Genomic DNA, 57,671 nt, shown 5'->3' on the forward strand with positions numbered 1-57,671 from the left:
GTTTTCGTAGATGAACTCCGCCGGGTACACGTTATTCGCGTGAATCCCGCCAACTTTGGCCGCTGCAAGATAGACCTGATCGATGCGCTGCTCCTCGAAAAAGCGGCGCACGGCCGCTTGATCGAGCAGGTTCAGCGTATCGCGCCCAGCGGTAACGATATCGCGGTGACCGAGCGCTTCCAGCTTGCGCACGATCGCCGATCCGACCATCCCACGATGGCCGGCTACAAAGATACGTTGGTCGAGCGCACTCATGATCAGTTCTCCAGGCTTACCGGGATCTCATGGCCCAGCTCTTTGAGCAAGGCATGGCGCTTGGCGGTTTTCAGGTCTTCCTGAACCATCTCAGCGCACATTTCCTGAACGGTGATTTCCGGCACCCAGCCCAGCTTTTCCTTGGCTTTGGCAGGATCACCCAGCAAGGTCTCCACTTCGGCCGGACGGAAGTAGCGTGGATCGACGCGAACGATGACGTCACCGACTTTGACGGCGGGGGCGTTGTCGCCGGTAACCGCTTCGACGACCGCTTTCTCGCTTTCGCCCGAGCCTTCGAAGCGCAAAGTGATGCCCAGTTCTTTCGCCGACCAGGTGATGAATTCGCGTACCGAGTACTGCACACCGGTGGCGATGACGAAGTCCTCAGGGGTTTCCTGCTGCATCATCATCCACTGCATGCGCACGTAGTCTTTGGCATGACCCCAGTCACGCAGCGCGTCCATGTTGCCCATGTACAGGCAAGGTTCCAGGCCTTGGGCGATGTTGGCCAGGCCGCGGGTGATCTTGCGGGTCACGAAGGTTTCACCACGGCGTGGTGACTCGTGGTTGAACAGCACGCCGTTGCACGCGTACATGCCATAGGATTCACGGTAGTTCACCGTGATCCAGTAGGCGTACAGCTTAGCGACAGCATAGGGAGAGCGCGGGTAGAACGGCGTAGTTTCCTTCTGCGGAATCTCTTGAACGAGACCGTAGAGTTCGGAAGTGGACGCTTGGTAGAAGCGGGTTTTCTTTTCCAGGCCCAGGAGGCGGATGGCCTCGAGAATACGCAGGGTGCCCATGGCATCGACATCGGCGGTGTACTCGGGCGCTTCGAAGCTTACGGCCACGTGCGATTGGGCACCGAGGTTATAGACCTCGTGTGGCTGCACTTCCTGGATGATGCGGGTCAGGTTAGACGAGTCGGAAAGGTCGCCGTAGTGCAAGGCGAAGTTCTGGTTCTCGACGTGCGGGTCCTGGTAGATGTGGTCCACACGTTGAGTGTTGAACAGCGAGGCCCGGCGCTTGATGCCATGTACTTCATAGCCCTTCTCGAGCAGCAATTCGGCCAGGTAGGAGCCATCCTGTCCCGTGATCCCGGTGATGAGTGCTCTTCGGCTCACAAAGCTTTTTCCTTATAAAGAGGAAAGTCAACTCCATAGCTTTTTCCCATCGAAACTATAAATGGTCTAAAAAACCAATAGAACACGAGTGGAAATAAGTAAAAATCAAAAATATTGAAAAGATAGAATATATCAAAAAAAGCACGATAAATATAAAGAACTAAAAGCAAAAAAAAGATATAGAAACCATCTACGAAAAGCAATATCAACGAAACAAGGCAGACGGCAATAACAGCAAAAACACCAAAACCGAAGTATGAGTGGAGCCGTAAGATAGCGCTATGTGGATTTCCTCCAAATTCAACTACCTTAGGGACTGAATAAAGATTAACGCCAGAAAAAAAAGTCACTGGATCAACGTGTGAAATATAGTCAGCAAAAATATCCGAGCGCTCGCTCTGCAGACCTGCGGACAAGTTCGTATTCTCCATAATCAAACCTAGTAGAAAATCCCAATTTAACACAACACCAATCGAGGCTATAAAAAAAAATAAAACCGAGGACTTCGGAAATTTGAAGACAGAACAGCCAAGAAAAATGGCGAGCGCTACGGCCAAACCGTTTCTGCTATAAAGAGGAAAACTAAGAATCAAAACAACCAAACAAAGCACAGTCGAGTACTGTTTTTTTTCAAAAATACATGACATCACATATCCGCAGAGCGTAGCGATTAGAATCCCAGAATAGACATTTCGGCTTGAGCCCTCTAGGAAACCGTTAAACTCCTTTGGCCCATACCGGAAATACAAAAAAAGCAAACCAGTTAAGAGCAACATAAGACCAAACGAGGCATTAATCAAAGAGAAAAAACGAAACTCTATGGAAAACCAAGCAACACCAAGGCAACCCAGCATAATCCAAAAAGTAAAAAAACTTCTCCATTCAGTCTCTTGAATATTTAAAAAACTCATAACAAACATAAACATTAAGAAAAAGATCAAAATCCAATATGGAGCTTTTTTTTCAACGCTACTGGAGAAAAGCACTAACATGAAAATTGTAGACCCTATGACCGCGCATAAAGAGCGCAACACAAGATCACCCAGATAAATTGACGCAAACGCAGACATGAGATAGATAAGTGAGAAAAAAACCCCTGCAGAACGAGTCGCATTGACCATTAGACCGCCCCAAGATCCGGCCTAACACCGATAATCGACGCTGAAGGCGAAATAGCACCCGCCGCGTAAAGTTCAATATCTTCCAGTTTGAGCATGCCTTTAATTTTGCTAATGACGACCCCAACTCCTATACCATTTTCACCAACTGCCGTTTTGTGAGACCGTGAGTGAATTTCTTTTATCTCGGAAGGACAAAACCCATCTACGCGCACTTTCTCTAAATCTTCGTAAAAGTGCGGACCGCTAAAATCCAGCCCGTGTACTACTATGGTCTTAAATCCAAGTCGACGGGCTAAAAATACCATGGAAATGACGCTTGAGTATGCCTGCGGCAATCGAAATTCATCTTCCATCATGTCCCGGAGAACGTGATCAAGATCCAGACCATTAAAAACTCTATAGTGCCTATCGCGAATAAATTTCGCATGACGACCATACAACATACCAACGAGCCTTACGCTGTTTTTAAACTCTGAAAGATTCTTAAAAACGAGATTTCCTTTTCCTAATACGGAGAATCTTTTTAAAAACTCATAAATAGTGACCGTGTTATCTAGAAAGTACTCGTTCTTTAACGAAGCATTCTCAATAAAATGAACATCAGCGTTCGGCCAAGCCAAAAATGAAAAATTAAACCCAATAACATAATCATCTTTATTAATCGACGACAAGGTACAATTAAGAGACCAGCCGGACGCTAGAATGTGGCATACACCACTACAATCGCTAAGCTTAGATGGTTTGTACTCCTCCATTCCGCGACTCTTGAGCGACAAAACTCTAATTTCCTGTACGGTATACTCAAAGCACCACAAAAGCTTCGTGAAAAAAAACCTAACCGATCGAGGCATCATACCTAGAACACTACGCACTCGTTTCATCACAGGTCCAAGTCACAAATTTGAACGGGACTAAAGGCTGAAACTTTTACTTTAACCTTACTTCCGACAACCTTACCAAGGTGCTTCGGCGCACATCCAAAACCAGGCCGTACGCTTCGAATTGAGTCCGCAGAGACAACATCGCCAACATTCAAATCTTTCACAAAATAAAGCGACCGCCTGAACTGTACATTACTCTGTTCACTGGACTTACGAGCATAATTAATTCGGCCCAGCGCTTGCCATGCGATTTTGGCGCTGCTGCATAAATTATTCATCTCGTACGGCTCAAGCGAGAAGCTGTCATCGGGGCCGCCGCCAGACCTATCCAGTGTGAAGTGCTTCTCGATGATCGACGCTCCCAGCGCCACACTTGTGATAGCCGTGGTGTTGTCCAGGGTATGGTCGGAAAGCCCAGTGACTAGGCCATGCCTGGCGATCATGTCGGGGATGGTACGTAGGTTGTAGTCGGCTGCGGGAGCAGGGTAGCCACTGACGCAATGCAATACGGCCAATTCCTTGCACCCGCCTTCGCGCGCCGCTTCGATGGCTTCGGCAATCTCCTCAGCGTCGGCCATACCTGTGGAAATGATCATAGGCTTGCCGGTGCCAGCCACGTACTTGATCAATGGTAGGTCGACAGCCTCGAACGAGGCGATCTTATAGGCCGGGGCATTGAGGTTTTCCAGCAGATCGACCGCCGTGTTATCGAAGGGGGAGCTGAAGATCGTGATACCTAACTTGCGCGCATAGTCAAACAACGGTTGATGCCATTCCCAAGGCATATGCGCTTCTTTGTAGAGTTGGTACAGCGTTTTTCCATCCCACAGTCCGCCACGAATCAGGAATTCCTCAGTATCGCTATTCAACGTGATGGTATCGGCTGTGTAGGTCTGCAGCTTGATGGCATCGGCACCAGCCCTCTTGGCCTCCTCTATGATACGCAACGCGGTCTCCAGCTTGCCATTATGGTTGGCGGACAGCTCGGCAATGATATAAGGCGGGTGGTCGATACCGATTCGACGGCCGGCAATACTAATGCTGGGGTAGCTCATTGATGTGTGTCTCGGTCTTTGGCTTGCCACTCATGCTGCAGCAAACCGAAATGGATGATGGTGTGGTAGGTCGTGCCATCGTAATGCTGGTCGCGCAAAGCGCCCTCTTGCACGAACCCTAGCTTTTCGTGAAAACGAATGGAGCGCTCATTGAAGGCCAAGGCTTGGCCACACACCTTGTGCAGTCCGAGCGAATCGAAAGCGAAGGCCAAGGCAGCCTCACCCAGTTGCCGCCCAGCACCGCGTGGCGCGCCAGGAGCAAGATAGAAGCCCCAATCGGCAATATGCTCAGCAACAGTCTGGGTAATGTTGACGAAGCCAAGGGGCTCTTCCTCCTGTTCGAAAATGAGCAGGCTACGAGCAGAATTAAGCTGGCTACTTTCGTACCACTTCCGATGCTCGGATGGCGTGATCGCATGCCGGGTATACATGAATTGCCGAACGTCCGGATGATTACGCCAGCTAAGCACCCGCTCAAGGTCATCCTCGCGCATCGCTCTGACAAAAGCGCTCATCGGGAGCTCTCCATTAGTTGCAGCAGACGCTCGGTACCCTGTCCATCGGTAATTCGGCTTGCTGCGATGGCCATCTGTTGGCGACGGGGACTCGCCTGTAACTGATCGAATGCGCACTGCAACTGGGCGACTAGGGACCTGGATGCATCAATCAACACAGCCGCCCCGCTGGCGGCCAACGCAGTGGCACCCGACTTCTGGTTTTCTGCCAAGATAACCATGAGTGTCGGCACACCTAAACAACAACGCTCCCATGAGGTTCCGCCAGCAGCACCGACCGCCAGATCCGCCTCCGCCATGCGCCGGGGCATATCATCAATCCCGGATAACACCTCAACCGGCCAGGGGCACGAACGAGCTGCAGCAGTCACTGCCTGCAAATGGGGGGCCGTGGCACCTAGCACAACGGTGAATCGAATGCCATCCGGTAACTCACAGGAGTTCAGTGCATCAAGGATGTTACCGGTATGGTTGTGCTGGTCCACGCCACCCAGCGCTATCAGCACGTTCTGAAGATCCCCTCTCTCGCGTCTTATCAGTGATGAATGCCGCAATAGCGAGAAGTCGGCACGCAGCAACGCATTGCCCGGGCCGACAAGCAGCGTGCAGTGGTCAGGCACTCGCTTACGATAATCGTCGATATGTCGTCCAAGATTCTGATCCAGCAGCAGATCACAAACATGACAGCGATCCGCCAGGTCATCGATCACCAGCACGCGGCAACCTGCCGGGGTTACCAGAGCCTCCCAGCGGTGATCCAGCGCATAATGGTCCACGACAAGCCAGTGAGGCCGCCAAGCGGCGATAGGAGCTTGGCTAGCCGCTGCATCCTCGGCCTGGGAAGCGCCAAGCCAGCGGGAGTGATACAGGTCGTTATCCTGCGCTCGCCCAATCGGCAGCACATGCAGGCCGAAGCCCGCGTCGCCAATCAGCGCATTGAGATTCCCGTCATGTTCCCTGCTAATAAATAAGCACGCGTGCCCTTGTTCGCGCAGGGCGCGCGCTAGGGTCAGACAGCGCATCACATGTCCGGTGCCCATAGCGAGGGAGGCATCCACACGAAAAACGATGTTCACAAGGTATTCTCGGTCGTGTGCAGGGCCTTGAACATCCACTCGGCTCGCAGCCAGTCTTCGGCGGTATCGATATCCTGAACTAGGTGCCTAGGTAGCACCACCGGTGCGGAGTTCGCGCCGAACAGCGCCGCGCTCGCCAACCAAGCGCTGGCGCGCCCCCAATAGAACTGACCGGCGTCGTGGTAGGCCTCTTCAAGGTCCTGCGAACGGGTATTGAAATGCTCGGGTTGGAACATCTCCACCCGCCCTTGCTGAGAAAGGCGTATTGCGCGCTGTATTGGGAAGGCATAGCTGGTTACGGAGAAGGCGTAATCGACGCCCTCTTCCTCTAGCACCTTCAAACCCTTTTGAATGGTGTCGGCTGACACGAACGGAGCGGTGGCATAGACACAGCAGACATAATCCGGTCGGCGACCGCAATCAACCATCCACTGAGTAGCATGCGCGACTACCGGAATCGTGCCAGTATAGTCATCCGAAAGCTGCGGGGGCCTCATGAAGGGAACCGTGGCACCGTGGGCTTTGGCTACCTTAGCAATCTCGGGATCGTCGGTGGAAACAACTACCACATCGAAGCAGCCGCTAGCCAGCGCCGCCTCAATGGACCAAGCGATCATAGGCCTTCCGCAAAACGGCTTGATGTTCTTGCGTGGAATGCGCTTACTGCCGCCCCGAGCCGGTATCACCGCCAGTCTCATATGTCTAGGGCCTCGCCCAACGCAGCGATCACCAAATCCTGTTGCTGCTCGCTCATGGTCTGGAACATCGGCAGGCTGATCGCTTCGCCGTAGTATTGCTCAGCCATAGGAAAATCACCCGCGTTGAACCCCAGCTTTTGGTAATAGGGCTGAGTATGGATAGGAATATAATGCAAGTTAACGCCTATACCCTTTTCACGCAGCAGCTCGAAAACCTGGCGATGGGTCTTATCGAGCAGTTCGAGACGCAGGCGAATCACATACAAATGTAGGCCGGAATAACTATCAGGGTGCTGCCAGGGTGTTTGCAGAGGAAGTCCGTCGAGTTTTTCTTCATAACGGTGAGCTAACTCATGGCGGCGTGCGATATAGCTATCCAGGCGAGTCATCTGGCTTATGCCCAACGCAGCTTGTAACTCCGTCATCCGGTAATTGAAGCCGAGGTCGATCTGCTGGTAGTACCAAGGGCCGTCCGCTTGGTGCGTCATCAATGACGGGTCGCGCGTGACTCCATGGCTACGCAGTAGCGCCATGCGCTCGGCCAGCTCGGCGCTGTTGGTCAGTGCCATACCGCCTTCAGCCGTAGTGATGATCTTTACGGGATGAAAGCTGAATACGGTGATATCACTGTTGCGGCCATTACCGATGAATTCGCCCCGGTATTTGCCACCAATGGCGTGGGACGCGTCTTCGATCACTTTGAATCCATAGCGCGTCGCCAGCGCATGGATAGCCTGCATATCGCAGGGCTGACCGCACAGGTGGACAGGAACAACAACCTTGGGCAGGCGTCCGACTTTCTCGGCCTGCTCGAGCTTGGCTGCCAATGCCTTCGGACACAGGTTATAAGTACGCGGATCGATATCGACGAAGTCGACCTTGGCACCACAGTAAAGCGCGCAATTGGCCGATGCCACGAAGGTAACTGGCGTAGTCCATAGCCAGTCGCCAGCGCCTACGCCAAGCGCCAAGCATGCAATGTGCAAAGCAGAGGTCGCACTATTAACAGCGAGCGCATGTTGAGCACCGACATGCTCAGCCACCATGCGCTCGAACCGGGGCACCATAGGGCCTTGGGTCAAGTAGTCCGACTGAAGTACCTGTACTACAGCGTCGATATCGGCCTGGGTGATGTCTTGGCGACCATACGGAATCATCGCTTAGATACTCCCGATTTTTTCCCGGTTGGATTCAATCCAGCCTTGCAGCGCTTCATCACTCATCCACTCGGTATTGTTATCACTGGCGTAGATGAAACCTTCGGCAACTTTTTTGCCATCCTTGATACGTTCTGCACAGGTATTCCAGTTATTAATGGCAGGCAGAATCTTGTAGTGTTCGGGATATTCGTACGTGTAGTAAGAATCTTCCTCACTGATCATCTGCTCATGCAGCTTTTCGCCTGGGCGAATGCCGACAACTTTCTGCTTTGCATCAGGGGCAATGACCCGAGCAAGGTCAGTGACCTTCATGGACGGAATCTTCTTAACGTATATCTCGCCGCCTTCCATGTCGTCGAATGCATGCCAAACCAACTCCACGCCTTCCTCCAAGGAAATCATGAAGCGTGTCATTCGTTCGTCCGTAATCGGAAGTTCACCTTTATCTTTGATCGACATGAAGAAGGGAATAACCGAGCCGCGTGAGCCCATAACGTTGCCGTAGCGCACGACTGCCATACGGGTTTCATGACCGCCAGCGTAGGAATTTCCTGCTACGAATAGCTTGTCCGAAGCCAGTTTCGTCGCACCGTATAGGTTTGCCGGGCTGCTTGCCTTATCCGTCGAAAGCGCGACGACGCGCTTGACGCCCTGATCGATGCATGCATCTATCAGATTCATCGCACCGTTGATATTGGTCTTGATGCACTCGAACGGATTGTACTCTGCAGTTGGTACGATCTTGGTAGCTGCGGCGTGTACAACATAATCGACGCCATCCAGCGCACGATACAGACGCTCCTTGTCTCGTACGTCACCGATAAAAAAGCGAACCCGGGGGTCACCCTCAAACTTCTTGGCCATATCCCACTGCTTCATCTCGTCCCTGGAGAAGATAATGATCTTCTTCGGATCGTACTTAGCGAGCGTCATCGGAACGAAGGTATTGCCGAACGAACCAGTTCCGCCGGTTACGAGAATAGTCTTGTTTTTTAGCATGCGAAGTTCAATCCATATTAAGAATAAATCGCGGAGCATTTTCCGCGCTGGCGGAGCAATGCACCGCCCTTCCAAATCGTCAATGCGGCGAAAACGACGCATAGCGAAACCGGTACAGCCAACGCCCGAAGGGGCTCGGCCAAAACGAAGACACATATACAAAATACAAAGATAGAACCAATATGGCTTCGGATGATGGGCTTGTCCTCGCCCATTGCATAGAGGCCATAATGAGGAATCATGCTAACCCCGTAGAGCACTGTGGCGGCGAGCAACCAATAGAATACCTCTTCGTACTCCAGGTAGACGGTCTTTCCAATCCAGTCGAGCAGACTTCCCAATAAAAGCACTGAGGAAAACACGAATAGCGTAACTACGACCGAAGTCTGCATCGCCATGCTTTTCATTCCAGTTAAAAAGCGGTCGTACTGACCTGCTTTCCAATCCGCGATGAGCTTCGGATACGCAAAAGCAAATACAGCGGCGTCAAGAAACGCAAGCAGTGCGCTACACATTCCAGCGAAAAGTACATAAGCGCCAAGCGCCTGTAATCCTTGTAGATACTCGAAAACGTAACGATCCGCTGTAAACAAAGCTCGGACCGCTAGCGTGGCTACCAAAAAAGGAATCACCACCTTGAGCCCTTTGCGTATCCAGCCCCAGTCAACCGAAGTATCCCAGCTACCTAAACGCATCCCGTAGACCTTCGTAAAGCCGGTCAACACAGCCAATGCTGAACCTACGGCCCACCATTGAAGGACAGTCTCAAGTGATTGCCGCTCAGGAGCCATCCACATCACGACGACAGCCAATATAGCCCAAAGACCGGATCGTAAAAAAAGGACGATGCTGGCCCAGATTTGCTCAGATGCAGCGATGAGGAGTCGATTTAGCTCCTGCGCTAGATGCTCCAACACCAAAAGAAGGAAAAACCAACCGACAACAGCCCAGGGAAGCAATCCTGAAAAGAATACCAGCATCAGAAGCGGCATAAAGATGCCATAGAGCACCAGTGAAAGCGCACACTGTGCTTTAAGAATAGCGCCCCAACTGGAACGATTGGTACCAATTAACTCTCTAGTGGTGAAGATATAAAAATCAAAGCCCAACAGGTACAGTGAATAACCAACCCCCGCTGCAAGCAAGCCGTACAGCCCTAAATCCTGCGGCTCGAGAAATCCGGCCAAGAAAAAGACCAAGGCAAACTTGCTAAGCAAAGTTAAACCGCGAAGCCCAGCATTAGTGAGGCGTACCAACAATGTATTGAGGAATATCATGTAGGATCAGCGCCCTATGCCCGATGTATTGAGGACATCTGCCCGCAAAAAATCACTGCCGTTCTGATCCTTTCTCGAAACGCTTACGACGCCACCGCTGAGAGGCCAAGCTACTCCGATCACAGCATCATCCCACGCGATAATTCGTTCCGCCGACGGCTCATAGTAATCCGTAGTTTTGTACACAAACTCAGCAACTTCCGATATTACGTAAAACCCGTGCGCAAACCCCTCCGGGATCCACAACTGCTTTTTGTTCTCCGCGCTTAAATACTCGCCGACCCACTTGCCAAAGGTCAGCGAGTCCTTACGGATGTCTACCGCCACATCGAAAACTTCGCCTCGTATCACACGGACAAGTTTCCCTTGTGGTTGCTGCACTTGATAGTGCAATCCACGCAGTACACCTTTCGTTGAACATGAGTGGTTGTCTTGCACGAAAGTCACTTTGCGGCCAACGGCTTCTTCGAAGCGCTGCTGGTGAAAGCTTTCGTAGAAGAAGCCGCGCTCGTCTCCGTGCACCGCGGGCTCGAAGAGGATGACGTCAGGAATACTGAGCGGCGTGGCTTTCATTTAGTAGATCGTCTCGTATATCAGGCGCTCAAGGTATTTACCGTAGCCACTCTTGCCAAGCTGTTTGGCGAGCGCAGTGAGTTGCGTGGTGCCAATCCAGCCATTGCGGTAGGCGATCTCTTCCGGGCAGGCCACTTTCAAGCCTTGGCGATGTTCGAGCGTGGCGATGAATTGAGAGGCTTCAAGTAAAGAGTCATGGGTGCCGGTGTCGAACCAGACATAGCCGCGGCTCATAATTTCAACGAACAGCTTACCCGCGTCGAGGTAGCGAGCGTTAACGTCAGTGATCTCCAGCTCGCCGCGCGCGGATGGCTCGATGGATTTGGCGATGTTGACGACTTGGTTGTCGTAGAAATACAAGCCCGTCACTGCGTAGCTGGATTTTGGCTCGAAGGGTTTTTCTTCAATGCTGGTGGCTCTGCCGTCGCGTCCGAAGGAAACGACGCCGTAACGCTCTGGGTCGTGTACGTGGTACGCGAAAACGCTTGCACCCGTTTCGCGGGAAGCGGCGCTTTGCAGTAGTCGCTGGAGTTCGTGGCCGTGGTAGAGGTTGTCACCCAACACCAAGGCGCACGCACTCCCATTGAGGAATGTTTCACCGATCAGGAAGGCTTGCGCTAGGCCATCGGGGGACGCTTGTATGGCATAGGAAATGTCCAGACCCCATTGGTGGCCATCTCCAAGCAGCTGCTGAAAGCGTGGTGTGTCCTGCGGGGTAGAGATAAGCAGGATCTCGCGGATGCCGGCGAGCATGAGCGTGGTCAACGGGTAGTAGACCATGGGCTTGTCGTAGACAGGCAGGAGCTGCTTCGAAATGGCGAGGGTCGCGGGGTGGAGGCGCGTGCCGGAGCCACCGGCAAGGATGATGCCTTTGCGGTGGGTCATTGATGGGTATTCCTTGGTGCAGGGGCGTTTTGGCGTGGGGTGTTCCGCCAGGTGTGTTTTCGCTCGATCATCGATCGTTGATCGCCCACAAGTGGGCTCCTACAGAAGCGAGAGGATTGCTGGCGGCTCGCGAGTTGGTCGCACACAACCTGATCGCCCATGAATGGGCTCCTACAGGAGCGGGTCACTAAAGCAGTTCCTTGAGCATGCGGTTGGCATGGGTTTGCCAAGCTGGCAAGCGCAAGCCGAAGGTGCGTTGCAGTTTGGTGGTGTCGAGCCCTGAGTTGGCGGGGCGGCGCGCCGGGGTTGGGTAGTCTGCGGAGGTGATAGCTTCGACCCGGTTAGCTGGGACGTTGAAAGCTCTGCCCTGCTGCTCCGCTCGGCCGATGATGTACTGTGCATAGGCGTGCCAAGAGACTTCGCCAGCGGCGACGAGGTGGTAGATGCCGCTCAGCTGTTTGGCGAGCGCGTCGTCGTGGCAGATTCGGTGCAGCGCTAGGGCAGTAACGTCGGCGATCAGTTCCGCACTGGTCGGCGCTCCAATTTGATCGACGACGACTTTCAGGACATCTTGCTCGCCGGCGAGGCGCAACATCGTTTTAGCGAAATTATTGCCCCGCGCCGCATAGACCCAACTGGTGCGGAAGATAACGTGGCGACATCCGCTGGCCGTGATCGCCTGCTCGCCTTCCAACTTTGTCTGCCCGTACACGCTCATCGGTTGTGTCGCATCCGTCTCCAAGTAAGGGCGATCAGCTGAGCCGTCGAATACGTAATCGGTGGAGTAATGCACCAGCCATGCATCGCGTTGCGCTGCCAAATCAGCTAGAAGCCCGACCGATAGCGCGTTGACCTGACGAGCAGCCGCTTTATCGCTTTCGGCTTTGTCCACTGCCGTGTACGCGGCAGCGTTGACAATGATATCGGGGGCGACTCGCATCACGATCTGTTCCAGCTGAGCAGGCCGCTCAAAATCAGCGTCGGCGCGCGCGCAAGCGACCAATTCGCCTAGCGGTGCTAGGCTTCGCTGCAGTTCCCAACCAACCTGCCCATTGGCGCCGAGCAACAGGATGCGGTTCATTGGTATTGCCTGTTGAGCCAATCACGATAGGCACCGCTGGTCACATTGCTTACCCAAGCTTGGTTATCCAGATACCAGCGCACCGTTTTGCGAATACCCGTCTCGAAGGTCTCTGCAGGCTTCCACCCTAATTCTCGCTCAAGCTTGCTGGCATCGATGGCGTAGCGGCGGTCGTGACCAGGCCGATCCTTGACGTAGGTAATCTGATCAGCATAGCGCTTGCCGTCAGCGCGCGGTTGCTCATCATCGAGAATGGCGCAAAGTGCATTCACTACATCGAGGTTGGCTTTCTCGTTCCAACCGCCGACATTGTAGGTTTCCCCTACTTTTCCAACTTCCAATACGCGGCGAATCGCGCTGCAGTGATCTTTTACATACAGCCAGTCGCGAATCTGTTGACCGTCGCCGTATATGGGCAAGCTCTTGCCGGCCAGCGCATTGTGGATCACCAGTGGAATGAGTTTTTCCGGGAAATGATACGGCCCGTAATTGTTGGAGCAATTGGTGGTGAGGACCGGCAGACCATACGTCTGGTGGTACGCACGAACCAGGTGATCGGAAGCCGCTTTGGTGGCAGAGTACGGACTATTGGGTTCGTAACGGTTCTGCTCGCTAAAGGCAGGATCAGCCGGCGCAAGACTGCCATAGACTTCATCCGTCGAGACGTGCAGGAAGCGGAAGGTGCTCGCTTCGTTTTCGCTCATCGAGCCGTAATAGCTGCGCACTGCTTCCAGCAAGCGGAAGGTGCCGACGACGTTGGTTTGGATGAAATCCTCGGGGCCAAGGATGGAGCGATCCACGTGGGATTCTGCCGCGAAGTTAAGGATGGCGCGAGGGCGGTGCGTGGTCAGCAGCTCGGCTACGAGCGCAGCATCACCGATATCCCCGCGCACAAAGGTATGACGCGCATCGTCTTCTAGCGACCGTAAGTTTTCCAGGTTACTGGCATAAGTAAGCTTGTCGAGACTGACAACGGGCTCATCATTCTGCGCGAGCCAGTCGAGCACGAAGTTGGCACCAATGAAGCCCGCGCTGCCGGTTACCAAAATGGTCATGTAAAGCGATGCTCCTTATCTGAGGGCGAGCCCTTATGCGCCGCATTTAAAACGTACGGATCGATAGCAATGGGCTAGCTATTTGGCAGCTTGCGGTAGCGGATTCTTGCACGTCAGCGCGCTAGGCCCAATTGTCCCAAGCGACAAAACCTGATACTTGGCGACGAACGTCTCTTAGCGCGCCGGGAGGCCCGAACGCCGCGGACGGCTGATAATAAGAACGAGAGCTGTGAAGACGCCCACCATGCCACCCAGGACGAGACTAAGCGTTACGATCAGTGCTTTTCTTGGTTTGATGGGCTGGCGGGGCTCGACCGCGCCCTGGTCGACCGAAGCGATACGTAGCTCGCTGGCATTGAAATCGATCGCTTTCAACCGAGCGGCTTCCTCACGCCAAGAGGCAAGATCCTTGAGGAACAGGTCTTCTTCTTCACGCTTGTTAAGCGTCTCGATCTGGCGGTTGTGTTTGAGCAGCTCGAGTTCGCTATTGATCTGCAGGATACGAGGTTCGGTGAAGTCGTCAGACTTGCGTGCACCGAGCGCATTTCGTTCAGCCTGTAGCGCCTCGGTTCCCATGAAATACAGCGGCAATTGCTGATTATTGATCTCGGTGCGTACCACATTTTGATTCGCGCGAGCACGCTCGCTCATGGATGAGGGCGTGCTGGGCTTATTAATCCCCAAGGCCCTGGCGATGCCGATGGCTTCGTCCAGCTTCGCTATTCGGTTTGTCCGACGCGTTTTAAGCTCTTCGCGCAACGCATTTAATTCGTCTTCGAGGTGCGCCTTTTTGAGCGCATCGGCCTCTTGCAGCTGCGCAATTTGAGCCTCTTTGCTCGCTTCATAGCTAGCGCGAGCCGCACTTATCTTTTGCTCTAAATGGGCGAGGCGGTTACCGATAAGTGTGGCCATGTCGCTATCGATCTGGGCGCGCACCGCATCCGCCGCGTAGGCAACGAACTGATTGACCACGGCTGGACCATCGATGCCTTCGGGGTACGTTAGCTGTAGCCCAACGAACGGGACGGCTGAGGCACGCTCTTTCGCGTCCGGCCACAGCATACGAATAGCGTCAGCATTGAATTGCTCGAAGCTTTGCTCCAGGGACCGACCTGGTTCTCGGAGGCTTTCGAACAGCGCGGGATTACTGCGATAAAAGCTCAGTCGCGTGTCGTAGGAGTCAAGGCTGGCCCCTAAGCGTTGCAACGCCTGCTCCGGCGTCAGGGAGTAGAGGCCGTACTGGTTCAGCAGGTCCAGTTCACGGATAGGTGCAGGCCGCAGAACACTCTGGACGCTATAGTATTTAGAGGCGGTGTAGGCGTACAGCACGCCAAGCAAGCCGATGATGAGCGTAACCGCACCAATCAGCACTTTGAGTTGCCAGAACTTGGCAACCAATTCGACAAGATCTATTTCGTTCTCAACACGAGACAGAAGTCGCTCGGGATGGGCTGCTGCGGTCATCGACATATCCTTTTGCCACCGAAAATCCTGATGAAGGCATTCGGAACTTTCCCGCCGACTCCATGTCAGACCGCGAATTTTGCCATTGGATTGTTAACGCGTCCACAAAAAGCTGCCTGATTGCCGATCACTGCGACAACGGATATGAGAAAGGCTGTGGTATCGCAGACGTCGTAGCAAAACCCGCGTGTACTTGAGACGAGAAGAACGAAAATACGAGTGTCGTCTCTCCGGCAACCCAAGAGAAACGACCATATCCCCTACCCGGCCGGGGTTGAGCGTCTGCGCGTCATCAAGACTCGAATAAGCGCGACGAATACCCCTAGCATTCCGCCCAGTATTAAGCCGAGCGCAAGCACCAATGCTTTTTTGGGCTTAATCGGTGCAAGGGGTTGCTGAGCGGCCTGGTCGAGCCGCACCAGATGCAGACTGTCGGTATTGAGCTTGATACCGCGCAGCCAGGCGGCTTCCTCACGAAGCTTGGCAAGCTCCTGCAGGTACAGGTCCTCGCCTCCTTCATCTCGGTCTCGCAAGATTTCAACCTCACGGTTGTTTTCAAGCGTTGCGAGTTCACCTTGAATCTCAGCGATACGAGGCTCCATAAAGTCATCCGACTCACGTTTCTGCAATGTCGCGCGCTCTGCTTCCAAAGCCTCGGTACCCATGAAGTACAACGGTACACTCTGGCCCACCACCTCGGTTCGTATAACCGTGCCTTGTCCGATAGAACTGTTGGTCATCCCTGACGGCGTTGTAGGTTTGCGTATATTCAGTGAACTTGCGATCGAAATGGCCTCACCCAATTCGGCGATCCTGTTCTCCCGCTTTGCTTTGGCCTGAAGGCGCAGTGCTGCCAACTCGTCGCGCAGCTGGGCTTTTTTCAGCTCGCTGTCTTCAAGTAACTGAGCAATCTTGGCGTCTTTGGTGGCCTGATAATTCGCACGACTGGCCTGAATACGCGCGTCCAGCCCTGCTAGGCGGTTCTTGATCAGGCTGTCTAGATCACTGGAGATCGATGCCCGCTCTTTTTGCAGAACGAATTCAACAAAATTATTGACGATGGATACGCCATCCATGCCTTCGGGATATGTCAGAGATAACCCAACATAAGGCGTACGGTCTGCTTCGTTGGAAGCCGGGAAGAGCATCGTGAAAGCATCTTCATTGAAGCGTGCGAACGCCTGCTCGATAGATGCGCCATTACGATCGACACCTTCGAACAGCGCCTCATTCTGCCTGAAGAATTCATAGCGGTTGTCATAGGACGACAAAGCACCGGCTGTACGTGCCAACGCCTCCTCTGGCTTAAGGGTATAGATGCCGGTTTCGTTGAGCTGGTCCAGCGTGCTGGTTGCAACCGGCCGCATGTAGGTGCGGGTTTCATACCAACGAGTTGCGAAAAATGCATACATCGCAGCGATGACAAAGACCGCCAACGCCACACCTGCGATCCACAGCTTCTGCTTCCAAAGCGCTTGAAACAGTTCAACCAGATCAATTTCTTGTTCGTTTTTTTGTGTGCGGCTTGAGTAGGTGTCCAAAGAACGTCCCTTTCACGGTTACTGCAGGATGATCGGCATGCGACAAGCGGCTATCTTATTAATTCCCGACCTTACCTGCTCCCTTCACCGCGCTCAATTGGCTGTCATATCTTTCTGATTCCGCCAGCTAGCAAATAAACGAAACTCCCGACAACGCTTTGCCGATGCGCATTCGCCTTCCGCAACAGCCTAACGCTGTGCCAAGACGACTTGCCGCGTGCCTCTTCGAACCACGCCAACCGCTCACTATTCACCGCACTGAACCGCTTGCGTGCCTGCTTGAGCGCTTCGAGATTGTGGTCGTTCCGCTCCTTCATGCTGCCGGACATGGCCGAGCGCGCACGCTTGAGGGTGTGTTTCAGGCCCACGTGGTTTTCGTCATCCGGCTCGAGCAGGCGGAGGTCGAGCGATGGTTCAGCGTCGTAAGCCACGCGACCTTCGTGGCCAGTGACAAGCAGATAGGCGAGCCAATCGACGGCGACGATGGGGGCGCTTTTCGGGACGGCGGTCAGCAGTTTGCGGGCGGCATCGTTGAAAACGAGGGTGTGCGGATTGCCCAAGCGCTGCACCAGCGCGTTGCCGAAACAGGGCGCTTTGGTGATGAGCGGAGATTTGCCTAGCGATTTGCCTTCTGCATCCACCAGATGGCTGCGCGAGCAGTACAAGCCGGGTTCTTTCGGGTGGCAGAAGATCAGGCCGCCGATGCTACGGGTGAGCTTGTCGTCATACCAAACGTCGCTTTGCCCGCAGACGGCGTAGAGGTCGGCATTGATGGTCTTGTTGCGGATCAGGGACATCAGGTTGGCGACCGGCCCCCGCTTTGGTCCCTTGAGGATGACCAGCCGCTCCTCACCCATGGTTTTCTGATAGCGCTTGAGCATGTCCAGCGTGCCGTCGGTGGAACCGTCATCGGAGGCGTAGATGACCCAGTTGGTATGGCTCTGTCGTGCGATGGAGTCCATTTGATCCGGCAGATGGGCCGCACCATTGGCCGTGCACATGAGGATGGCGACCGTGACGTTGGCGGTCGGGTCCTTGATGCTGTTGCCGAATGCGAACGAGTCCTGCGGACCGGCCGTTTCAGTTGCAGCGTCTTGAACGCTTTGGAATGGGCTGCGGTTCGCGACGCCCTGCACCGCTACGCTTTTCAGGCGCTTTTGCATTAGAGGTTCTCCTGAAGGTCGACCTTGATTCCCTCTTCTTCGTAGCACTCGCGAAGCCGCGACGCCAGTGCTTGCTTGGCCCGCGACTCCCCGTGGACTAAGCGTATTTGGCGGGGCCAGGTTTTCATTCGTGTGACGAAGTTGATGAGATCCTGCTGATCGGCGTGGGCGGAATAACCGCCAAGGCTATCTACCTTGGCGCGGATGTCGAAGCGCTCGCCGTCGAGGTCGACGTAGCCGCCTTTCGGCCCGAAGTGTTGAATGGCGCGGCCTGGCGTGCCTTGGCCTTGGTACCCTACGAAGACGACGTGGTGACGATGGTCGCCCAGCATGGCCTTGAGGTAATTGACGATCCGGCCACCGGAGCACATGCCATTGCCGGCGATCACGATGGCGGGGCGAGCTGTCTTGGTGAGGTAGTCGACGACCCGGAGATGATCCTGGTGGTTGTCGATGGTGACGAGTTGCTTGAATGCGAGCGGCTTGCGGCCATCCGCCAGCCGCTCCCGGGCTTCGTCATCCCAGAACTGTTGGAGCTCGCGGTAGGTTTTGGTGAAACGGCTGGCCAACGGCGAGTCGAGGATGACTGGTAGCCGGGGCCAATCGACTTCGCTGCCAGCCGCGTCATTCGAATCACCGTCCTGCGGGCGTTGCGGCTGCTCGTCATCGAGCGCGTCGTGAAGAATGTCTTCGAGTTCGTATAACAGCTCTTGGGTACGGCCAATGCTGAACGCAGGAATCAATACACTCCCCTCGTCGGCCAGCGCCCGCTCGATGACAGCTTTGAGCTGCGCATTGCGGTCTTGGCGATGCTCATGACGGCGATCGCCGTAGGTGCTTTCCAGCACGAGAAGATCGGCGTGCTCAGGGGGCACGAGGTCCGGAAGGATCGGTGAATGTGGTGCGCCAAGGTCACCGCTGAACACGACACGGCTGGCGTTGCCCTCGGCATTGTCGACATCGAGTTCGACGTAAGCGGAGCCCAGCACGTGCCCGGCTGGTTGCAGCCGGATGCGGCATGACTGAGTGCCCGTATCGAGCAGGGTGAACCAGGTGTCGTAGGGCAGCGCGATGATGCGTTTCTCGACCATTTGCAGGTAACGGTCCAGCTGCTTGGGGTCGCGTGTGAACCCCAGCTTGAAGGCATCCTCGAGGACGATCGGCAACAACCGGGCGGAGGGTTCGCTGCACAGAATGGGACCGGTGAAACCCGCCGCCAGCAGGTGCGGGATACGCCCGACATGGTCGATATGAACGTGGGTGACGACGAGCGCCTTGATGCCGTCGATGGGGAATTCGAGGGCAAGGTCCTCGTCATCGAGCCGTGCATCCTGGCCTTGAAACATACCGCAGTCGATCAACAGGCTGTTGTGGTCGTCCATCCAGAGTTGATGGCAGGAACCGGTCACGCTGTCTTTGGCGCCGTGGTGCGTAATGCGGGGTAGCGGCATGGGTCGCTTCCTTGAGGTCATGTCCAATGGACCACGCGCAAGCTCCGTTTGCGCGCTATTAATTTTGCGGAGGGGATATTAGCAGTGGTGAGATCGGTGTCTCGGGCGCGGCGTGCGGGTTTGCGATGGGGTTCAAAAACAGGGGATCGGCGGGGTTCTTTTAGCCGCGAAGATGGCAATCCTCGCTTCGATATTCGTGGTAGTGGGGCGAGCTGTGCTCGCCTTCGCGAATAAATTCGCCCCTACACGTAGGGCGGTGTGACTCGTATCCGTGCTCGCCGCCATGCTTTTTGTAGGGGTGGACGGGCGGCACTCCGCGGGGTGGCCATCCGCTTTATACGCCAGCTCCGTAGGGTGGATAACGCCGCGGGCTTATCCATCTTCTGCATCCGATCGAACGTGCGCGATCGCGTGGAAAAGGCTTTGCCGTTTTCCACCCTACGGGGCCGCTATATCCGTGCCTGCCCTGCTGGAATGCTGTTGCGCGCGAAGAGCCATTGGCAGGCGCCAGCGATCACGAGGGCGGGCAGCGTTGCGCCGATGTTGGGTGCGACCGCGGCCAGGGTGTGGAATACCGCTACACCGATGAGCCAGGCCGCGAGGCTTTGCAGGCGTAGGGATACGCGAGGCGCGCGGGCAGCATCACGGCGGCGAAGGATGAAGTGGTCGACGAGCACGACGCCGAACAGCGGCGCGAACACCGAGCCGATCATCAGCAGGAAGTTTTGGTATTCGGCCAACGGTGCCAGCCAGGCAATGCCTGTGCAGAGCGCGCCGATGATCAACGCGAGATGCTCGACCTTGATTTTGACCAACGTGCCGGTCGATACCGCCGCCGAGTGGATATCGGCAAAGGCGTTTTCCGACTCGTCCAGCAGGATCAGCAGCAACGGGATGCCGAGACCGGCGCCAGCCAAGGCGAGAAGCAGCGTGTTCGCGTCTTCGCCAGTCGCAAACGCCAAGGTATAGGCGACACCGAGACTCATCAGCCAGACGTTGCCGAGAAAGAAGCCGAGTACCGTACCGCCGAACACGCGCCGCGCGGCCTTGCCGTAACGGGAGTAATCGGCAATCAGGGGCAACCAGGACAGCGGCATGGCGATGGCGATATCGAAGCCCAACGCGAATGGCATGGAGCCGTCGCCCGGCTTGGCCCAAAGTGCCGCCATGTCGACCTTGTCGAAGAGGTTCCAGGTCAGCCAAACGCAGGCGCCCAGTAGCAGCCAGATGCCCCAGCGACGAAGGATGCGACGTACGAAGGTCAGCGGCCCCGTGATCGCCAGCAAGATTGCCAGGGCGCCAAAAAAGAGTGTCCACAATGCCGGTGAGGTCCAGGGCGAGCCCTCGCCAAAGACACGTCCTGCGAGTAGCGCGGCGGCATCGCGCATCACGATGATTTCGAATGAGCCCCAGCCGATCAGCTGGACGAGGTTGAGAACGGCCGGCAGCGCTGCGCCTTTCGAACCCAGGCTGAGTTTCAGGGCGGACATGGAAGACAGGCCCGTGTCGGTGCCAATCACGGCAACCGCGCCCAGCAAGATCACGCCGACAGCAGTACCCAACAAGATCGCCATGAGCGCGCCGGACATGCCAAGACCCGGCGCGAGCAAGGCGCCCAGTTGCAGCACCATGAGGCCGATGCCAAGGGAGAACCATAGGGTGAAAAGGTCGCGACCATCGAAGCGGCGTTGGTCCAGAGGGACGGGTATTCCAGGGGCGTAGCGGCTGGCGGGAAGGGCCATTTGGGTGTCTCGATGTGGGTGGTTGTTGGGTTTGTGGTAGGGCGGAAGTTTGTGGGGACGTCTTATATGCGGAGGGGCGAGCTTCGCTCACCTTCGCGGCTGAAGTCGCCCCTACAGGTATGGCATTGCGTAGGGTGGATAACGCCGCAGGCTTATCCACCTTTGGGACTCCGATCGAACAAAGGTGCGCGATGTGAGAACGACCGCGTGGAAAAGGCTTCGCCGTTTTCCACCCTACGATCCCTGCTGTGATTCCATGCGGTAATCCGGACACGTATTTTGTAGGAGCCCATTCATGGGCGATCCGGGTTTGCACAACGACACTTGTGTCGACGAGCATGACGCGATCGCCAGCAAGCTGACTCCTACAGCGTTCGACGTAGGGCGGGTGGAACCCGCGTTTTTCTCGGCACCACGCGGGTGTTGCCCGGCCTACGAAACGGCGGATCACACCTGCCGGTAAATCACAGCCCCCTCGTCCTTGAAGCGCTCGGCCTGTTCGGCAAAACCCGCTTCGATGGCTTTTTGCTCGTCGGTTAGGCCGTTTTCCTTGGCGTAGTCACGCACCTCTTGAGTGATCTTCATCGAGCAGAATTTCGGCCCGCACATTGAACAGAAATGCGCGACCTTGGCCGAATCCTTGGGCAGGGTTTCATCGTGGAAGCTGCGTGCGGTGTCCGGGTCAAGGCCGAGGTTGAATTGGTCTTCCCAACGGAACTCGAAGCGCGCCTTGCTCAGGGCGTTGTCGCGAATCTGCGCGCCAGGGTGACCTTTTGCGAGGTCGGCGGCATGGGCGGCGATCTTGTAGGTGATGATGCCGGTCTTCACGTCATCCTTGTTCGGCAGGCCCAGGTGCTCCTTGGGCGTGACGTAGCAGAGCATGGCGCAGCCGAACCAGCCGATCATCGCCGCGCCGATGCCGCTGGTGATGTGGTCGTAACCCGGGGCGATGTCGGTGGTCAGCGGGCCGAGGGTGTAGAACGGCGCCTCGTCGCAGCATTCGAGCTGCTTGTCCATGTTCTCCTTGATCAGCTGCATCGGCACGTGGCCGGGGCCTTCGATCATGCACTGCACGTCGTGCTTCCAGGCGATCTTGGTCAGCTCGCCGAGGGTTTCCAGCTCGCCGAACTGGGCCGCGTCGTTGGCATCGGCAATCGAGCCGGGACGCAGGCCATCGCCCAGGGAGAAGCTGACGTCGTAGGCCTTCATGATTTCGCAGATTTCCTCGAAGTGGGTATAGAGGAAATTCTCCTTGTGATGCGCGAGGCACCACTTAGCCATGATCGAACCGCCGCGGCTGACAATACCGGTGACGCGCTTGGCAGTGAGCGGCACATAGCGCAACAGCACACCGGCGTGGATGGTGAAGTAGTCAACGCCCTGCTCCGCCTGCTCGATCAACGTGTCGCGGAACAGCTCCCAGGTCAGGTCCTCGGCCACGCCGTTGACCTTCTCCAGAGCCTGGTAGATCGGCACGGTGCCGATGGGTACTGGTGAGTTGCGAATGATCCACTCACGGGTTTCGTGGATGTGCTTGCCGGTGGACAGGTCCATCACCGTGTCCGAGCCCCAGCGGATGCCCCAGGTCAGCTTGGCCACTTCTTCTTCAATCGAAGAGCCCAGCGCCGAGTTGCCGATGTTGCCGTTGATCTTCACCAGGAAGTTGCGGCCGATGATCATCGGTTCCAGCTCGGTGTGGTTGATGTTGGCCGGGATGATGGCGCGGCCACGGGCCACTTCGTCGCGCACGAATTCAGCGGTGATTTCCTTCGGGATGCTTGCCCCAAAACTCTGCCCGCCATGCTGCTCCTTGAGCAGGCCCGCTTCGCGCAATTCAGCGAGCTTCATGTTCTCGCGGATGGCGATGTATTCCATCTCGGGGGTGATGATGCCCTGGCGCGCGTAGTGCATCTGGCTGACATTCTTGCCGGGCTTGGCGCGGCGCGGGTTGCGCACGTGGTTGAAGCGCATCTTCGCCAAATCTGGGTCAGCCAGGCGTTCCTGGCCGAAATGCGAGGTCAGTCCTGGAAGGATTTCCGTGTCGTCACGATCGATGATCCAGGGCGAACGAACATCGGCTAAGCCTTTGCGCACGTCGATAGAGACGGTCGGGTCGGTGTAAGGGCCGGAGGTGTCGTACACGGTGACCGGGGCGTTGATCTCGCCGCCGAATGCGGTAGGCGTGACGTCGAGGCTGATCTCGCGCATCGGCACGCGGATATCCGGGCGGCTACCTTCCACGTAGATTTTTTGTGAACGCGGGAAGGGCTGGATCGACTGTCGATCGACTTGGGCGGATTCACTGAGGTTCTGTTGTTGTTTGACGCTCATCGGTTGGCTCCTCGGCTTGATGTCGGAGCGAACCTGAATGCGTGATGAAGCAACGCCGCGCTTTGGCTGTTTGAACATGCGGATTTCGTGAGAGCGCCGGCATGATCGAACAGCCAAGGCGCGGGCGCACCACGAATGCGGTGCGGGGGTTTCCGCCATGGGCGAAGACCTCTTGTTCCCTACGCAGGCCTTAACCTGATCAGGTTCAACGGGATCCGGAACTTTCCGATCTCAGCCCATGCTTCTGGGCACCCCGACAAGAACAGCGGCCAGTCTATACGTGAGCCACGCAGAAAACCAAGCTCAGCATGACTCGGCGTTGCTCCATCGGTGGATAATCGCTTCGCGAGTTATCCACCCTACGGGTGCAGAGGCTCTTTCTCGCAGCCCGCAGCGGGGATCACGTGAAGCGTAACCCACCCTACGAGTGACTCGTTACCATCGATACGCGGGTTTCAGCCGCCCTACCCCTCGCCTGCAACCGACTCGGATAAATTTTTCCGACAGCTCGCAACGCAATGTCCTGAAATGCGGTCTTTGCTCTTATGCCAACAGCCCCGACCATACGCGGCTGCCTTAGCCTTGCTTTAAACAGGACTTTTTATGCTGCGCAGCCTTTCCATGGCAATCGCCATGGCCTCGGCCGGGATGGCCTGGGCGCAAACGCCACCGCTTTCCGTTCGTACCGACCTCGTTTCCATCTACCAGGAAGCGGCTAACAACAACGCCGACCTCGCCGCCGCCCGTGCTCAATACCGAGCGCGCCAGGAACTGGTGCCGCAAGCGCGCGCCGGCCTGTTGCCCAACCTCAGCGGCAGCGCCTTTGTCGGTGATACTCGTACAAAGGTGGATACGAGCTTGGGCCAGCAACGCATCGACCGCAGCGCCCGCTCCTATCAAGCGCAATTGAGCCAACCGCTGTTCCGCGCGGATCGCTGGTTTCAACTGCAAGCCGCGCAAGCGACCAGCGAACAAGCAGCACTGCAATTTTCTGCTTCCGAGCAGGACATCATTCTGCAAAGCGCCGAGGCCTATTTCGCCGTGCTCCGCGCGCAGGACAACCTGGCTGCGACGAAAGCGGAAGAGTCAGCCTTCCAGCGCCAGCTCGACCAGGCAAATGAGCGCTTCAACGTCGGCCTATCCGACCGCACGGACACGCTTCAAGCCCAGTCCGCCTACGACACCGCGCGCGCTAATCGCCTGCTCGCTCAACGCCAGGTCGACGATGCCTTCCAGGCACTGACGACCTTGACCAACCGCGACTACAACAGCTTGGAAGGCATCAACCACGATCTGCCGATTCTCGAACCGGTCCCCAACGACGCCAGCCAATGGGTACAAACTGCGGCGCGTCAGAACCTGGATCTCCAAGCGACCAACTTTGCCGTCACAGCCGCCGAGGAAACCTTGCGTCAGCGTCGTGCGGGGCACGCGCCGACGCTCGATGCGGTGGCTTCCTACGAGCGTGGCGACAACGATGCCCTGGGACAGCCAAACGATGCACTGTCCGGCGCCAACATCGGCGGCGCGACGCTGCCCCGCTTCAATGGCGACGTGGAGCAGACGAGCATTGGTTTGCAGTTGAACATCCCGATCTACAGCGGCGGTCGCACCAGCTCGCAGGTGCGTGAGGCGTATCAGTTACTCGATCAGAGCGAGCAACAGCGCGAAAGCCAGCGCCGCCAGGTGGTGGAGAACACGCGCAACCTGCATCGCGCCGTGAACACCGACGTCGCTCAAGTTCAGGCGCGGCGGCAGACGATCATTTCCGGGCAGAGTGCGCTGGAGGCGACCGAGATCGGCTATCAGGTCGGCACCCGCAACATCGTCGATGTGCTCGACGCGCAGCGTCAGCTCTACGGCTCGGTGCGGGATTACAACAACGCGCGCTACGACTACATCCTCGACAACCTGCGCTTGAAACAGGCCGCTGGCACCCTTGCGCCGGACGACCTATCCGCCTTGGCGCAATACCTGAACCCGAACTACAACCCGGACCGGGATTTTCTGCCGAAGGATTTGAAAGAGGCTGCCCAGCGGCAATTGCAGACGCGGCAGTAGGAGCAAGGTGGATAAGCCTACGGCGTTATCCACCCTACGTCATGGCGATGTCGTAGGGCGGGTGCAACCCACGGCTTTTTATAACCACACCATGATCAATGCCGGTCGATGTGCAAGGCGACGCCATTGACCAGCCGTTGCAATGCGCCCTGGTTGGCGCGTAGCACCTGCAAGGCGCCTGCGCGCATGAGGTTGGCGTCTTCAGGTGATGCCCACAAGCCTGCAATCGCCTCGGCAAGCTCACGTTCATCACCGGTGATGCGCAGCGCACCCGCCTTTTCGAGCTGCTCGGCGATTTCCAGAAAATTGAACACGTGCGGGCCGGACAGAACCGGCTTGCCGAGCGCGGCCGGCTCCAACAGGTTGTGGCCCCCATTCGGCACGAGGCTACCGCCTACGAACGCGCAATCCGCCAGCGCGTACAGGAACAGCAATTCACCCATCGTATCGCCCACCAATACCGAGATCGCGGCGGTCACAGGGGTACCTGTGGAACGACGCTCGGTGACGAAATCGCGGGCCTGGCACAGCGTATGGACCGCCTTGAATCGCTCCGGATGCCGCGGTACCAGAATCAATAAGGCATCTGGATACTTCTCCAGCAAACGGCGATGAGCCGCCAGCAGGATCTGGTCTTCGCCTTCATGCGTGCTGGCCGCAATCCAGACCGGTCGTTCGATCGCCCCCCAAGATTCACGCAGTTGCTGCGCATCGTCGATGAGGTGTGCATCGACGGTGAGATCGAACTTGATCGACCCCGTCACCTGAACGGCGGCCTCCCGCGCGCCGAGCGACAGAAATCGCTTCGCCTCGGTATCGGTCTGCACCGCGATGAAATCCAACTCGCGCAACATCGGCGCGGTCAGCTTCGCGAACCGGGCATAGCCCCGGGCAGACCGCTCGGACAACCGGGCATTGGCCAACACCATGGGAATGCCGCGACGCGTTGCCTGGTGGATATGGTTCGGCCACAGCTCCGTTTCCATGATGATGCCGACGCGCGGCTGAACGTGGTCCAGAAAGCGCTTGGCGGCGCAGGGGAGATCGTAAGGCAGGTAGCAGTGTTGCACCTGATCGCCGAATAGCGCCTGGATGCGTTCCGAGCCCGTGGGCGTCATGCAGGTCACGGTGATCGGCAGATCCGGATAACGTGCCTGCAACGCGCGAATCATCGGCGCGGCCGCAATGCTTTCCCCGACCGAAACCGCATGCACCCAAAGCCCGCCGGGCTTGCATGCGGGCAGCCCCAGCGAAAAACGTTCGCCGATGCGTTTCGCGTAAGCCGGCGCCTTGCGTGCGCGCAAAAACAGTTTGACGAGGATGAACGGAACGGCAAGATGGAGCAGGCAGCTGTAGACGAAGCGGTTCATGTCGGGCTCGTGTTTCCACGGAAAATATCGAACAGGCGGGAAGTGTACACGTGCCGATAGGAAAGCCGCGGGTTGCACCCGCCCTACAGGAACGTGGACCGGCAAGCTTCAATGGGCCAGTAAACAGGGCTTACCGCCCAGGTATGCGGTTTCGATAGACCGCTAAAGGTGAGGTTTGAACCTCGTCGACGCTCTCGTAGGGCGGGTGAAAGCCGCAGCTTTTCGCTTCCCTAAAGGGTGCTCACACGCCGCTTTGCCGCCTGCGCGTTCACGCCCTTCACCCAATGACACTCAAGTGCTTCGCCAGCGCCGTCCCAAGGTAACGTGCCGCAGGCCCCGGCATTTCATCGCGACGGTGCACCAGTTCGACGACCAGCGACGGCGGCGTCCAATCCGTCTGTAATTCGATTAGGTGCCCGAGGTACATCGGGTATTGCGCGACGTGCTTGGGTAACCACGCCCAGCCCAGACCGCGCATCAACAACTCGGCCATGGTGTAGAAACTGTCAGTTCGCCACACGCTCGGGCTGAGTTGCTCATCCCCGGCGTAACGCACCTCGCCCGGCGTCATTAACAGTTGGCGATGGGCGCCAAGCGTACGGCGATCCAAGGTTCCCATGGGTGCGAGCGGGTGGTTGACGCTGCACACCGTGACCATCTCGATGGTGCCGAGTCGGCGACGCTCGAGCGCTGCGGGCATGTCGCCGTGGTGGAACAACAGCCCTAGATCGGCGCGGCGCTCGAGCAGCTTGCGCGCGACATCTCCTTGGGCACCGCTGGTGAGGTGCACCTCGACGTTCGGATAGGCCTGCTCAAGTCCCTCGAGACTTGCAATGACGGGTTGGTAAGGCATCGCCTCGTCCTGCGCAAGGCGCAGTACCGCTTCCTCGCCCCGTTGCAGCCCATCGGCCCGCCCCTGTAACCGGTCGCACTGCAAGAGCACGGTGCGCGCTTCCGCAAGCAAGGTTCGTCCGGCGTCGGTCAATTTCGGCGTGCGCCCGCCACTGCGTTCGAACAGCAAAAGGGCGAGATCGGCTTCGAGCATGGCGACAGACTGGCTAACCGCTGACTGCACACGCCCGAGCCGGCGCGCCGCTGCCGAAAACGAGCCTTGTTCATGAACGGCAACGAAGGCTTCCAGCTGATCGAGATTCCACCGCATGACCTATCTCCAGAAACGATAGGTTCCGACTGTAAACCATCCTGTGCCTCAGCGAGCATGGTGCAACTCCACTCCATTGCATCAGGAGGTCTGCCATGCCGGCCTATTTGCTTCTTGCGGTCGCCATATTGGCCGAAGTGATCGCCACCACGTCACTCAAAGCCGTCGAAGGGTTGAGCAAGCCACTGCCCCTTGTGCTCGCCATCGTCGGTTATGCGGTGTCTTTCTCGTTGCTGACCATCGTCGTCAAGGTCATACCGGTCGGGATCGCCTATGCGATCTGGGCAGGGCTGGGCATCGTGCTCGTCTCCATCGTCGCCGCGGTGATCTACCAGCAACGGCCCGATTTGCCCGCAATGCTGGGCATGTTGCTCATTGTCGGCGGCGTCGTGGTCATCCAACTGTTTTCACGGACGACCGGGCACTGAGCAGGGTTCCGGAATAGCGGGCGGCGGTTGCCGCCTTCGCGACTAAAGCCGCCCCTACACGTTTCGCTGACGTGCGGCTACTCGTGCTGGCGACTCAGTCACTGTAGGGGCGACTTTAGTCGCGAAGGCGACTGCAAGTCGCCTAAAGACAAAGGCGGTGTCCGGCTTGGCGCGGATGATGGCCAATACCGCTCGGCAGTTTACGCCTATAGCTAACCCACCCTACCCGTCCTACGGATGAATCACGGTCGTGGGTTTGGGTCGTTATACTGGCGGTCATTCATTTCGCGAGACGGTTTCATGTCCCAATCCATTACGACCGATGTTCTGATCGTAGGCGGCGGGGTCGCCGGGCTTTGGTTGAGCGCCCGTTTGCGCCGCGCCGGGTATTCCACGGTGCTGGTCGAGACGGCCACACTGGGCGGCGGGCAGAGCATCAAATCCCAGGGAATCATCCATGGTGGTGCGAAGTACGCGTTGCACGGCGCGCTGAGCGGCGCCTCCGAAGCCATTGCGGACATGCCGCGACGTTGGCGCGAAGCCTTGGCCGGCACCGGCGAGCTTGATCTATCCGGCGTCCGGCTGCTGTCCGAAGCTCACTATCTCTGGTCGCCCGGTACGCTGGCGGGCAATCTCACCAGCTTTTTCGCCAGCAAGGCCGTCCGCGGCCGCGTCGATGCCGTGAAGGGTGCCGACCTGCCGCCCGCACTCCAGCATCCGAAGTTCAAAGGCAAGGTCTATCGCCTCGCCGAACTCGTGCTGGATGTCCCTAGCCTGATCGCGCGCTTGGCCGAACTGTCGAGCGATGGGCTCCTGGCGGCGAAGCGGATCGAACCCTTAAAAGAGGGAGACACGCTAACGGGACTGCGCGTCGACGACTACGAGATCCGCGCCCAACGTATCGTCCTCAGCGCGGGCCAAGGCAATGCGGAACTGCTATCGGCACTCGGGTTAAAACAGCCTGCTCAACAAACCCGACCACTGCACATGGTGATGGCGAAGGGGCCGGCTTTGAAGCCGCTCTACGCGCACTGCCTCGGCGGCGGCCCTAAACCGCGGGTCACCGTGACCAGCCACCCGGCGAACGATGGCCAGTGGGTATGGTACCTCGGGGGCGATCTGGCGGAAGCGGACGGCGTGGCGCGTACGCCGGAGGCACAGATCGAAGCAGCAAAGGCCGAAATGCACGCCTTGCTCCCCTGGGTCGATCAATCGCAGACACACTGGGCGACCCTGCGCATCGAGCGGGCCGAGCCGGCACAAAGCGGGCTGGTACGGCCAGATAACGCATTTCTCGCAGACGAGGACGCACTGCTCGTTGGCTGGCCGACCAAACTTGCGCTGGCACCCGACTTTGCCGACCGCGTGCTGGCAGCGCTGGAACGCGACGCGATCACACCGGGCAACCACGAACCCCTCCCCGCGTTCCCGAAACCTGCGGTCGCGCGTCCGGCCTGGGATGACATGCCATGATCAAGACACTGCACGGGTTGGAGCGCCCACTCGGCCACACTGGCTTCAATGTGTCGCCAATCGGCCTGGGTACGGTAAAGCTTGGCCGCGACCAAGGCGTGAAATACCCCAGCGGCTTCACCATTCCAGACGATAACGATGCCCGCCAACTGCTCTCACTGGCACGCGACCTGGGCATCAACCTAATCGACACCGCACCTGCGTACGGCCAGAGTGAAGAGCGCCTGGGCAGCCTGATCAAAGGTCAGCGTGACGCCTGGGTGATCGTGAGCAAGGTCGGCGAGGAATTCGAACGGGGCGAGTCCCACTTCGACTTTTCATCCGCTCATACCCGGCGCTCGGTGGAACGCAGCCTGCAACGGCTGCAGACAGATCGCATCGACGTGGTCCTCGTGCATTCGGACGGCAACGACCTCGATATCCTGCGCCAGGGCGAGGCGTACGAAACGCTTGAGCAATTGAAGCAGGAAGGCAAGATCGGCGCGTACGGCCTGTCCGGCAAAACCGTGGAAGGCGGAATACAGGGCCTGGAACGCGGCGACTGCGGCATGGTGACCTACAACCTGGCCCAACAGGACGAACGGCCTGTCATCGATTACGCGCTGTCACATGGCAAGGGCATGCTGATCAAGAAGGCCTTCGCCAGTGGGCATGCGTGCTTGAAGCCGGGCGTCGATCCCGTACGGGCGAGCTTCGAGCTTATCTTCACGCACCCTGGGGCGACGAGCGCGATCATCGGCACCATCAACCCGCTTCATCTGACCCATAATGTCGCGACGGTCGCCAAGGTGATCCGCCCATAACGACAATACTGCCCGACTAGAGGAGCTGCCCATGCCGCGAATGCTTGTCCGTAAAAATCCCGGCACGTTCAAGACGCTACCCCTGGTTGTCGAAGCCGACGCCGAATGCCTGACCTACCAGAGCGTAGGCCGGGCACTGAATTTTTCCGAAATGCTGGAGCGGCGCAAGCCGGTGGATATCAGCGACGGCGAGCGTTTTTCCGTCGAGCTGGCGAACCTGGGCGTATCGGTACGCGTGACGCTCAAGTGGCAGAACCGGGATTACTGGGTGCTCGTTCGCCAGCGCCGGCAGGATCGCGGTGACGTCGTCCTCAAACTGGTCTCGGGCTATGTGCCGGCCCACGAACTCAATTTGCCGTTGCTGACGGCCATTCAAGAAGTGGCGGAAGAGTGCCTGATCGAAGCGCCTGACGGCTGGCTGCAAGGCCGGTTCGGCGAGACGTGGTTACCGGCGCCTTACGCCGGCTCGCTGCAGTACCAGGAAGCGCGACAGTTCCGGCTCAATCCGCTGTCGGGTGCGGCGCGCCCAGTGCGTTGTGGCAACCTGACCTTGCTGGAGCGGCCGCGGGCCTATGTGCATGCCCCGACGGCGTCGCTACAACTGGTTTACGACCTGAGCCTGGAATTGCCTAAGGCGACTGGTCCGGTCAGCCTGTTTCATGTCGATGAAAAGCTCGAAGGCGACACGCTCGTCGCCCGCCTGGATCGGGCCAGGCCGGATCTTTATCTCGTTCCGCTGTTGGACGGCAGACCGACCGATGAGCTGTTCACCTTGTCCGCAGGGGAATTGCGCCCGGCGAGCACACGCGGTCTTTGGTTGGCGGAAAGCTTTGCCGAACAAACGGGATGGCTGGTACGCGATGAACGCGTGCGCTGGAAGGATTGGATCGCGCGCGTGAACAAGGCAGCCGCGCCGGAAAACGAGCAAGGGCGCCGTTGTCGTTGAGGCCGCTTGGTGGATGGCTTCGGCCATCCACCCTACGGAATGTCGCGATCCTGGCGTAGGGTGGATAACGGCAACGCCTTATCCACGCGCCTTGCATGCCCGAGAGCACGCGTGCATGACTTCGGCCATCAATGCTACGTAACCCGCGGCTCTTGTAGACCGGGTGCAACCCGGGAAAGGGCCACTCGAGTTAATCCGTTCAATTCCGCGTACGGATCTTTTCGACGATCGCCGTGGTGGAGCTGTTTTCTACCAACCCCAACACACGCACTTCGCCGCCGTAGGCATTGACGATGTCGGCGCCGACGACCTGGTCTACACCGTAGTCCCCGCCCTTCACCAGCACATCAGGCTGAACCTGCTTGAGCAGACGCTCGGGCGTGCCCTCGCTGAAGCTGACAACCCAATCGACCGAGCTCAACCCCGCTAATACCGCCATACGCCGCTCGACCGCGTTGATGGGCCGTCCCGGACCTTTCAAGCGGCTCACGGACGCGTCGTCGTTCACCGCAACGATCAGGCGATCGCCCTGCGCCGCGGCCTGCTCCAGATAGGTCACATGCCCTGCGTGCAAGATGTCGAAGCAGCCGTTGGTGAAAACGATTTTCTCGCCATGGGCACGGGCGTCTTCGACCGCGGCGAGCAACTGCTCCAGCCCCAACACGCCGCGTTCGCTGCCCTCTTCCCGCTGCACGGCCCGACGCAATTCCGGAACGCTGATTGCCGCGGTGCCGAGCTTGCCAACCACGATACCCGCCGCAAGATTGGCCAGCGCGACCGCTTCGGGCAGCTCGACACCCGCTGCAAGGCTGGCGGCCAATGTGGAAATCACCGTGTCCCCCGCACCCGTGACGTCGAACACCTCACGCGCGCGCGCGGGCAGGTGCAAAGGGGCGTGCGCCGGGCGTAGCAGCGTCATCCCATGCTCGCCGCGCGTGACGAGTAGAGCCCCGAGGTCCAATTCACGCATCAGCGACGCGCCGCGCGCCACGAGCTCGCTTTCGTCTTCGCAACGTCCGACGATCGCTTCGAATTCACTCAGGTTCGGCGTGATCAGGCTCGCGCCCCGGTAGATCGAAAAATCCTTGCCCTTCGGGTCCGCCAGCACCGGAATGTTGTGCGCACGTGCAGCCTGAATCAGGGCCTGATGATTTTTAAGGGCACCTTTGCCGTAGTCCGACAGCACCAAAACATTAATACCCCCCAGCAGCCCGCGGACATCGTCGGCGAGCGCTTCGGCGTCGGTATCGAACGGTTCTTCGAAGTCCATTCGCAGCAACTGCTGGTGGCGGCTCATCACCCGCAACTTGACGATGGTCGGCTGCTCTTCGATCTGCTGGAAATGCGTCTTCACCCCAACGGCAGCAAGACTCGCGGCGAGGCTGTCAGCCGCCTCATCCACGCCTGTTACGCCAACAAGCGTCACGCGAGCGCCCAGCGCAGCGACATTGAGCGCGACGTTCGCGGCGCCACCGGGCCGATCCTCGATCTGGCCGACTTTCACTACCGGGACCGGCGCCTCAGGGGATATGCGACTCGTGTCGCCATGCCAATAGCGATCGAGCATGACGTCTCCGACCACAAGCACGGCTGCCTGATCGTAACGGGGCATGGACAGTTTCATGAAAGAGAGGCTCCGCGCGTGTCGAAAAGCGTAAATGATAGCAGTACGCGGCTTGGCATCAATCGTCGGCGGGTGTATCCAATCGGCGCACCCAGAACAGCTCATGACGCCGCACCGCCTTGCGGAAGAACTCATCCTCCCCCGTGATGGGCCAGCGGCGCCCCAGCAACAATGCCTGGATGAATCGGCGGATGCGCTTTTTCATAGGCAACGGCACCTGCAGGTCGTGCTGCATCGTCAACGCCATCGCCTTGTCGAGGCGCATTTCTGCACTCAACACCGGGCTCCACAGCGGCAACGATGGCAACGGTTCGATCGCGGGAGGCAATGCCACACCGTTGTCCGCAGGACCCATGGGCCAACGGTCGTTGTCGTGCAGATGGTTCGCGTACAACAATTGCAGTTCTGGCTTCCACGTGCTGCGGGTAATCGCCTCTTCTAACGCCATCGCCGCATGCACATGATCGGCATGGGGATCGAGCTGCGAGTGCGGCAGGACGATGACCTCCGGCCGAAAATGCTCCAACAGCGCAACCAGATCGCCGACCAGATTGTTCCAGGTTGGCCGTGCGTCGGCATCGCCAGGCAGGCGGAGCGTGTTGAATGCCCGGGCGCTACGGATGTTGAGTTCGCCGGACTCCTTGGAGCCGAACGGAACATCGGGTTGCTCGCGCATTTCACGCAGGCGCAAACAGAAGTAACCGAGCTGGATACAGCGCGTCATGGGCACCCCGCCCCACAAGGGCACGGCTAGGCTGTTCCACGTTCGTAAACGCCCTTTCAGACGGGCCGCCTGCTCCCGACCCAAGCCCAGACGTTCGTAATGACGGGCTTCGATTTCGCCTTGCGTCAGCGTCACGATCGAAGCCTCGTCGGCACGATGATAGAGACCAAACGCGGCCAACTCGGCGTCATCCGCATGGGGTGCGATGATCATCAGCCGCTTCGCGGCGTAGTCCGGGTTCGCGAACGCATGGAGACGCCCGGGAATCACCCGGCAAAAACGCCCGCGCACGCTGAGCCGGCCTGCACGCAAATCCTCCTCGAATCCCGATAGGTTGAGGTAGCGACGCCCAGAAACCCGGCGCTCGAAATCCTGACGGTCTTCGGTGCTGCCTGCCTTGATCAATACACGCGGATCGAGGAGATAGCCCAGCAGCGTCGCCTTGATCGTGCATTCAAGCACCAGCGTCTGCGTGCCTGGCGGCAATTCACCATCCACTAGCGTAAGCGTGTCGTCTTCCAGCGCTGTCGTCGACTGCCAGGTGCCCTCGGGGAAATCATGGCGGTATGAATCGCGCGGCGAATAAAACAAATGATCCGCGAACCACGCCTCGTGAATGATCCAGAATACGAACGCCAGCACCAACGCGATCCAGGGCGGGCCGAGATCAATGACACGCTGATCGATGAACGCGGACAGGACGAGGACGACGAATGTCAGGCCAATGCGCTTGTTGCGACGATGACGCTTGAGGAGCTTTTGTTTGCGGGATTCCATGAGGTTGCCTGTGACGCGCACGCGGGGTTTGCCAAAAGCCGTATGAAGACTTCCTGATCGCTATCGGCTACACCTGGGAGAAATCCAACGGGCGACCTGCGGGGCTAGGCACCTAGTCGCACAGGTCGACATCGCAGGAGCGCGTGCAACGCGCCAGAGCGCTCAAGCTGGAAAGCGGCTAGACCTGGAAGACCGGCACCGGTCGGCACCAACGTTCCTTATATTCACGGTCAGCTCGACCGAAGGAATAGCGCAGCGCCTTGCCTCGCGCGCGGGCGTCTTCCCAGGCGGCCTGCGTATTGGCGTAACTCAATACGCTTCCTGGGCTGAACGAACGGCTCGCAGGATCGACCCCACCATTGATGTATTCGATGCTGATCCATTCTGGCGCCTCGACCCTGTACAGCACCTGAATCGCAATAGGCATGTCGTCCAGATACACCACCGAGCCGGTCATGAAGGGATGCATGGCCTCGAATACCTGCGCGAGGTTTTCTGCACCCGGCACGGTGAACTGCCAGCGCCGCTGGAAAAGGTTGGCATAGATCACCGCAAGCTCGGCCGGCGAATGTGCCTGCACCGGCCGCAACGCGCCACCCGAATCCTCCAGCAAACGCAGCTCCCGGCGCTGGTTGTAGCGAAACTTCTTGGACAGCGCCTCGGGCTCACGCGCCATCATCAGTGACTCCTGCTGACGTCGAAGCCCAGGGAAACGCCTCGTATTCGCCTCACCCAGATAGTCAGCGCGCTGACGCAAGATCGCCCCCGCGTCCGGCCGCGCGGGAAGGATGACTTCGGCATTGCCCAGGTCGAACAGGCGCTTCTTGCCATGCTTTTTCAGCCCTTGCTTCGAAAGCGCCAAATAGCGCCCCCAACAGGGAACCGCCGCAACGCACTCACCACCCTGCTCCCAGCCGAGGTAGCGAACGGGAATACCCGCCAGCGACGCCAGACGCTCGACAACATCAGGATGAGTCACGACGCTGCCGCCGTCGCGGTGCCACAACGCGGCGTACTCATTTGCAGATATGGCGCGCCAGCCGCGCTCGCGGAATGGGCGAAACAGATCGATCACGATGTTCGCGAGTCCTTCGCCTCGGGTGACTCATCGAATTGCGTCGCATGCAGTCGTGCGTAGTACCCGTTGAGCGCAAGCAACTGCGCGTGGGTGCCGCGCTCAACGATTTCACCGTTATCCATGACCAGAATCAGGTCGGCTTTCTCGATGGTGGAAAGGCGATGAGCGATGACTAAAGTAGTACGGTCCTTGACCACTTGATCAAGTGCCGCCTGTATATGTCGCTCGGACTCGGTATCAAGCGCTGATGTCGCTTCATCGAGTATCAAAATTGGCGCATTCTTCAGCAGCGCCCGCGCTATGGCGAGCCGCTGTCTCTGCCCGCCCGACAACAGCACGCCATTCTCACCTACCTGAGTATCGTAGCCGTTAGGTAACTTCTGGATAAACTCATCAGCGTGAGCCGCTTTAGCCGCTGCTATGACTTCATCTTTAGGAGTGCCCGCTAGGTCACCGTACGCAATGTTGTTGGTGATCGTATCGTTGAACAACGTCACGCTTTGAGAGACCAGTGCAATATGTCTGCGCAAATTGACAAGGCGGTAGTTCTGGATCGCTACGCCATCCAACAGAATCTCACCGCTCGTGTGCTGATAGAAGCGAGGCACCAAACCGACAAGAGTTGACTTGCCGCTACCAGATCGGCCAACCAACGCGACCATCTGCCCTGGTTCGACCTCAAAAGAGAGATTTTCTAGAACTGGCTTATCAGTACCTGGATAGGCAAAAGTAAGATTTTGCACGTCTAAATGGCCTGTGATTCGCTCCCTTTCAATCGTCCCGCTATCGACTTCCTGAGGCTCATCGAGCTGCTCGAAAATACTCTCCGCTCCCGCGACACCTTTTTGAATTGTCGAGCTCACTTCCGATAACTGCCGAATAGGCTTGGGGAGCAGTCCAGCAAGAGCCACGTAGGCAACGAGATCGCCCGCAGAGGCATCGCCACGCAGCCATAGCACGAGAAACATGAGGGTCGCCATTGCGCTGTAGATAACAAGCTGAAGACTTGGGGTATACACAGCATTGGTCTTCACCATCCGCAACTGCTTGGCCGTGTTCGTCCGACTCGCAGAGAGGAAACGGGCTTTTTCATAGGGCTCGCCACCGAAACTACGTACGACGCGATAACCATGAATCGTTTCGGAAGCGACGTGAGTAACGTCACCCATTGCAGCCTGGATCTTTTTGCTTTGCTTTCGGAATTTCTTGCTAGCGCTGGCGACCATGACACCTATCACAGGCAGCACAGCAACCATCACTAGCGTCAGTTTCCAATTCATCCAGAGCAAAGTGGCAAAGAGCATTATCACTGTCATGCCTTCACGCACGACAACCTTGATCGCATCCGTTGCTGCACCGGTCACCATCGTCACGTTGTACGTAATGCGAGAGATCAAGTGGCCGGAGCTGTGGTGATCGAAATAGCGATTAGGCAAATTCAACAAATTGTTGAACAAAGCAACACGCAGATCATGAACCAAGCTCAGTGATACTTTCGCTAGGAAGAAATTGCCGAGGAATGACCCTAAACCTTGAAGCACTGCAATCAGGACAATCAGCAGCGGCACTGCCTGCAGGAGCTTAAGCTCGGCAAGCCACGCCTGATCTTTCAATAGCGGCACCTGCGAGAAAAAGCTCGCATTCGGATCATTCAGACCGTCAACGAAAAACTTCAACATATAGCCCAGCATGGTCTGAGTCGACGCGAACATCATGAACCCCACGATGCTGACTGCGAACAGACCCCAGTAGGGTCCTACATAACGCAGCAATCGCAAATACACTTTCATGCTCGATTGCTGGGTAGAATTGGCCATTGGCAAGCCCCATGAGACTGCTAGAGGAAAAGATGCGGATTGTAACAGCGCAAGAGTTGGAACGCTGGCTCGCGAACGGCAGGGTACTAGAAGCAGATGCCAGAGGGCCTAAGGTCGTTGCGCTCGATAACGGTGCCCTGTTGAAAATCTTTCATACACGCCGCAACAGGCTACTCGCCAAGCTACAACCGGCAGCCAAGCGGTTTTCGCTGAATGCTCGCCGCTTGCATAAGCTCGGCATACCGGCGCCTGCCGTGACTGAGGTATTTTGGCTCGATCGAAGTCAAGGATTAAGCGCCTGCATCTATCAGCCCCTACCTGGCGATTCCATAGAGCAGATGTATCTACAGGACGCGGCAGGTGTAGTGAAAATTTTGCCAGACATCAGTGCATTCATCCGGACGCTGCACAAATCAGGTATTTACTTTCGGTCACTGCATCTTGGAAACATCATCCAGCTTCCCGATGAGAGTTTCGGCCTGATAGACATATTGGACATGCAGTTCAAGAGGTCTCCGCTTAGCAGCTGGCTGATCAAAAGAAACTTCGACCATTTACGTCGTTATCTGAGTCGCAAGAATCTAAAGGACTTCCCGCTAAAAGCGCTTACGGACATATACTACCAAAGCGCGTAGCAATAGCGGATTGCATCTGAAGCCTGCCTTGAACGAATGGAAGTATAACCAAATACGCGCCTATGCCCGGCGGCAAAACTTAGCGTGCCTATACTTGCTCGTGCTTCACCCGTGCACTGCTGTACAATGCAAAGAATAGCGGTAGCCAAAAAGCAAACCATTCGATGGTAGGACGACTCAGAACCAATCGCCCGTTCGTAGCGAGACACAGCACGCCATAGATGAACCAAAATGCGAAAAAAGGATTCACTTTTCTGAGCATGCTGCCGTAAAAAATTGAAAAAACCATCAAAACGAACAATGCGAAACCAACTACGCCACCCACACGGAGAATTTCCAACAGTGATGAGTGGGAGTGAGTAGCAACAGTACCGCCATACTCGATGGCAGCCTGGTGCCCAAACCCCTGCCCCAGCAACCAGTTATCTGCAAAAAGCCTTAGCGATCCGCCCCATATCTCCATACGGTAATTAGGATCAGCGGCACGGTTTAAAAGAACTTCAGATACATTAGTAAAAGAGAAAATCACAACTGCGACCGCCAGAATAGCCGCGCAGAGGATTCCGTCCTCTATCTTTCGTCGATAAAGTGACAGCAAAATCAATGTAATGACCAAGGCCAATACGGGCCCGCGGCTTTTGGTCAACAACATAATGGCCAGACCCATCAACATGAATGAGAATAAAAATATTTGGCACCATTTTTTCTTGCCTGGCAAATAGGCCCAAGACGCCAACACCGGAAGACCAAGAATGACTGCCGAGGAAATTGGGTTATCTTCGCCCCAGCCGCTGATGGCGTGCAAAGAGCTTCGGCGCTGCAACCAATCAGTAACCCCGCCCCCCTGAGCCAGGATCATCAGACTATAAAATGCCAATGAGCAACAACCGAGCAGCACTATCATCTGGATAATCTGATCTACATCGAATCGCTCAGCTACGATCTTTACGGCAAGCATCAAACATACGAGATAAAGCGCATATTTTATAGAATCTGCTACAGCTAAAACGCCCGTTCCTGCCCAAGCAGCACTTAGTGAAAAATAGATCAGAAAACACAGCGTAAAAATTGCTGACAACGAAGACGTGAAAACCTGCCTCACTTGTGTTTTTGATAAAAGCAACGGAAGAGCGGGAATGCCCACGCAAAGATAAAAAATGGTTTTTTGCTGACTTGCATCAAGTAGAAAAAGGCTCACAAAATAGACAAAAAAACCAAACAACACGAAGCGAGCAAAGGCTAGCTCAACCGTTTCAAACTTAGCACCTTGAAAAATCATTCTACTCCGCCGACCCGCTTGAACCTTTGGGGAACTGGAGCTCCGTCAGCGCTACCAGTCGTAACAATTTCATCCAACAAGTCTACAAGCGACTTTAGAGGAGCAGTTCTATTTTCGACATGATAAGAATAGAACTGAAAGGCATTGTTTGAATACACCGACTTGTCCTTTAGCACAGCCTCTATTGCTGGCGCCAAGTGCTCCTCGAGAAGAACTCGAGGCATAAAAAATCGTTCGCTTGAAAAATAATCAGGACTATCACCAAGCAGTATAAATGGCACGCCGACACGTGTAACGTCAATTACCGCATTGGTATATCCAGTAAGCACCAAATCGCATTGAAGTGCCGCTTGACTCAAAGAAACGTCATTTCCGGATAGCACGCACACTTGAGTATTATCGTCTCTGAGCGCCTCCCAAGGCTGCCCACTTCCACGAGGATGAACTTTTACGATCAACCTCGCGGCTTTATTGCTCTCAAGCCAGCGCTTAATCCATGCACACTTTTCATGATAGCCGTATTCCTGCTCATAACTGGGTCCAGGCGCCAGAAAAAGCAGCGTTAACTCATTCTGTTCTATTGGCGAGACACTAAGCCCCTGAACGGCATCATTAAAGAAATAAGGACCCGCATACGAAACTAAGCAGTTCCCAAAGGAAAACTCCAAATTAGAAAGATATTCATATGAGCTCGGCCCGAACACCGCGTAATAGTCGTAATCATAGTAGCCGTAATTACTGGACTCCGCAGTAAGTACAGAATGAGCGAGGTGAACAACTTTTTCCTGTCGCTGACGAAACGCCTTCAAAAAAGTAGGAACGATCCAGCCGTTTCGCTCAGTGATAATGACTTTGAATTGATAGTTATCTAGCAGGTATGCCGCGTGCGAGGCATGCCAGCGAAACCGAAGAGGAATTCGACAAGGAGGAGGACTGAATAAACGGCCTCTTACAAGAAGGTCATCGTCCTCTACTATCTCTTCGATAGTCATTCCTTTGCTACGCAATGCCTCTATGAAGGATTCTTTCCTACCCTGCAGATACGACTTCCGAGAAGGATGAACCAATAGAACATCGCATACCTTTAGCCCTGCTGTTTTTTTTCTCTGAAGAAAAAAAGACAGTATCCCTTTCCAGACAAGAGCAGCGCTTTTTCTTGAAGCACTAGCCCTCCCCTTACCTCTTGTACGCAGGCGCCCAGCAAGAAACGTGTCCAACTCCCGCAGGACATCGGAAAATGGCGATTGCTCTTCGTTACGTGACAAAGCCCTACCCTTTCAAGCAAAGTCGAAGCATCTTGCGAGAGTAAGCGAACTTGAAGAGCACTTTCCAATCCTCTTTCAGCGCGGAGCGATAATAGGATTTTGCTATTTCAAATTCGCCGGCAAGGTAAGCCGTTCGAAACAGAGAAAGACAACGCTGTACGTAAAATTCACTGCGCAGCTTTAGAAAGTCGCCCGTAAGCCTACGTGCGGAGAAGACTTCATCTACCAATGCAAGCCCGCCGGCTTTTGCATGATGAAACTGATGACGAAGACTATCGGCATGCTTGTAAATCAACGCAAGTGGGTGAGGTAGCACGCTGCAAGGAAAGTAGCCAAGAGTCTGAGCGAATACCGGGATGTCCTCTGCGTTACGAAACGTCTCGGGATATGTTGCTTGGGCGAAGATCGAACGATGCATCACACAAGCACCATTCGAAATGCTTAGGGTTTTATCGAGTAAATATGCTTTGACTCGTGACATCGGATTGGAAGGCAAAGCGTCGGGTACATGGATCCGACGCCTACCGCTTTCCTCTATAGAGCAATGCCCGCCGATGACCATCCTTGTTTCGGTGTCTACCCCTAAGTGCTCGCGAATGTGTATCAGCGCGCTATCCGCCATTTCGTCGTCAGCATCCAGAAATATCAGCCAATCATTCGCCGCAATCTGAATTCCCATATTTCGTACGGATGCCAAACCACCGTTCTCTTTCCTGACGGCACGAAAGCGAGATGCGCTCTCTTGCTCCAGTTTCTCGATTACTGCCGGCGTTTCATCGGTAGAGCCATCGTCGATAACAATGAGTTCGTCTTGATCACTCAACTGTGGAAGCACCGACCGAACCGCACGGCCTAAAGTCTTCGCATAGTTGTAGGCCGGTATAATCACCGTGATTGCGGTCTGGGTATTCATATCTGGCTCACTTTCTTCGACGGAGTCAGTAGGTGTGTCGCTAGACACCACGGAAAGCAATTGCTCATTCACGTTGCGGCGTTCAGTTCTTCACCACCAACACATCCTCCATGATCAGATACTGCAGATCCGAGCCGTAGAACATGTTCAGCGCGTCGGTTGGGGAGCAGATCATTGGCTCGCCGCGACGGTTGAGGGAAGTGTTGAGGGAGACGCCATTACCGGTGAGTTTTTCCAACTCGAGCATCAGGTCGTACCAGCGCGGGTTGAAGCGGCGCTCGAGAACCTGAGCGCGGGAGGTGCCGTCTTCGTGCACGACTTCGCCGACGCGGTTCTTCCACTCGTCGTTCACTTCGAAGGTGAAGGTCATGAACGGGCTGGGGTGGTCGACCTTGAGCATCTGCGCGGCGACGGTGTCGAGCATCGAGGGGCAGAAGGGTCTCCAGCGCTCACGGAATTTGATCTGCTCGTTGATACGGTCGGCGACACCCGGAATGCTGGGGCAGCCGATGATGGAGCGGCCACCCAGAGCCCGCGGACCGAACTCCATACGGCCTTGGAACCAGGCGACGGGATTGCCGTCGACCATGATCTGCGCGATGCGGCCGGGCACGTCGTCGAGCTTTTTCCACACCGGTTTGTTCGGATGACGAGCGCAGGCGGCGATGACGTCTTCGTTGCTGTACGCCGGACCGAGGTAGACGTGTTCCATCTTCTCGACCGGTACGCCGCGCTGGTGGGAGACGTATGCGGCGGCGCCTACGGCGGTGCCGGCATCACCCGAAGCGGGCTGGACGAACAGCTCTTTCACTTCGGGGCGAGCGATGATCTTCTGGTTGAGCTTGACGTTGAGCGCACAGCCCCCGGCGAAAGCGATCTTGCCGGTTTCGCGCAGGATATCGCCGAGGTAGTAATCCATCATTTCCAGCGCGAGATTCTCGAACAGCGCTTGCATGCTCGCCGCGTAATGGATGTAGGGATCGTCGGCAATGTCGCCTTCGCGCTTCGGCCCTAGCCACTCGATGAGCTTGGGCGAGAAGTAGTAGCCCTTGCCTTTTTCCTTGTAGCGACGGAAGCCGATGACGTTGGCGTAGTCCGTGTTGACGATGAGCTCACCGTTCTCGAATTTCGCCAGGCGGGAGAAATCGTATTTCGCGGCGTCACCGTAGGGCGCCATGCCCATGACCTTGAACTCGCCGTCGAGCATTTCGAAGCCGAGATACTCGGTGACGGCGCCGTAGAGGCCACCCAAGGAATCCGGGTCGTAGAATTCCTTGATCTTGTGGATCTTGCCGTTTTCACCCCAGCCGAAGAAGGTGGTGGCGTACTCGCCCTTGCCGTCGATGCCAAGGATCGCGGTCTTCTCAGTGAAGCCAGAGCAGTGATAGGCGCTGGAGGCGTGAGCGAGGTGGTGCTCGACGGGTTCAATCTTGACCTTTTTCAGGTCGAAGCCGAGTTGCTGCAGGCACCACTGAATGCGCTTCTTGTAGCGGTAGTAGCGGCGATTGCCCATGAAAATGGCGTCGAGCGCGCGGTCTGGTGCGTACCAGTAGCGCTTGGCGTAATGCCAACGCGCTTTCTCGAAGATACTGATAGGCGCGAAAGGGATCGCGACGACGTCGACATCCGAGGGCTTGATCCCGGCTTGTTCGAGGCAGAACTTGGCCGACTCGTACGGCATGCGGTTCTTCGCGTGCTTGTCGCGGACGAACCGCTCTTCTTCAACAGCGGCGATGAGCTTGCCATCGATGTAGAGCGCCGCGGAAGGGTCGTGGCTCAGCGAGCCGGACAGACCAAGAATCGTCAATGCCAAGGGAGCACCTCTGTCGAACGGGCAGCCTATGTCGGGCTGGCGCGAATTCAAAAGGCGGGATTATAGCGTGCGTGGGTTGGCATTCCATCCCGCAGAGGCATCGCGAAACGCTTCGCTTAGTGAATCGGGAGGCGATCGAAGGGAACGGCTCCCGTAGGGCGGGTGCAACCCGCGGCTTTTGCGATGGCCCTGGGTGCGCGGGTTATCACCCGCCCTACGACAGAGCACATCGCGGGCATGGCCCGCTCCCACACAAAAAAAATAACGCCGCATAATAAAAACGCCCCGCCGGCAGAACCGACGGGGCGTTCATTGAAGCGACGTATCAGTGCTGCTGATCAGTCCTTCTTGGGCAGGGCCCAGGCAATGACGCTATCACCGGACTTGGTGTCCATACGATCGTGACCGCCAACGGCGGCAACGATGTACTGACGGCCATTGATCTCGTAGCTCAGCGGCGCAGCTTGCGGGCCGGCGGGCAGACGAACGTCCCACAAGAGCTTGCCGGTCTCGGTATCAAACGCACGGATCCACTGGTCCAGCGTCGCACCGATGAAGGTCACGCCACCGGCAGTTGCCAGCGAACCACTGTTGTTCGGCGTGCCGAGCTCCAGCTTGACCTTGGAGGGAATGCCCATGGGGCCCTGGTCGTAGCCAGTACCCAACGGACGGCGCCAGATGACTTCCTGCGTGCGCAGGTCGACACCCGAAATGTAGCCCCACGGCGGCGCAACACACGGTGTGTTCAGAGGCGACATCCAAGGCTCCTTGCGGGCGCCGTACTCCAGGCCTTCCTGAGCCATGTAGCCCTTCACCTTGCTGGTGCCGTTGAATACGGAAACGATGCCGAGGCTGTCCATCACTTCGCGCGGGTAGACGTGCTCCGTGTATGGCAGGCGGTTGCTGTTCATCACCATGATGCCGCGGTTCAGGTCGACCGAAACGCCACCCCAGTTGATTCCACCATGGTTGCCGGTGAAGGCGATGGAGCCCTGCAGGCTCGGTGGCGTGAACATACCTTCGTAGCGGAACTGCTTGAACTGCGTACGGCAGATCAGCTGATCGAACGGCGTGATACCCCAGGCATCGCTTTCTTTCAGCGTCTCGTAATCCTTGCTTGGCGCACCAACGGTGTTCGGCATGCCAGGTGAAACAGGCTGCGTCTTGGCTGTCCAGTCGCCGTGATCGGTACCTTGCGGAACCTCAAGCTGCTCGACAGGCATGATCGGCTCGCCCGTTGCGCGGTCCAGCACGAAGACCTGACCGGACTTCGTGGCCTGAATCACAGCAGGACGCGTACCGCCGCCGGCGACCGGGAAATCGACCAAGTTCGGCTGCGGGCCGAGGTCGTAGTCCCACAGGTCGTGGTTGACGGTACGGAAGTGCCAGCGCTCTTTACCGGTCTCGGCATCGACGGCGACCAGGGAGGCGGTGTATTCCTCTTCCTGCTTCGTGCGTTCCTTACCGAAGAAGTCACCGGCCGCGTTACCGGTCGGCAGGTAGACCAGGCCCAACTCGTCGTCGGCGGCCATCAGTGTCCAGACGTTCGGCGTGCTACGCGTGTAGACCTCGCCTTCCGGTGGCAGCTTTTCAGTCTCAGGACGACCCAGATCCCACGCCCAGCGCAGTTCGCCGGTCATGGCATCGAAGGCACGAACAACGCCGGACGGCGCATCGCGCTCCTGACCATCACGCACCTGACCGGTAGGCTGAATCACCACGCCACGCATGACGATCGGCGGCGAAGTCGGACCGACGTAGCCAGGCTTGGTGTTGCCAGTGTGCTCGTTCAGATCGACATAGCCGTCGTTACCGAAGCTTTTGCACAGCTCGCCGGTTTCGGCGTTCAGGGCGCCGAGGCGACCGTCGACCATCGGCCAGAAGATACGCTTCGGGCACTCGGCAGCGCTGTCCTTGGTGTCGAAGTAAGACACGCCACGGCACGTGGTCGCAGCAACGCCAGACATCGCTTTCGGATTCGTCTGTGGGTCGAAGCGCCACTTCTCGGTGCCCTTCTCCGCGTCGACCGCGATCACTTTCTGCGTCGGGGTGCATACGTACAGCGTGCCATCGACCATCAACGGGGTGTTCTGGAACGCGTAGCCCAGCTTGGAGCCCGCCGGTTTCAGGTCGCCAGTGTGGAATTCCCACGCCTGCTCCAGTTCCCCGACATTTTCCGGCGTGATCTGCGCAGACGGCGTGTAGTGGTTGGAGAGGTTGGAACCTGCATATGAGGTCCAGTTACTGGCATCGTGGTTACCCGCGATGTTGCCATCGGGCGAATTCACCTGGCCGCGGCTAAAGGCTTCGGCCGGGCGCTGCTGCGAAAGCGAAGCGTCGGCTAATTCAGTGTGCGGGGAAACGAACAGCGGATACACGATCAGCAGGCCGGCAATCACACCCAGACCAGCCGTTGCACCGAAGTAACCGATCTTGCCAACGGGCGCCAGCAGACGACGGGCCACGGGCCAGAAGGCAAAGAGGATGATGCTGATGACCGCAAGCCAGGCAAGGCGTGGGATTAGCGCCCAACCATCGAGGCCAACTTCCCATAGCGCCCAGACAATGGTGGCGATGGTGGTCAGACCGAAAATCCAGATACCGGCCGCGCGATTGCGCATGAGCAGTACGCCAGCCACGACCAGAGCGACACCGGCCAGCGCGTAATACCACGAGCCGCCCACAGCAACGAGTTTGCCGCCAGCGAACACGAGATAAGCCCCAACGAGGGCAATGATCAGAGCGAAGAGGAAGAGTAACCAGCCTCCTAGACCCCGGTTTTTATCGTTACGTGACATGTGCTATTCCAAGGACATAAAGGGGACATACGGACAAACGGCTTATCGAATTCCTGGCGGCTGAGCTTTTTTGACCCGCAAAAGCAGAGTCGGAAAGGCCAAAAACCGGAGGTTCGACGACTTCGAGGTGCGATGTTGTTCTTGGAAGACCGTGAGAAGCGGGTAAATAGCGTCGTTTTGTCGCGGCGGTATTCTAGGTGACGCGCCCGCTCATTTCACCCCACGAGATGAAAGGTTTCCCGCGAGAGAGGATCATGAGCAGGGGTGGAGGCCCGTCAGGCGGCGGGCAAGCGAGCGTCCAGCACATTGCGTAAAGCTGACCTCTCTGGCCAGTTCCGCAAGAATCGCGCGCGATCTCGTGCATAGGCAGGCGCGAACTGCGCATCGGTCCGATGCTGCCGGACCGCGTCCAGATCGATCAACGTCCAACGCCCCTCGTGCCAGAAGATATTGTGGCCCTTCAGATCACCGTGGCTGATGCGGTTCAGGCGCAAGGCCGCGAACAATACGTCCAGCGCCAGGAGCTCCGACTCGGGCGGCGCGCTGTCGAGATAGGGCGCAAAACGCGCAATGATGTCCTCGCCACTAAGATGCTCGGTGACCAGGTAGGCCCGGCGCCTCAGGCCTAGCGTTCGCTCTTCCAGCATCCCCAGCGGGCGTGCAGTGGCAATGCCAAGAAAGTCGAGACGCAGCCCTTCGATCCAGCTATGCCATGCGCGACTGGGACGCCAGAAGCGCCGCAGCCAATGCGACAGGCTCTTGATGTTGTAGCGCTTAAGCAGCACCGGCTGACCGGCGACCTCGATGCGCGCGACCGTCGCCGAACCGCCCCCCTTGTAGCGCACCCCCTGCTCGAGGGCCGCGTCGGGATCGTCGAATACCGGCTGCAGCCGATCGATCCATACCCGTTGAATCGCGCGTAGTGCGTTCGGCCCGCGCGTCACGCAGAACAGGCTACACTCCCGCCCGGCTTTCTCCAGGTAATTCTCCAGGCGGCACGCCCGGGTCCGGCGCACACGTTCGAGCAGCGCTTCCAGCGGCAGCGCATGCTCGCTGTTCACCAATAGATAGTGAACCAGCAGTTCTTCGATGAACGGATCGAGCGCGGCGGGCAGTTGCGCGAAGAACACGCCGAGATTTTCCATGGCGCGATCGTGGGACAGCGGGGTTCCCGCCTGTTCAGCCTTGACCCCGCCGCCATCGATCACGTAAAGCGCATCGCCTTGGCACAGCAGATTGTCCAGATGCAGATCGTCGTGCCAGAGCCCTTGCCCATGCAATTGCCCGACTGCCGCCAATGCGCGACCCAACACAGCGCTTTGATCCGCGGACAACGGTGCTTGTCCCGCCACGACTTGCCATTGCTGTTCCACGCTGACGGCAGACTCGATGAAGGTGAACAGCAACCAGCCGCCCTCCCCGTCACGATAGCCGTCGTCCAGCACAGCGGGCGTTTGAATGCCGCCGTCGCAAAGCAGTTGCACGCCATCACGCTCGCGCCGATAACTGCGCCCGGCCTTGGCGCCAACGAAGAGTTTGGCCAGCACCGTCTTGCCTTGCCAGATGGCCTGGGCCACGTAGCGCTGACCGGGAAGCACGCGAAGCCAGCGTTGCAACTGCAACTCACCCGACGGCAGTGTCACCGCCATGGGCAATGCCGGATTGCGTCCCGCCGCCGCAAGCACCGAGAGCGTCATGCGCGGGCTTCCTTGTTCTGTCGACGCTGGCCAAGGCTTTCATACCAGCGCGAGACCTTCGCACCTTCGGTTGGCACCCGCAGATAGGCCGAGAGAAAGTCCCGCATATCTTCCTCGCTCCACACGGGCGTACGGCGCAGCAAGGGCTCCAGGTCTTTGATTCGATCGAGACGACCGAAAAAGAGTGGGCGGGTTTTCTCGAGGTCGATCAGACAGGCTTCGAACCCGTTTGCTGTAGCACGCAGGAAGATATGCTTTGGATAAAAGCAACCATGCCGCTCCCAGGTGCCATGCAGACGATGCGCAAGCGCGCCGCATGCCTGCGTTAGCTGAGCTTTCAGCGGCTGTGCAAGACGCCCCCACTGTTCAAGCCAGCTGTCGAGATCGCGCCAGCCATCGAGCGCCCGCGTGAGTAGAATGGCGCGTCGCTCGCCCTCGACGCGCCGCTCACCATAGAACGCGGCCTTCAGCGCCGGAATTTGCCTGCGCTCGTAGCGGCGGATATTGCGGAACTCACGGGAAAACGTCGTTTCGCCCCACGGCCGCGCGAGCGTACGCGTCATGTAGTTCGACTGGCGCTTCAGGTAATAAGCGGTATCGCCAAGATCGAGCCGAAATACCTGACTCCAGCCGCCGCGCCCGGTATTCGCTTCATCGACGGGGGTGAGTTCTATCGACCATAACGCATCGAAACGCGTCAACCCATGGCGCTCGAGCACGACCCGGTCTTCTGGATGAATGAAGTCCTTCATTCCCGCCCCTCGAAATACGCCAGGACCTGTCGCAAGCGATTTTTGTCCTCGGCACCGATGCGCGACTTACCGGAGTAACGCAGGTAAAAACGCAGGCGCTGCGTCCGCGAGAGCTGGTATTTACCAATTTTGTCGAGGCACGCCAGGTCCTTGATGATCTTGCGTCGGAGCAATTGTCCCTTCCAAAACGCGCCCGAAGGGCAATCGATGAGGTAAACCACGCCCTTCTCATCCACCAGGATGTTGCGCCACTTGAGATCATTATGAGCGAAGTCGTGCTGATGCAAGGTGCGCGTCGCTGCGGCGAGCTGCCGGCTGACGCCGTCAATCCAGACCGGGTCGCGCAGTCGCGGATCGTTCGTCGTGCTCATCCGCGCCAGATCCGTCGTACCCACGAGTTCACGGGTGATCAGCGCGCCACGCACGAACAGCCCGGACAGCCGCCGCTCCAATCCCCAGCCCACCAACGGGGCAGTGGGAATACCCCACTTGGCGAACAGCTTCAAATTCTGCCATTCCGCCTTCACCCGCGGGCGGCCCAGCCAGCGACGTAGTCCCTTGCCGGCGCCCCAGTAGCGCTTGACGTAATAGGCCCGGCCATCAAGATCGACGCGCAGCACTTGCGACAGCGGGTCACTGGCGACTTTTTCGCCCTCGATCGCGAACACCTGATCCATATCAGCGAACAAGCTTCGCTCTTGTACATCTGCATCCGCGGAAAAGCGCCAAAAACTCATAGGCTCCCCGGCGCATACTTACGCTTGTAACGGTCCATCATCTTTGCCGCACGTGTCTCCATGCGAGCCAGCAGCGCGGCCTCATCCCGCAGTGTCTGCCGCAGGGGCTGCTGGAAGTAGTGTTTGAGAAAACGCAGCTTGTCCCGTGGCGTTAACCCGATCTCCAGCGCCGAGAAATACAGCCCCGCCAGGTCTTTGTTGCGCCAGCGTTTGGGGGTCGCTGCACGCGTTTGTGCGCGGTGCAGATCGATGATCGACAGGCGCAACGTGCCGGGTGCGACCGGACGATCCGTATGCAGAAGGAAATGGCAGATGTAGCAGTCGCGGTGATTCACGCCCGCGCGGTGCATGGCCCCCGTCATCCGCGCGACTTCTTCGATCAATAGCCGCTTGACGGCCGGGTCTGGCGGATTGCCCGCCCAACCCATGGTGAAGTCTTCCAGGCTGATGGTCGGCGCCAATTCTTCGGTAATGATGAACGAGTGCTGGTCGGCCGGATTGAATCCGCGCTCGCCGTAGGCCACCGCATGCATGGTGGGCACTCCGGCCTCAGTCAGTCGCTGGATTGCCCGCCACTCTTGCCCCGCCCCCAGCACCGGCGCTTTGGCGGTGGTGAGGTTCTTGATGATTTCGCCCCATCCAACCCCACGATGGATCTTGACGAAATAGCCACGGCCATCGACTTCGGTTCTCAGGGTGCGACGGGCTTCGAGTTCGCGGAAAACTTCGCCCTGGAGGGCCTCGACGGCTTCGAAGGCGTCACGGCCCTGCCAGAGGGATTTGAAGGGTTCGTCCAGGATGAGTTTCATGGGCGAGCCTTTGAAGAATTGACGGCAGCACTTAAGCACTGCTTCGACCTCAAAACCGCTTTCGCGGGCAAGCCCGCTCCTACCGGGGACCGTGTGCGGCGCAACGTTGTAGGCCGGCTTTCCGTAGGGCGGGTGAAACCCGCGATGACGGAACGGTGGCCAGACCGAAATCGGCTCATCCCCGCTCCCCCAAAATCACATCCGCCGCCCGCTGCGGCATGCTGTAAAGGTCGGCGGTGTCAGCAAAGGCAAGGCCGTTGGCGGACCAGCGTTGGCGTGCCTCGTCATCCTGCAGCATCGACGCGAGCCTCTCGTTGAGCGCTTCCTGCTGGAACGGGCTCGGGAGTACGCGCCCTGCGTCTGCATCGGCGATGAAATGCGCGTAACCACACACCTCGGTGACCAACACCGGCAGCCCCGCTACCAGCGCCTCCAGCAGGACCGTCCCTGTATTCTCGTTATAGGCAGGATGTATCAACAGATCGGCCCCCAACAAGAAGCGCGGAATATCACTGCGGCCCTTGAGTATCTGCACGTGGTCAGACAACCCCAGCGCTTTGGTCTGTAGCAGAAACGGTTTCGGATCGTCCTGCCCGATCGCGATCAAACGCGTGCGTCGCTTCAACGCCTTGGGCAAGGCCGCCATCGCCTTGAGCGAGCGATCCAGCCCCTTGGTCTTGAACCCCGACCCAATCTGCACCACCAATCGCTCATCGTCGGCCAGCCCGAACTCGCGCCGAAAATCCGCGCGTATCTCGGCGGCATTCGCGGGCGCACGGCGGTCGGCCGCGATCCCCGGAGGCAACAGGTGGAACCGCTCCGGCGGCGTCCCATAGTGTTTGATGAACAACGGCTGCTGGACCTCCGAAATCATCAAGATCTGCGTCTTCGACTCCGGCGCGAACACCGCGCGCTCGTACTCGGCGAAATGACGGTAACGTCCCCACTTGCGGTACAGCGGATTGCGCAGCGTCTGCGCCTTCTCTTCGAAACAGGCGTCCGCCGCGTAATAGAAATCCAGCCCTGGCATCTTATTGAAGCCGATCACACGATCGACCGGCCGCCGCGCAAGGTCCGCGTCGATCCAGGCGCTTAGCTTCTCGTTGCGATGATGATTGAACAGCGCTTTCACCGGCACCACCACTACCTCGAATCCTGGCGGATGCTCGCCTTCCCAGATAGGGGTATAGACGCGGATCGAATGCCCACGCGCCTGACACTCCAACGCAATGCGCAGGAAGTCTCGCTGTAGCCCACCGAATGGGAAGTACTTGTAAAGGATGAAGGCCAACTGCATCAGGGCGTCTCCGGTTGCAGCAACAGCGCCTCAAGCGCCGTGGCGACACGCTCGGGTGGCATGTCGTCGAAACAAGGTTCGTGCCGGTCTCCCCTTCCGGCATTGGGCCCGCCCGCACACAAGTGGACCTGCGACCGGCCATAGGCACCCACTCTGTCAGGCCGGGTCGGACCGTAGAGTGAAACGGTCGGCACATCCAATGCCGCAGCCAAATGACCAAGCCCGGTATCGACCGCGACACACGCCGTCGCTCCGGCGATCACTTTGGCGACGCCGGCCAGATTCAGTTTAGGCAGGACTAGCGCCAGCGGCAGACCTTCGGCAATACGTTCGGCACGCTGGCGTTCCTCGTCATTGCCCCAAGGCAGACGTATCGCCCAGCCGAGGCTGCTCATGTGCACGGCCAGCTCGCGCCAGTTCGCCTCCGGCCAATGCTTGCTCGGCCAGGTCGTACCATGCAAAAACAAGAGGTACGGCGCCTGCCCTGGGTCGGCGAGCAGCATGCGATCGAGCCCGTAATCGCCGATCTGATCCGGCACGGAATAATGCAACGCTTGGGCAAACAGCTGCCGCGTGCGCTCCAGGGCATGCTGGTCGCGTGATACCGGATACCGGCGATCGTAGAAATGACACGCCAATGGTTCACGCGCTGACGCCTTATCCAGCCCCGCCACGGGAGCTTTGGCGTAACGCGTTAAAACCGCACTCTTGAACAAGCCTTGCGCATCGATCACCAGGTCATAGCGGGCGTTACGCACACGCCCGGTAAAACGCCGCCACTCACCGCTGCGCAAGGCGTCCAGGGGATGCTTGCGCCAGCGCCTGATCGCGACCGGGATGACATCCATGACCGCAGGATGCCACGCGGGAATTTCCGCGAAGCCCTCCTCCACGACCCAGTCGAAACGAATATTCGGAATCGCACGTGCCGCGTCCGTCAACGCTGGCAGCGTATGCACGACGTCGCCCAGCGACGAGGTTTTCACCAGCAGGACGTGCATCAATGCACCTCGACCGCATGGGGCAAAAGTCTACCCAAGGCATCGGTGACCTGGCGCGGCTCGAGTTGACGCAGGCAATTGTAATGCCCGAAACGGCAGGTCCGATCGAAACAGGGGCTGCAGTCCAAGCCCAGCCGGACGGTTTCCACACGATCCGCCAGGGGCGGCGTAAAACCGGGTGATGTCGAGCCATACACGGCCACGAGCGGACGATTCAGCGCAGCAGCGACATGCATCAAGCCCGAATCATTGGCCACGACAGCCTCCGCGCAGGACAGCAGGTCGATGGCTTGCGCGAGCGATGTTTGCCCGGCCAAGTTGGTGACTTCTTCGCGCAAGCCGGGAATGAGACGGGAAGCGATATCCTCGCCCACGGGATGGTCGTTCTTCGAACCGAAGATCCACACTTGCCACCCTTCACGGATATAGGCCTCGGCTACACGGGCGTAGTGTTCGGCGGGCCATTTCTTCGCTTCACCGAATTCGGCGCCTGGGCACAGCGCAAGCACGGGACGATCCAGCGCCAGCGAGAAGGCTTCGAGCGCGGCCGTGCGGCTCGCTTCGTCGATACGCAACGACGGTTTGGGATAAGGCTGCGAGAGCGGTGTGCCAGCGGGTTGCCCCAGTGCCATGAAGCGCTCAATCATCAGCGGGTAGCGCGCCTTGTCGAGTTTGCGCATGTCATTAAGCAAGCCCACGCGCATCTCGCCGCGCCAGCCCGTCCGCTTCGGGATACCGGCGAAGAAAGGCACCAACGCGGATTTCAATGAGTTTGGCAACACGATCGATTGTTGGTAACGCCCGCGCAGCTCACGGCCGATGCGGCGACGTGTGGCAAGGTCCAGTACGCCGTGCCCTAAGGGAAAGCTCAATGCCTCACGCACTTCCGGCATGCGCTCCAGAATCGGACGACTCCACTCCGGCGCAAGTACATCGATCTGGCAGTGGGGATGGCGCTGCTTCAGTACGCTGAACAAGGTTTGCGCCATCACCATGTCGCCGACCCAACTCGGCCCAACGATCAGCACATTCATTCGGGCATCCCCACGCGGACCCATGCCACCGGTCGTAGGCGACTCAACACGCGGCCACGCGCCCTGCAAGAACGAGCTTAGGCATTACGGCAGACTCCTCAATCAGGTTCAAGCGGGCTCAGGTCAGCCCGAGTTCGCGCCAGATGCGCACGACTCCGCGGCGTTCTTCATGGAACATATCGCCCGATACCACGCCTGGTTGCTTCTGCAACGCTTGTCGGTGCAGCGCGGAACGATAGGCCTTATAGGCCTCCTGCAGCAGGTGGACATCTTCCGCACGGAAGCGGCCAGTTCGGCCAAGCTCGTCGAGAATGCGGATATTGTCGGTGAAACGCAGTAACTCCGGGGACTGGTGCGACCAGGCCAGGGCCGCGTATTGCACCATAAATTCGATATCGACGATACCTCCCGCATCTTGCTTGAGATCGAACTCGGCGGTCGCATCGAAGGCTTTTGGGTCGGTGCCGGCAGCCGTCGTGCGCGTGCCGAGGTTGTCCCGCATCTTTGCGCGCATCTCGCTGACTTCCTGTTGCAGATGCGCTTGATCGCGGACGCTGCTCAAAACGGCCGCGCGGACCTTCTCGAACATCGCCGTTACGCGCGGGCAGCCCACCAGCACACGCGCCCGCACCAGCGCCTGGTGCTCCCAAGTCCAGGCGTCCTGCTGCTGATAACGCTCGTAGGAGGCTGCCGAACTGACGAGCAGCCCAGCAGCGCCCGATGGACGCAGGCGCATGTCGACCTCGTAGAGCTGTCCGGACACCGTCTGCGCAGTGAGCAGGTGAATGATGCGCTGCCCAAGCCGGGTGAAAAACTGCGCCCCGTCGATCGGCCGCGCGCCATCGGTCTCCGCCTGCGGATCGCCATCGTGGATGAACACGAGATCCAAGTCGGAACCGTGCCCAAGCTCGATGCCACCCACTTTTCCGTAGCCGACAATGATGAAGTCGAGCTCGCACACGCTGCCATCGGCGCGCTTGGGTGCACCATAGCGGGCGGTGACTTGCCGCCACGCCAAGGCGAGGACCTGCTGCAGGATGGCTTCGGCCAACCAGGTGAGATAGTCGCTCACCTTCATCAACGGCAAGGTGCCGGCGATTTCCGAGGCGGCCACGCGAAGCCCATGCGCCAGTTTGAAGTGACGCAACGCTTCCATCTGCTGCTCGAGGTCGTCTTCGGGAATGCGCACGAGCCGCTCGTGCAACTCGGCCGCCAATTCAGGCGCCATGGGCGGGCTGAACAAACGGCCTTCATTGAGCAGCTCGTCCAGCAGAATCGGGAAGCGCGCTATTTCCGAGGCGATCCACGGGCTCGCCGCGCAGAGGGTGATCAGCCTTTGCAAGGCATCCGGATTTTCGGTCAGCAGCACCAGATACGCGGAGCGTCGAACGACCGCATCCACCAGCGGCAGCAGGCGCTCGATGACGCGATCAGGGGCTTCATGTTCCAGCGCGGCGGCAAGCAATCGCGGCATGAACGCATCCAGACGCTCACGCCCGATGCGCTGCATCGCGCGGACATTGGCGCCCTCCCGGAGTCGCGCCAGCTTCTGCATCACCTCATCGGGCTCGGCGAAACCTGCGTCCCCTAGCTGACTACTGGCCACGTCGGCATCCAGAGCGTCGTCCCAGACTGCCGCCCATTCGGCACCGGGGGCGACTTCTGGCAACTCGCCGTCTTCCTCGTCCGGATCAGCAATCACCTGCTGGAAATGCCAATCGACCCGCTCGCGCCATTGCTGCAGACGCTCATGAAACGCAGACCAGTTCGCGAACCCCATGATGAACGCCACGCGTGCGCGCGTTGCTTCGTCGGTCGGCAACATCTGGGTTTGCCGATCATCGATTGCCTGCAAAGCGTGCTCGGTGTAACGCAGGAATATGTACGCATCGCGCAGCTCTGCGACGACAGCTCCGGGCAGATACCCCTGGCCTTCGAGTGTTTCGAGCACGCGCAACAGGGGGCGCTGCTGCAAGCTCAAATCGCGGCCGCCATGAATCAACTGAAATGCCTGCGCGATGAATTCGACCTCGCGAATGCCACCGGCCCCCAGCTTGATGTTCTCGTCCATGCCCTTACGGCGAACTTCGGTCTGGATGAGCTGCTTCATGGTGCGCAGGGCATCGATCGCCGAGAAATCCAGGTAGCGCCGATAGACGAAGGGCCGCAGCATATCCAGCAGCTGCTTGCCGGCTGCGCTATCCCCCCCGACCACCCGCGCCTTGATCATCGCGTAGCGCTCCCAATCGCGGCCCTGATCCTGGTAGTACTGCTCCAGCGCATTGAAGCTGTACACCAACGGACCGGAAGACCCGTAGGGCCGCAGGCGCATGTCGGTGCGAAAAACGAATCCATCCACCGTGGTGGCATCCAGCGCACGAATGAGTTTTTGCCCGATCCGCGTGAAGAATTCCTGGTTGTCGAGCGGTCGGCGCACACCTTCGGTTTCACCGCCTTCGGGATAGCCGAAAATAAGGTCGATGTCCGAGGACAGATTCAACTCCCCCGCGCCGAGCTTCCCCATGCCCAACACGACCATCGATTGCGGCTGCCCGCCATGGCGCCCGATCGGCGTGCCCATCTGCGTGCAACCAGCGCGATAAAGCCACTGATAGGCCAAGTCGATGCACGCATCTGCCAACTCGGAAAGGTCACGACACGTCTCCGCAAGGTCGGCCTGGCGACTGATATCACGCCAGATGATGCGGACTTGCTGACGATTGCGGAAACGGCGCAACCGCTGCATCAGGTCATCTTCGGAGGTGCAGTCCTGAAGGCGTTCGGCCAAGGCCTGCCGCAGTGCGCCCTTGCCCAAGCCCGCGTCCAGATCGCCCGAAGCGGCGAGCTCGAAAAATGCATGAGTGTCCCGTTCCGCCTGCTCGAGGACGAAATCGCTGGCGGCACAAACCCGCACGAACATCTCCACCCGGGCGGGCGGCCATTGCGCAGGCGATAGCGCGTCAGCGCCACTCCATTCGCGGGACAGCGTTTCCAGCGCAGCGCGGGCACGCGCCTGGGACGACGACAAGTCAGCGGGGAGTTCGATCGAATCGGGGAGGTTCATGGTCTATCCTGAGGCGGCAAACGTCGTGGGTGACAACATAAAAGCAGGTCTCTTCGTAAGAAGACCGTGAACAGGCTCCATGACCGTACGTACTGTTTCACACGCCTTGGGCAGCCCCTTTGAGCGAGAAGCGCGGCGCATCAGATGGTGCGGCTTCCGATATCTTTCTACTGTCATCCATAACGGCTTCAATGGAACGCCATCCACGGTGGCAGGCGGTGTCTTCTAGCCTTAAACGGCCTGAGAAAGCCCTTGCTGAACGCGTTCTTCGCAATGTCGCTTCAGCTTACGGAAGGGCTGAATTCAGCGACAGGATGTAGTAAAACTACAAAAAGTCGGTACTATCCGCCGGCTGCATATCCAAGAATTAAGCCGCGCTTGTTCATAAGACAGGCGCGAACATGGCAATCGATTCTGGTTGCCTTTCCGCCCTGGAGCAAGCCATGCAAGATCTCGATCCAATCGAAACCCAGGAATGGCTGGACGCGCTGGAGTCCGTCCTAGACCGAGAAGGTGAAGAGCGCGCTCATTACCTGATGACCCGCCTGGGTGAGCTCGCCACCCGCAGCGGCACGCCGCTTCCCTACTCGATCACCACGCCTTACCGCAATACGATTCCCGTTACCAAAGAAGCACGCATGCCTGGCGACCTGTTCATGGAACGCCGCATTCGCTCGCTGGTGCGCTGGAACGCATTGGCGATGGTCATGCGCGCCAACATGCAGGACCCAGACCTGGGCGGCCACATCTCGACGTTTGCGTCGTCTGCCACGCTCTACGATATTGGCTTCAACTATTTCTGGAAGGCACCGACCGAAGAACACGGCGGCGACCTGATCTATTACCAGGGCCACGCCTCGCCGGGCA

47 protein-coding genes and 1 riboswitch (1 of these 48 running past the window's edge) are annotated in these 57,671 nt (G+C 57.9%); of the genes, 7 read left to right on the plus strand and 40 right to left on the minus strand.

Annotated features, from left to right (window positions below):
- The 21 genes from IEY47_RS19415 to thiC form a co-directional block, all read right to left on the minus strand.
- Positions 1-255, minus strand: a 255-nt coding sequence (locus IEY47_RS19415) for an NAD-dependent epimerase/dehydratase family protein (protein WP_188984922.1), incomplete at its 3' end; no start/stop codon positions are given.
- A gap of 2 nt (positions 256-257) precedes the next feature.
- A complete protein-coding gene (gmd, locus tag IEY47_RS19420; protein ID WP_188985814.1) occupies positions 258-1,379 on the minus strand; it encodes a GDP-mannose 4,6-dehydratase in 1,122 nt (373 codons plus the stop codon).
- Positions 1,376-2,500, minus strand: coding sequence for a hypothetical protein (locus IEY47_RS19425; RefSeq protein WP_188985816.1), 1,125 nt, complete (start codon positions 2,498-2,500; stop codon positions 1,376-1,378). The genes gmd and IEY47_RS19425 overlap by 4 nt, the downstream gene beginning before the upstream one ends.
- The gene (locus IEY47_RS19430; protein ID WP_188985818.1) at positions 2,500-3,255 is read right to left on the minus strand and encodes a hypothetical protein; all 756 of its coding nucleotides are present in this window, start codon (positions 3,253-3,255) and stop codon (positions 2,500-2,502) included. Before IEY47_RS19430 ends, IEY47_RS19425 begins: the two co-directional genes overlap by 1 nt.
- Before the next feature lie 125 nt (positions 3,256-3,380).
- Complete coding sequence (pseI, locus tag IEY47_RS19435; RefSeq protein WP_188985820.1) at positions 3,381-4,436, minus strand: pseudaminic acid synthase; 1,056 nt, start codon at positions 4,434-4,436, stop codon at positions 3,381-3,383.
- The gene (gene pseH, locus IEY47_RS19440; RefSeq protein WP_229779547.1) at positions 4,433-4,951 is read right to left on the minus strand and encodes a UDP-4-amino-4,6-dideoxy-N-acetyl-beta-L-altrosamine N-acetyltransferase; all 519 of its coding nucleotides are present in this window, start codon (positions 4,949-4,951) and stop codon (positions 4,433-4,435) included. The genes pseI and pseH overlap by 4 nt, the downstream gene beginning before the upstream one ends.
- A complete protein-coding gene (pseG, locus tag IEY47_RS19445) occupies positions 4,948-6,027 on the minus strand; it encodes a UDP-2,4-diacetamido-2,4,6-trideoxy-beta-L-altropyranose hydrolase (protein ID WP_188985822.1) in 1,080 nt (359 codons plus the stop codon). The genes pseH and pseG overlap by 4 nt, the downstream gene beginning before the upstream one ends.
- Positions 6,024-6,725 carry a pseudaminic acid cytidylyltransferase gene (gene pseF, locus IEY47_RS19450; protein WP_188985824.1) on the minus strand — a complete coding sequence of 234 codons (702 nt, stop codon included), beginning with the start codon at positions 6,723-6,725 and terminating at the stop codon, positions 6,024-6,026. The genes pseG and pseF overlap by 4 nt, the downstream gene beginning before the upstream one ends.
- On the minus strand, positions 6,722-7,882 hold the full coding sequence (gene pseC / locus IEY47_RS19455; protein ID WP_188985826.1) for a UDP-4-amino-4,6-dideoxy-N-acetyl-beta-L-altrosamine transaminase: 1,161 nt from the start codon (positions 7,880-7,882) through the stop codon (positions 6,722-6,724). The genes pseF and pseC overlap by 4 nt, the downstream gene beginning before the upstream one ends.
- A 3-nt stretch (positions 7,883-7,885) precedes the next feature.
- Positions 7,886-8,884 (minus strand): UDP-N-acetylglucosamine 4,6-dehydratase (inverting), encoded by a 999-nt coding sequence (gene pseB, locus IEY47_RS19460; protein ID WP_188985828.1) that lies wholly within the window; start codon positions 8,882-8,884, stop codon positions 7,886-7,888.
- A 17-nt stretch (positions 8,885-8,901) separates the two neighbouring features.
- On the minus strand, positions 8,902-10,161 hold the full coding sequence (locus IEY47_RS19465; RefSeq protein ID WP_188985830.1) for a lipopolysaccharide biosynthesis protein: 1,260 nt from the start codon (positions 10,159-10,161) through the stop codon (positions 8,902-8,904).
- A 6-nt stretch (positions 10,162-10,167) separates the two neighbouring features.
- Positions 10,168-10,734: a dTDP-4-dehydrorhamnose 3,5-epimerase gene (rfbC, locus tag IEY47_RS19470; protein WP_188985832.1), complete on the minus strand. Its 567-nt coding sequence runs from the start codon at positions 10,732-10,734 to the stop codon at positions 10,168-10,170.
- The gene (gene rfbA / locus IEY47_RS19475; protein ID WP_188985834.1) at positions 10,735-11,619 is read right to left on the minus strand and encodes a glucose-1-phosphate thymidylyltransferase RfbA; all 885 of its coding nucleotides are present in this window, start codon (positions 11,617-11,619) and stop codon (positions 10,735-10,737) included.
- Positions 11,620-11,806: 187 nt separating this feature from the next.
- Positions 11,807-12,700 carry a dTDP-4-dehydrorhamnose reductase gene (gene rfbD / locus IEY47_RS19480; protein ID WP_188985836.1) on the minus strand — a complete coding sequence of 298 codons (894 nt, stop codon included), beginning with the start codon at positions 12,698-12,700 and terminating at the stop codon, positions 11,807-11,809.
- Positions 12,697-13,755, minus strand: a complete 1,059-nt coding sequence (gene rfbB, locus IEY47_RS19485; RefSeq protein ID WP_188985838.1) for a dTDP-glucose 4,6-dehydratase — start codon at positions 13,753-13,755, stop codon at positions 12,697-12,699. The genes rfbD and rfbB overlap by 4 nt, the downstream gene beginning before the upstream one ends.
- A gap of 174 nt (positions 13,756-13,929) precedes the next feature.
- Positions 13,930-15,219, minus strand: coding sequence for a Wzz/FepE/Etk N-terminal domain-containing protein (locus IEY47_RS19490; RefSeq protein WP_188985840.1), 1,290 nt, complete (start codon positions 15,217-15,219; stop codon positions 13,930-13,932).
- A 260-nt stretch (positions 15,220-15,479) separates the two neighbouring features.
- Entirely contained in the window at positions 15,480-16,760 is a 1,281-nt protein-coding gene (locus tag IEY47_RS19495) for a Wzz/FepE/Etk N-terminal domain-containing protein (RefSeq protein WP_188985842.1), read from the minus strand.
- Between the two features lie 104 nt (positions 16,761-16,864).
- Complete coding sequence (locus IEY47_RS19500; RefSeq protein ID WP_188985844.1) at positions 16,865-17,923, minus strand: glycosyltransferase; 1,059 nt, start codon at positions 17,921-17,923, stop codon at positions 16,865-16,867.
- Positions 17,923-19,374: an MBL fold metallo-hydrolase gene (locus tag IEY47_RS19505; RefSeq protein ID WP_188985846.1), complete on the minus strand. Its 1,452-nt coding sequence runs from the start codon at positions 19,372-19,374 to the stop codon at positions 17,923-17,925. Before IEY47_RS19505 ends, IEY47_RS19500 begins: the two co-directional genes overlap by 1 nt.
- A gap of 449 nt (positions 19,375-19,823) precedes the next feature.
- Complete coding sequence (cytX, locus tag IEY47_RS19510; RefSeq protein WP_188985848.1) at positions 19,824-21,116, minus strand: putative hydroxymethylpyrimidine transporter CytX; 1,293 nt, start codon at positions 21,114-21,116, stop codon at positions 19,824-19,826.
- Positions 21,117-21,563: 447 nt separating this feature from the next.
- Positions 21,564-23,447, minus strand: a complete 1,884-nt coding sequence (gene thiC, locus IEY47_RS19515; RefSeq protein WP_188985850.1) for a phosphomethylpyrimidine synthase ThiC — start codon at positions 23,445-23,447, stop codon at positions 21,564-21,566.
- Positions 23,448-23,606: 159 nt separating this feature from the next.
- A riboswitch (TPP riboswitch) is annotated at positions 23,607-23,713 on the minus strand.
- 337 nt (positions 23,714-24,050) lie between these two features.
- Between thiC and IEY47_RS19520 the strand changes: the two genes are divergently transcribed.
- The gene (locus IEY47_RS19520) at positions 24,051-25,508 is read left to right on the plus strand and encodes a TolC family outer membrane protein (RefSeq protein ID WP_188985852.1); all 1,458 of its coding nucleotides are present in this window, start codon (positions 24,051-24,053) and stop codon (positions 25,506-25,508) included.
- Positions 25,509-25,603: 95 nt separating this feature from the next.
- On the opposite strand, the gene waaA is transcribed toward IEY47_RS19520, so the two are convergent.
- Positions 25,604-26,878, minus strand: coding sequence for a lipid IV(A) 3-deoxy-D-manno-octulosonic acid transferase (gene waaA / locus IEY47_RS19525; RefSeq protein ID WP_188985854.1), 1,275 nt, complete (start codon positions 26,876-26,878; stop codon positions 25,604-25,606).
- Between the two features lie 277 nt (positions 26,879-27,155).
- Positions 27,156-28,040 carry a LysR family transcriptional regulator gene (locus tag IEY47_RS19530; protein WP_188985856.1) on the minus strand — a complete coding sequence of 295 codons (885 nt, stop codon included), beginning with the start codon at positions 28,038-28,040 and terminating at the stop codon, positions 27,156-27,158.
- Between the two features lie 95 nt (positions 28,041-28,135).
- On the opposite strand from IEY47_RS19530, the gene IEY47_RS19535 reads away from it, so the two are divergent.
- From IEY47_RS19535 to IEY47_RS19550, 4 genes are all read left to right on the plus strand, one after another.
- Complete coding sequence (locus tag IEY47_RS19535; protein ID WP_188985858.1) at positions 28,136-28,468, plus strand: DMT family transporter; 333 nt, start codon at positions 28,136-28,138, stop codon at positions 28,466-28,468.
- A 300-nt stretch (positions 28,469-28,768) separates the two neighbouring features.
- The gene (locus tag IEY47_RS19540) at positions 28,769-29,941 is read left to right on the plus strand and encodes an NAD(P)/FAD-dependent oxidoreductase (RefSeq protein ID WP_188985860.1); all 1,173 of its coding nucleotides are present in this window, start codon (positions 28,769-28,771) and stop codon (positions 29,939-29,941) included.
- Positions 29,938-30,744 (plus strand): aldo/keto reductase, encoded by an 807-nt coding sequence (locus IEY47_RS19545; protein ID WP_188985862.1) that lies wholly within the window; start codon positions 29,938-29,940, stop codon positions 30,742-30,744. Before IEY47_RS19540 ends, IEY47_RS19545 begins: the two co-directional genes overlap by 4 nt.
- Positions 30,745-30,775: 31 nt before the next feature.
- Positions 30,776-31,690: a metal ABC transporter ATPase gene (locus IEY47_RS19550; protein WP_188985864.1), complete on the plus strand. Its 915-nt coding sequence runs from the start codon at positions 30,776-30,778 to the stop codon at positions 31,688-31,690.
- Between the two features lie 199 nt (positions 31,691-31,889).
- On the opposite strand, the gene hldE is transcribed toward IEY47_RS19550, so the two are convergent.
- The 4 genes from hldE to msbA all read right to left on the minus strand — a co-directional run bounded on the left by hldE (position 31,890) and on the right by msbA (position 37,710).
- Positions 31,890-33,314, minus strand: a complete 1,425-nt coding sequence (gene hldE, locus IEY47_RS19555) for a bifunctional D-glycero-beta-D-manno-heptose-7-phosphate kinase/D-glycero-beta-D-manno-heptose 1-phosphate adenylyltransferase HldE (protein ID WP_188985866.1) — start codon at positions 33,312-33,314, stop codon at positions 31,890-31,892.
- 58 nt (positions 33,315-33,372) lie between these two features.
- Entirely contained in the window at positions 33,373-34,815 is a 1,443-nt protein-coding gene (locus tag IEY47_RS19560; RefSeq protein WP_188985868.1) for a PIG-L deacetylase family protein, read from the minus strand.
- 178 nt (positions 34,816-34,993) lie between these two features.
- Positions 34,994-35,890: a GNAT family N-acetyltransferase gene (locus IEY47_RS19565; RefSeq protein WP_188985870.1), complete on the minus strand. Its 897-nt coding sequence runs from the start codon at positions 35,888-35,890 to the stop codon at positions 34,994-34,996.
- Positions 35,887-37,710, minus strand: coding sequence for a lipid A export permease/ATP-binding protein MsbA (gene msbA / locus IEY47_RS19570; protein WP_188985872.1), 1,824 nt, complete (start codon positions 37,708-37,710; stop codon positions 35,887-35,889). Before msbA ends, IEY47_RS19565 begins: the two co-directional genes overlap by 4 nt.
- Before the next feature lie 32 nt (positions 37,711-37,742).
- Here msbA and IEY47_RS19575 point away from each other — a divergent pair, with 32 nt between their 5' ends.
- Entirely contained in the window at positions 37,743-38,345 is a 603-nt protein-coding gene (locus IEY47_RS19575; protein WP_188985994.1) for a BUD32 family EKC/KEOPS complex subunit, read from the plus strand.
- Between the two features lie 88 nt (positions 38,346-38,433).
- Here IEY47_RS19575 and IEY47_RS19580 read toward each other — a convergent pair whose 3' ends face one another.
- The 13 genes from IEY47_RS19580 to glnE all read right to left on the minus strand — a co-directional run bounded on the left by IEY47_RS19580 (position 38,434) and on the right by glnE (position 56,804).
- Positions 38,434-39,624 (minus strand): O-antigen ligase family protein, encoded by a 1,191-nt coding sequence (locus IEY47_RS19580; protein ID WP_188985873.1) that lies wholly within the window; start codon positions 39,622-39,624, stop codon positions 38,434-38,436.
- Positions 39,621-40,889: a hypothetical protein gene (locus IEY47_RS19585; protein WP_188985875.1), complete on the minus strand. Its 1,269-nt coding sequence runs from the start codon at positions 40,887-40,889 to the stop codon at positions 39,621-39,623. The genes IEY47_RS19580 and IEY47_RS19585 overlap by 4 nt, the downstream gene beginning before the upstream one ends.
- 4 nt (positions 40,890-40,893) lie before the next feature.
- Entirely contained in the window at positions 40,894-41,802 is a 909-nt protein-coding gene (locus IEY47_RS19590) for a glycosyltransferase family 2 protein (protein ID WP_188985877.1), read from the minus strand.
- An 82-nt stretch (positions 41,803-41,884) separates the two neighbouring features.
- Positions 41,885-43,615, minus strand: a complete 1,731-nt coding sequence (locus IEY47_RS19595) for a carbamoyltransferase family protein (protein ID WP_188985879.1) — start codon at positions 43,613-43,615, stop codon at positions 41,885-41,887.
- Positions 43,616-43,953: 338 nt separating this feature from the next.
- The gene (locus tag IEY47_RS19600) at positions 43,954-46,413 is read right to left on the minus strand and encodes a membrane-bound PQQ-dependent dehydrogenase, glucose/quinate/shikimate family (RefSeq protein ID WP_188985880.1); all 2,460 of its coding nucleotides are present in this window, start codon (positions 46,411-46,413) and stop codon (positions 43,954-43,956) included.
- A gap of 275 nt (positions 46,414-46,688) precedes the next feature.
- Entirely contained in the window at positions 46,689-48,110 is a 1,422-nt protein-coding gene (locus IEY47_RS19605) for a lipopolysaccharide kinase InaA family protein (protein ID WP_188985882.1), read from the minus strand.
- A complete protein-coding gene (locus IEY47_RS19610) occupies positions 48,107-48,862 on the minus strand; it encodes a lipopolysaccharide kinase InaA family protein (RefSeq protein ID WP_188985884.1) in 756 nt (251 codons plus the stop codon). Before IEY47_RS19610 ends, IEY47_RS19605 begins: the two co-directional genes overlap by 4 nt.
- Positions 48,859-49,599 carry a lipopolysaccharide kinase InaA family protein gene (locus tag IEY47_RS19615; protein WP_188985886.1) on the minus strand — a complete coding sequence of 247 codons (741 nt, stop codon included), beginning with the start codon at positions 49,597-49,599 and terminating at the stop codon, positions 48,859-48,861. Before IEY47_RS19615 ends, IEY47_RS19610 begins: the two co-directional genes overlap by 4 nt.
- A complete protein-coding gene (gene rfaP / locus IEY47_RS19620; RefSeq protein WP_188985888.1) occupies positions 49,596-50,408 on the minus strand; it encodes a lipopolysaccharide core heptose(I) kinase RfaP in 813 nt (270 codons plus the stop codon). Before rfaP ends, IEY47_RS19615 begins: the two co-directional genes overlap by 4 nt.
- Before the next feature lie 175 nt (positions 50,409-50,583).
- Complete coding sequence (locus IEY47_RS19625; RefSeq protein ID WP_188985890.1) at positions 50,584-51,705, minus strand: glycosyltransferase family 4 protein; 1,122 nt, start codon at positions 51,703-51,705, stop codon at positions 50,584-50,586.
- A complete protein-coding gene (gene waaC / locus IEY47_RS19630; RefSeq protein ID WP_188985891.1) occupies positions 51,705-52,706 on the minus strand; it encodes a lipopolysaccharide heptosyltransferase I in 1,002 nt (333 codons plus the stop codon). Before waaC ends, IEY47_RS19625 begins: the two co-directional genes overlap by 1 nt.
- Positions 52,706-53,740 carry a lipopolysaccharide heptosyltransferase II gene (gene waaF / locus IEY47_RS19635; protein ID WP_188985893.1) on the minus strand — a complete coding sequence of 345 codons (1,035 nt, stop codon included), beginning with the start codon at positions 53,738-53,740 and terminating at the stop codon, positions 52,706-52,708. Before waaF ends, waaC begins: the two co-directional genes overlap by 1 nt.
- Positions 53,741-53,858: 118 nt before the next feature.
- A complete protein-coding gene (gene glnE, locus IEY47_RS19640; protein ID WP_188985895.1) occupies positions 53,859-56,804 on the minus strand; it encodes a bifunctional [glutamate--ammonia ligase]-adenylyl-L-tyrosine phosphorylase/[glutamate--ammonia-ligase] adenylyltransferase in 2,946 nt (981 codons plus the stop codon).
- A gap of 443 nt (positions 56,805-57,247) precedes the next feature.
- Here glnE and aceE point away from each other — a divergent pair, with 443 nt between their 5' ends.
- On the plus strand, positions 57,248-57,671 hold the start of the coding sequence (gene aceE, locus IEY47_RS19645; protein WP_188985995.1) for a pyruvate dehydrogenase (acetyl-transferring), homodimeric type. The gene runs 2,216 nt beyond the window's last position; the window shows 424 of its 2,640 coding nt (coding positions 1-424); its start codon is at positions 57,248-57,250; its stop codon lies off the right edge, out of view.

Origin of the sequence: Pseudomonas matsuisoli (assembly GCF_014647635.1) — a bacterium.
In the GTDB taxonomy this organism is placed as follows: domain Bacteria; phylum Pseudomonadota; class Gammaproteobacteria; order Pseudomonadales; family Pseudomonadaceae; genus Pseudomonas_P; species Pseudomonas_P matsuisoli.

Bases quoted from the DNA above. Each gene is read 5' to 3' on its own strand.
- IEY47_RS19500 (WP_188985844.1), bottom strand. From the start codon at position 17,923: ATGCAAAAGCGCCTGAAAAGCGTAGCGGTGCAGGGCGTCGCGAACCGC.
- waaC (WP_188985891.1), bottom strand. From the start codon at position 52,706: ATGCACGTCCTGCTGGTGAAAACCTCGTCGCTGGGCGACGTCGTGCAT.
- pseB (WP_188985828.1), bottom strand. From the start codon at position 8,884: ATGCTAAAAAACAAGACTATTCTCGTAACCGGCGGAACTGGTTCGTTC.
- thiC (WP_188985850.1), bottom strand. From the start codon at position 23,447: ATGAGCGTCAAACAACAACAGAACCTCAGTGAATCCGCCCAAGTCGAT.
- rfbA (WP_188985834.1), bottom strand. From the start codon at position 11,619: ATGACCCACCGCAAAGGCATCATCCTTGCCGGTGGCTCCGGCACGCGC.
- IEY47_RS19535 (WP_188985858.1), top strand. From the start codon at position 28,136: ATGCCGGCCTATTTGCTTCTTGCGGTCGCCATATTGGCCGAAGTGATC.
- pseC (WP_188985826.1), bottom strand. From the start codon at position 7,882: ATGATTCCGTATGGTCGCCAAGACATCACCCAGGCCGATATCGACGCT.
- IEY47_RS19465 (WP_188985830.1), bottom strand. From the start codon at position 10,161: ATGATATTCCTCAATACATTGTTGGTACGCCTCACTAATGCTGGGCTT.
- cytX (WP_188985848.1), bottom strand. From the start codon at position 21,116: ATGGCCCTTCCCGCCAGCCGCTACGCCCCTGGAATACCCGTCCCTCTG.
- IEY47_RS19550 (WP_188985864.1), top strand. From the start codon at position 30,776: ATGCCGCGAATGCTTGTCCGTAAAAATCCCGGCACGTTCAAGACGCTA.
- IEY47_RS19490 (WP_188985840.1), bottom strand. From the start codon at position 15,219: ATGACCGCAGCAGCCCATCCCGAGCGACTTCTGTCTCGTGTTGAGAAC.
- msbA (WP_188985872.1), bottom strand. From the start codon at position 37,710: ATGGCCAATTCTACCCAGCAATCGAGCATGAAAGTGTATTTGCGATTG.
- IEY47_RS19560 (WP_188985868.1), bottom strand. From the start codon at position 34,815: ATGGAATCCCGCAAACAAAAGCTCCTCAAGCGTCATCGTCGCAACAAG.
- IEY47_RS19580 (WP_188985873.1), bottom strand. From the start codon at position 39,624: ATGATTTTTCAAGGTGCTAAGTTTGAAACGGTTGAGCTAGCCTTTGCT.
- rfbC (WP_188985832.1), bottom strand. From the start codon at position 10,734: ATGAAAGCCACGCCGCTCAGTATTCCTGACGTCATCCTCTTCGAGCCC.
- waaA (WP_188985854.1), bottom strand. From the start codon at position 26,878: ATGAACCGCTTCGTCTACAGCTGCCTGCTCCATCTTGCCGTTCCGTTC.
- IEY47_RS19615 (WP_188985886.1), bottom strand. From the start codon at position 49,599: ATGAGTTTTTGGCGCTTTTCCGCGGATGCAGATGTACAAGAGCGAAGC.
- rfbB (WP_188985838.1), bottom strand. From the start codon at position 13,755: ATGACCATTTTGGTAACCGGCAGCGCGGGCTTCATTGGTGCCAACTTC.
- IEY47_RS19610 (WP_188985884.1), bottom strand. From the start codon at position 48,862: ATGAAGGACTTCATTCATCCAGAAGACCGGGTCGTGCTCGAGCGCCAT.
- rfbD (WP_188985836.1), bottom strand. From the start codon at position 12,700: ATGAACCGCATCCTGTTGCTCGGCGCCAATGGGCAGGTTGGTTGGGAA.
- pseF (WP_188985824.1), bottom strand. From the start codon at position 6,725: ATGAGACTGGCGGTGATACCGGCTCGGGGCGGCAGTAAGCGCATTCCA.
- IEY47_RS19505 (WP_188985846.1), bottom strand. From the start codon at position 19,374: ATGCCGCTACCCCGCATTACGCACCACGGCGCCAAAGACAGCGTGACC.
- waaF (WP_188985893.1), bottom strand. From the start codon at position 53,740: ATGAATGTGCTGATCGTTGGGCCGAGTTGGGTCGGCGACATGGTGATG.
- IEY47_RS19530 (WP_188985856.1), bottom strand. From the start codon at position 28,040: ATGCGGTGGAATCTCGATCAGCTGGAAGCCTTCGTTGCCGTTCATGAA.
- IEY47_RS19545 (WP_188985862.1), top strand. From the start codon at position 29,938: ATGATCAAGACACTGCACGGGTTGGAGCGCCCACTCGGCCACACTGGC.
- hldE (WP_188985866.1), bottom strand. From the start codon at position 33,314: ATGAAACTGTCCATGCCCCGTTACGATCAGGCAGCCGTGCTTGTGGTC.
- IEY47_RS19575 (WP_188985994.1), top strand. From the start codon at position 37,743: ATGCGGATTGTAACAGCGCAAGAGTTGGAACGCTGGCTCGCGAACGGC.
- rfaP (WP_188985888.1), bottom strand. From the start codon at position 50,408: ATGAAACTCATCCTGGACGAACCCTTCAAATCCCTCTGGCAGGGCCGT.
- IEY47_RS19625 (WP_188985890.1), bottom strand. From the start codon at position 51,705: ATGCAGTTGGCCTTCATCCTTTACAAGTACTTCCCATTCGGTGGGCTA.
- IEY47_RS19520 (WP_188985852.1), top strand. From the start codon at position 24,051: ATGCTGCGCAGCCTTTCCATGGCAATCGCCATGGCCTCGGCCGGGATG.
- glnE (WP_188985895.1), bottom strand. From the start codon at position 56,804: ATGAACCTCCCCGATTCGATCGAACTCCCCGCTGACTTGTCGTCGTCC.
- pseI (WP_188985820.1), bottom strand. From the start codon at position 4,436: ATGAGCTACCCCAGCATTAGTATTGCCGGCCGTCGAATCGGTATCGAC.
- IEY47_RS19590 (WP_188985877.1), bottom strand. From the start codon at position 41,802: ATGAATACCCAGACCGCAATCACGGTGATTATACCGGCCTACAACTAT.
- IEY47_RS19605 (WP_188985882.1), bottom strand. From the start codon at position 48,110: ATGACGCTCTCGGTGCTTGCGGCGGCGGGACGCAATCCGGCATTGCCC.
- IEY47_RS19600 (WP_188985880.1), bottom strand. From the start codon at position 46,413: ATGTCACGTAACGATAAAAACCGGGGTCTAGGAGGCTGGTTACTCTTC.
- pseH (WP_229779547.1), bottom strand. From the start codon at position 4,951: ATGAGCGCTTTTGTCAGAGCGATGCGCGAGGATGACCTTGAGCGGGTG.
- IEY47_RS19430 (WP_188985818.1), bottom strand. From the start codon at position 3,255: ATGGAGGAGTACAAACCATCTAAGCTTAGCGATTGTAGTGGTGTATGC.
- IEY47_RS19425 (WP_188985816.1), bottom strand. From the start codon at position 2,500: ATGGTCAATGCGACTCGTTCTGCAGGGGTTTTTTTCTCACTTATCTAT.
- IEY47_RS19540 (WP_188985860.1), top strand. From the start codon at position 28,769: ATGTCCCAATCCATTACGACCGATGTTCTGATCGTAGGCGGCGGGGTC.